The 43,096-nt window shown below is 39.9% G+C and carries 41 protein-coding genes; 12 read left to right on the top strand and 29 right to left on the bottom strand.

All coding sequences use genetic code 11. The features are described 5' to 3' along the window. Positions 1-49: 49 nt before the first annotated feature. From PSF31_RS18970 to PSF31_RS18960, 3 genes are all read right to left on the bottom strand, one after another. Positions 50-652, bottom strand: coding sequence for a Slp family lipoprotein (locus PSF31_RS18970; RefSeq protein WP_004254971.1), 603 nt, complete (start codon positions 650-652; stop codon positions 50-52). A 245-nt stretch (positions 653-897) separates the two neighbouring features. Continuing rightward, positions 898-1,596 carry a tRNA (adenosine(37)-N6)-threonylcarbamoyltransferase complex dimerization subunit type 1 TsaB gene (gene tsaB, locus PSF31_RS18965; protein WP_096864866.1) on the bottom strand — a complete coding sequence of 233 codons (699 nt, stop codon included), beginning with the start codon at positions 1,594-1,596 and terminating at the stop codon, positions 898-900. Between the two features lie 94 nt (positions 1,597-1,690). Then, positions 1,691-3,616, bottom strand: a complete 1,926-nt coding sequence (locus tag PSF31_RS18960; RefSeq protein ID WP_096864865.1) for an ATP-dependent DNA helicase — start codon at positions 3,614-3,616, stop codon at positions 1,691-1,693. A 149-nt stretch (positions 3,617-3,765) separates the two neighbouring features. On the opposite strand from PSF31_RS18960, the gene PSF31_RS18955 reads away from it, so the two are divergent. After that, complete coding sequence (locus PSF31_RS18955) at positions 3,766-4,113, top strand: RidA family protein (protein ID WP_004254978.1); 348 nt, start codon at positions 3,766-3,768, stop codon at positions 4,111-4,113. Positions 4,114-4,290: 177 nt separating this feature from the next. Here the strand turns inward: PSF31_RS18955 and mdtI are convergent, their stop codons facing one another. Further along, entirely contained in the window at positions 4,291-4,623 is a 333-nt protein-coding gene (gene mdtI / locus PSF31_RS18950; RefSeq protein WP_004254980.1) for a multidrug/spermidine efflux SMR transporter subunit MdtI, read from the bottom strand. 1 nt (position 4,624) lies between these two features. Then, positions 4,625-5,053 carry a multidrug/spermidine efflux SMR transporter subunit MdtJ gene (gene mdtJ / locus PSF31_RS18945; RefSeq protein WP_096864864.1) on the bottom strand — a complete coding sequence of 143 codons (429 nt, stop codon included), beginning with the start codon at positions 5,051-5,053 and terminating at the stop codon, positions 4,625-4,627. 634 nt (positions 5,054-5,687) lie between these two features. On the opposite strand from mdtJ, the gene pdxK reads away from it, so the two are divergent. Next, on the top strand, positions 5,688-6,536 hold the full coding sequence (pdxK, locus tag PSF31_RS18940) for a pyridoxine/pyridoxal/pyridoxamine kinase (RefSeq protein WP_096864863.1): 849 nt from the start codon (positions 5,688-5,690) through the stop codon (positions 6,534-6,536). 105 nt (positions 6,537-6,641) lie between these two features. Here the strand turns inward: pdxK and zwf are convergent, their stop codons facing one another. Then, positions 6,642-8,117 (bottom strand): glucose-6-phosphate dehydrogenase, encoded by a 1,476-nt coding sequence (gene zwf / locus PSF31_RS18935; RefSeq protein WP_004254987.1) that lies wholly within the window; start codon positions 8,115-8,117, stop codon positions 6,642-6,644. 472 nt (positions 8,118-8,589) lie between these two features. Here zwf and PSF31_RS18930 point away from each other — a divergent pair, with 472 nt between their 5' ends. Further along, positions 8,590-9,435, top strand: a complete 846-nt coding sequence (locus PSF31_RS18930; protein WP_004254990.1) for a MurR/RpiR family transcriptional regulator — start codon at positions 8,590-8,592, stop codon at positions 9,433-9,435. A gap of 200 nt (positions 9,436-9,635) precedes the next feature. Then, the gene (gene pyk / locus PSF31_RS18925; RefSeq protein ID WP_094962974.1) at positions 9,636-11,078 is read left to right on the top strand and encodes a pyruvate kinase; all 1,443 of its coding nucleotides are present in this window, start codon (positions 9,636-9,638) and stop codon (positions 11,076-11,078) included. A 125-nt stretch (positions 11,079-11,203) separates the two neighbouring features. On the opposite strand, the gene PSF31_RS18920 is transcribed toward pyk, so the two are convergent. The 8 genes from PSF31_RS18920 to znuA form a co-directional block, all read right to left on the bottom strand. After that, positions 11,204-12,220 carry a fimbrial protein gene (locus PSF31_RS18920; RefSeq protein ID WP_096864862.1) on the bottom strand — a complete coding sequence of 339 codons (1,017 nt, stop codon included), beginning with the start codon at positions 12,218-12,220 and terminating at the stop codon, positions 11,204-11,206. Positions 12,221-12,228: 8 nt separating this feature from the next. Next, positions 12,229-14,715: a fimbria/pilus outer membrane usher protein gene (locus PSF31_RS18915; RefSeq protein WP_096864861.1), complete on the bottom strand. Its 2,487-nt coding sequence runs from the start codon at positions 14,713-14,715 to the stop codon at positions 12,229-12,231. An 11-nt stretch (positions 14,716-14,726) separates the two neighbouring features. Next, positions 14,727-15,389 (bottom strand): fimbrial biogenesis chaperone, encoded by a 663-nt coding sequence (locus tag PSF31_RS18910; RefSeq protein ID WP_112307022.1) that lies wholly within the window; start codon positions 15,387-15,389, stop codon positions 14,727-14,729. A gap of 57 nt (positions 15,390-15,446) precedes the next feature. After that, positions 15,447-15,968 carry a fimbrial protein gene (locus PSF31_RS18905; protein ID WP_094962970.1) on the bottom strand — a complete coding sequence of 174 codons (522 nt, stop codon included), beginning with the start codon at positions 15,966-15,968 and terminating at the stop codon, positions 15,447-15,449. A gap of 186 nt (positions 15,969-16,154) precedes the next feature. Next, the gene (locus tag PSF31_RS18900; RefSeq protein WP_096864859.1) at positions 16,155-17,012 is read right to left on the bottom strand and encodes a LysR family transcriptional regulator; all 858 of its coding nucleotides are present in this window, start codon (positions 17,010-17,012) and stop codon (positions 16,155-16,157) included. Positions 17,013-17,405: 393 nt separating this feature from the next. Further along, entirely contained in the window at positions 17,406-18,380 is a 975-nt protein-coding gene (gene lpxM / locus PSF31_RS18895) for a lauroyl-Kdo(2)-lipid IV(A) myristoyltransferase (RefSeq protein WP_096864858.1), read from the bottom strand. A 117-nt stretch (positions 18,381-18,497) separates the two neighbouring features. Beyond that, positions 18,498-19,838 carry a murein DD-endopeptidase MepM gene (gene mepM, locus PSF31_RS18890; RefSeq protein ID WP_164560994.1) on the bottom strand — a complete coding sequence of 447 codons (1,341 nt, stop codon included), beginning with the start codon at positions 19,836-19,838 and terminating at the stop codon, positions 18,498-18,500. A 20-nt stretch (positions 19,839-19,858) separates the two neighbouring features. After that, positions 19,859-20,818, bottom strand: coding sequence for a zinc ABC transporter substrate-binding protein ZnuA (gene znuA / locus PSF31_RS18885; RefSeq protein ID WP_096864856.1), 960 nt, complete (start codon positions 20,816-20,818; stop codon positions 19,859-19,861). A gap of 76 nt (positions 20,819-20,894) precedes the next feature. Between znuA and znuC the strand changes: the two genes are divergently transcribed. Beyond that, a complete protein-coding gene (gene znuC / locus PSF31_RS18880) occupies positions 20,895-21,662 on the top strand; it encodes a zinc ABC transporter ATP-binding protein ZnuC (protein ID WP_004255015.1) in 768 nt (255 codons plus the stop codon). Then, on the top strand, positions 21,655-22,440 hold the full coding sequence (gene znuB, locus PSF31_RS18875; protein WP_094962966.1) for a zinc ABC transporter permease subunit ZnuB: 786 nt from the start codon (positions 21,655-21,657) through the stop codon (positions 22,438-22,440). The genes znuC and znuB overlap by 8 nt, the downstream gene beginning before the upstream one ends. Before the next feature lie 104 nt (positions 22,441-22,544). On the opposite strand, the gene ruvB is transcribed toward znuB, so the two are convergent. The 6 genes from ruvB to aspS all read right to left on the bottom strand — a co-directional run bounded on the left by ruvB (position 22,545) and on the right by aspS (position 28,122). Continuing rightward, positions 22,545-23,555, bottom strand: a complete 1,011-nt coding sequence (ruvB, locus tag PSF31_RS18870) for a Holliday junction branch migration DNA helicase RuvB (RefSeq protein WP_004255021.1) — start codon at positions 23,553-23,555, stop codon at positions 22,545-22,547. 16 nt (positions 23,556-23,571) lie between these two features. Next, complete coding sequence (ruvA, locus tag PSF31_RS18865; RefSeq protein ID WP_004255023.1) at positions 23,572-24,189, bottom strand: Holliday junction branch migration protein RuvA; 618 nt, start codon at positions 24,187-24,189, stop codon at positions 23,572-23,574. Positions 24,190-24,351: 162 nt separating this feature from the next. After that, positions 24,352-24,873, bottom strand: coding sequence for a crossover junction endodeoxyribonuclease RuvC (ruvC, locus tag PSF31_RS18860; protein WP_004255028.1), 522 nt, complete (start codon positions 24,871-24,873; stop codon positions 24,352-24,354). Between the two features lie 268 nt (positions 24,874-25,141). Further along, a complete protein-coding gene (locus tag PSF31_RS18855) occupies positions 25,142-25,885 on the bottom strand; it encodes a YebC/PmpR family DNA-binding transcriptional regulator (RefSeq protein ID WP_004255032.1) in 744 nt (247 codons plus the stop codon). Positions 25,886-25,915: 30 nt separating this feature from the next. Then, positions 25,916-26,347, bottom strand: a complete 432-nt coding sequence (gene nudB, locus PSF31_RS18850) for a dihydroneopterin triphosphate diphosphatase (protein WP_096864855.1) — start codon at positions 26,345-26,347, stop codon at positions 25,916-25,918. 5 nt (positions 26,348-26,352) lie between these two features. Further along, the gene (gene aspS / locus PSF31_RS18845; RefSeq protein WP_004255040.1) at positions 26,353-28,122 is read right to left on the bottom strand and encodes an aspartate--tRNA ligase; all 1,770 of its coding nucleotides are present in this window, start codon (positions 28,120-28,122) and stop codon (positions 26,353-26,355) included. 510 nt (positions 28,123-28,632) lie between these two features. Between aspS and PSF31_RS18840 the strand changes: the two genes are divergently transcribed. The 5 genes from PSF31_RS18840 (at position 28,633) to cmoB (ending at position 31,872) form a co-directional block, all read left to right on the top strand. After that, positions 28,633-28,956, top strand: coding sequence for a DUF4377 domain-containing protein (locus PSF31_RS18840; protein ID WP_004255044.1), 324 nt, complete (start codon positions 28,633-28,635; stop codon positions 28,954-28,956). A 107-nt stretch (positions 28,957-29,063) separates the two neighbouring features. Continuing rightward, positions 29,064-29,468 carry an NUDIX hydrolase gene (locus PSF31_RS18835; RefSeq protein WP_004255045.1) on the top strand — a complete coding sequence of 135 codons (405 nt, stop codon included), beginning with the start codon at positions 29,064-29,066 and terminating at the stop codon, positions 29,466-29,468. Between the two features lie 150 nt (positions 29,469-29,618). Further along, positions 29,619-30,017, top strand: coding sequence for an MAPEG family protein (locus PSF31_RS18830; protein ID WP_004255048.1), 399 nt, complete (start codon positions 29,619-29,621; stop codon positions 30,015-30,017). A gap of 131 nt (positions 30,018-30,148) precedes the next feature. Next, positions 30,149-30,898, top strand: coding sequence for a carboxy-S-adenosyl-L-methionine synthase CmoA (gene cmoA, locus PSF31_RS18825; RefSeq protein ID WP_096864853.1), 750 nt, complete (start codon positions 30,149-30,151; stop codon positions 30,896-30,898). 2 nt (positions 30,899-30,900) lie between these two features. Beyond that, positions 30,901-31,872, top strand: coding sequence for a tRNA 5-methoxyuridine(34)/uridine 5-oxyacetic acid(34) synthase CmoB (cmoB, locus tag PSF31_RS18820; protein WP_096864852.1), 972 nt, complete (start codon positions 30,901-30,903; stop codon positions 31,870-31,872). Positions 31,873-31,926: 54 nt separating this feature from the next. On the opposite strand, the gene PSF31_RS18815 is transcribed toward cmoB, so the two are convergent. From PSF31_RS18815 to PSF31_RS18795, 5 genes are all read right to left on the bottom strand, one after another. Next, positions 31,927-32,703 (bottom strand): dimethyl sulfoxide reductase anchor subunit family protein, encoded by a 777-nt coding sequence (locus PSF31_RS18815; protein ID WP_096864851.1) that lies wholly within the window; start codon positions 32,701-32,703, stop codon positions 31,927-31,929. A 1-nt stretch (position 32,704) separates the two neighbouring features. Next, positions 32,705-33,322, bottom strand: a complete 618-nt coding sequence (locus tag PSF31_RS18810) for a DMSO/selenate family reductase complex B subunit (protein ID WP_096864850.1) — start codon at positions 33,320-33,322, stop codon at positions 32,705-32,707. A 10-nt stretch (positions 33,323-33,332) separates the two neighbouring features. Continuing rightward, positions 33,333-35,756 carry a DMSO/selenate family reductase complex A subunit gene (locus PSF31_RS18805; protein ID WP_096864849.1) on the bottom strand — a complete coding sequence of 808 codons (2,424 nt, stop codon included), beginning with the start codon at positions 35,754-35,756 and terminating at the stop codon, positions 33,333-33,335. A gap of 312 nt (positions 35,757-36,068) precedes the next feature. Further along, the gene (cutC, locus tag PSF31_RS18800; RefSeq protein ID WP_096864848.1) at positions 36,069-36,830 is read right to left on the bottom strand and encodes a copper homeostasis protein CutC; all 762 of its coding nucleotides are present in this window, start codon (positions 36,828-36,830) and stop codon (positions 36,069-36,071) included. Between the two features lie 181 nt (positions 36,831-37,011). Next, positions 37,012-37,566: a VOC family protein gene (locus tag PSF31_RS18795; protein WP_094962958.1), complete on the bottom strand. Its 555-nt coding sequence runs from the start codon at positions 37,564-37,566 to the stop codon at positions 37,012-37,014. Between the two features lie 165 nt (positions 37,567-37,731). On the opposite strand from PSF31_RS18795, the gene argS reads away from it, so the two are divergent. Next, complete coding sequence (gene argS, locus PSF31_RS18790; protein WP_096864847.1) at positions 37,732-39,462, top strand: arginine--tRNA ligase; 1,731 nt, start codon at positions 37,732-37,734, stop codon at positions 39,460-39,462. Positions 39,463-39,482: 20 nt separating this feature from the next. Here the strand turns inward: argS and PSF31_RS18785 are convergent, their stop codons facing one another. The 4 genes from PSF31_RS18785 to rimJ form a co-directional block, all read right to left on the bottom strand. Further along, positions 39,483-40,055: a helix-turn-helix transcriptional regulator gene (locus PSF31_RS18785; protein ID WP_004255079.1), complete on the bottom strand. Its 573-nt coding sequence runs from the start codon at positions 40,053-40,055 to the stop codon at positions 39,483-39,485. Positions 40,056-40,098: 43 nt separating this feature from the next. After that, positions 40,099-40,335 carry a hypothetical protein gene (locus PSF31_RS18780; protein WP_096864846.1) on the bottom strand — a complete coding sequence of 79 codons (237 nt, stop codon included), beginning with the start codon at positions 40,333-40,335 and terminating at the stop codon, positions 40,099-40,101. A 359-nt stretch (positions 40,336-40,694) separates the two neighbouring features. Next, entirely contained in the window at positions 40,695-42,233 is a 1,539-nt protein-coding gene (murJ, locus tag PSF31_RS18775; RefSeq protein ID WP_094962954.1) for a murein biosynthesis integral membrane protein MurJ, read from the bottom strand. Between the two features lie 83 nt (positions 42,234-42,316). Next, positions 42,317-42,904, bottom strand: a complete 588-nt coding sequence (gene rimJ / locus PSF31_RS18770) for a ribosomal protein S5-alanine N-acetyltransferase (RefSeq protein ID WP_094962953.1) — start codon at positions 42,902-42,904, stop codon at positions 42,317-42,319. Between the last annotated feature and the right edge of the window lie 192 nt (positions 42,905-43,096).

Genomic DNA, 43,096 nt, shown 5'->3' with positions numbered 1-43,096 from the left:
CAAAAAGACCCCGCAATAATCGGGGCCTTTAAATAAAGAAAAATAATCGTTATTCTGTTAGATAAGTTTGTACGGGTACTGGGCCTCCTGGATAACCGTACCCATAACCATAACCCCATGGGTGGTTATAAAAATACGGGTCGCCATAATAACCATAACCCCAAGGGCCAGACGGCGGGATCATAACACTTTGTGCGACATTCCAGCGTTGGAAACCTGTTACATCTAACGTGACATACTTATAAGGAACTTGCCCTACTTTCCCTTGCTGTTCCCCCGTGATTTTCCCCACCACAGTGATATAACGGTTAGTAAAATCACTTGGCTCACGAAAACCATTTAAGTACGCATAAATGCGGCCAATTGAAGGGGAATTAAGCTCTGGTGCTGCATCATATTTATTCAATGCCATCACCGCAATTTCTAAACGTGTTCTTGCTGCTTCGTTTTCAACTGCAAGGACTTTCCCACCAAAACGCGCCTCTTGGCCAATATACATTTCAGGAGCATTTTGTACCGATGTTAAGTTATCTGTTGGGTTTTGAACCGAGCCTTGAATTGAAGCAGGTATTGAAACACACCCTGTCAGCGCTAATACGCTTGCAATAAAAAGACCTTTAAGTGCATTACGGCAGTTTAATTCAATATTCATAGACCACCTCCGATTAGCGATATTATAAATTCAGGTAATACAATTTTAAATAGCATTTAGTAAACAAAACACGATATGTTAAAAGTAGCCATAAGAATTATCTTACCACCTAATAATATCCTAAATTATTGAATGATTCGATTTGTATTTTTATTATTCAATATTTGATTTGTTTTGTGTGTAATATAAAAAATTGGCCATATCACCTGATATAGCCAATTCAACATCAATTAATTTTCTGTGTATTATTCACGACCAGGCAATTTTTTCCATGTAACTTCATTACGCAGGTAAGTAGGTTCAACATTTTCAACGGCAACCACTTTTCCCTGTTGCCATAATTGAGCAGCAATGGGTAACATATCTTGCGCATCAGGCAGCGTAATATGACTGTTAGCTAATGTAATTGATGCATTCAACAATGAGGGATATGCCTCCCACCCAGTACCTGCATAACCCCACAGCCCTGAAAGCCCTGTCACTTTGCTCTTAAAATCGTCGGGAAGTAGAACTGCTTCAGTTTCTTCACCTAACCATTGGCCTGCGGATGTTCGCTGATATTGAGCACAATAAATTTCTGACATCCGTGCATCAATAGCCACTAATACCTGATGATGCCCCATTATACGAAAGGCGCCTTCAGCAAGTGTCATTAAAGAGGAAACGCCAATCATGGGCAAATTAGCCCCTAGTGCTAACCCTTGTGCAATACCAACACCAATACGAACCCCCGTAAAACTACCAGGACCACGCCCGAAAGCCAATGCATCTAACTGGTTCAACCCCATCCCAGCTTCTGCAAGAACTTCCTCAACCATCGGTAAAATTTTTTGTGTGTGCTCTCGAGGAGAAATCGCGAAACGCGAAATAATGTCACCTTCACACCAAAGTGCGACTGAACAGGCTTCTGTTGCTGTATCAACAGCAAGAATACGACTCGACATGCCTAAACTCCGGCAAATTAATAGTTTCTGATTAAAAGATGCCGATTATATTAACATAAACGGCCGTAGGAATAGCAGAAAAACAAGGTGGGATTTACCTCACTCTATTAACTTCTTGCCTTTTCTCTTCAAGAAATGCAATTGCTTTTTGTATACTTCTTGTTCGTGGTGATGGCGGAAGGCTACGTAAAAAAACCTCACCATAAGGGCGAGTCACTAAACGGTTATCACAAATAACGATGACACCATAATCACTAGTGTCTCGAATTAGCCGCCCTACACCTTGCTTTAAAGTAATAACTGCATCTGGTAATTGGACATCCGAGAATGGATCTCCACCCCGTAATTCACAATCTTCGATGCGCGCTCTTAATAGCGGGTCATCAGGGGCAGTAAATGGGAGTTTATCGATAATGACACAAGTTAATTCATCACCTCGCACATCAACCCCCTCCCAAAAGCTACTAGTGGCAACTAAAACAGCATTCCCCGCAGCAATAAACTGAGATAACAGTTTGTTTTTACTGCTTTCCCCTTGCATTAGAACCGGTAATGTCAATGAAGATTTAAATTCCTCGGCCAATTCACGCATCATCAGGTGTGATGTACATAAAAAGAAGCAACGTCCCTGATTTTTTTCAATCATAGGTCGTAGCATGGTTGCCAATTTTTGTGCGAGGCCTCGTTGATTGAGTTCGGGTAAAAAACGCGGAACACATAATAAAGTTTGGCTTTGATAATCAAATGGGCTGGCTAATAATAGCGTTTTTGCCGTGGCTAGACCTAAACGGTCAGTGAAGTGACTTAGTTTTTCATTTACCGACAAAGTTGCTGATGTAAATACCCAACTGGCTGGCGTACTTGCGATCATTTCGCTGAATTTATCTGCAACCGTTAATGGCGTTAGTGCCAGTAAAAAATGGCGACCATAACTTTCAAACCAATAGCTGTAGCCTGCAATTGTCACATCTTTTAAACGGTTCAAACGATTTCGGTAAATAGTAACACGCTCAAAAATAGAGTCTAAGCTCTGTGAACGGCCCAAAGTGGTTTTGATCACTTCGTAACAAAGTTCAAGAGAATCATCAAGTAATGTCAATGCCCTTTGTACTTCAGGGCGCTTTAGTAAATCACGTAAATTGCCACGAAAACTGTTTTCCCCCAAATTGAGCCGGAAATCTAGCGTACTTTGAGTGAGCCTATCTGCACTTTTTTGCAGTTGCACTTGGTCTTTTAACTCAGTTCGATAGGCCATAATCATATCACGTGCCAGATCAAGCAATTGGCGACTACTTAGTTGCTGACCAAAATATTGGCTGGCTATATCAGGAATTTGGTGCGCTTCATCAAAAATCATGACCTCTGCTTGGGGAATTAATTCTCCAAAACCTGTATCTTTCACGACTCTATCAGCCATAAATAAATGGTGATTCACAACGACAATATCCGCTTCTAAAGCTTTACGTCGTGCTTTTAAGACAAAACATTCTTGATAACGTGGGCAATCACTTCCAAGACAATTATCATTGGTGCTAGTCACTAACGGCCAAACAGGGCTGTCCTCCGCAATATCATGACAAGTGCTCGTATCACCTAGCTCAGATTCAATGGACCAACTGCGTAACCTCACAACAGCGGACAATATTTCCGGCTCAAGACTACCACCACCAAGGGATTGTTGGTCTAATCGCTCTAAACATAAATAATTCGAACGCCCTTTTAATAACGCGGTCCGTCCAGTGTAATTCATCGCATCAATAATTGTCGGTAAGTCTCGGTGATACAGTTGATCTTGTAAGGCTTTTGATCCCGTAGAAACAATGACTTTTTTTCCACTACGCAGTGCAGGAACTAAATAAGCATATGTTTTTCCTGTTCCAGTACCCGCTTCCGCCACCAGCACATGCTGCTGCTCAATCGACTCGGTTACTGCATTCGACATCGTAACTTGTGCTTCTCGAGGCTGAAAACCAGGAATTGTTCTGGCTAAAAAGCCATCCGCAGAAAAATCGTCGTGCACTACATGACCTATTTATTAGGAATAATGAGGGCACACTTTACCATGAGTTTCTTAACCCTGCTTAGGTAATTATTACTTCGTTGAACAACTGATTTTCATCCAGCCTGCAAACTGTTATTCTTGAGCCACATGTATAATAAGGAATAATTATGACTATCAAACGTATTGACCCTGATAATCGTTGGTCTGAAGCTGTCATTCACAATAATGTCATTTACTACACCAGTGTTCCTGAAAATCTTGACGCTGATATTGTTGCCCAAACAGCAAATACACTCGCGGCGATTGATGTGATGCTTGAACGTGTTGGTTCAGACAAAAGTAAAATTCTTGATGCCACCATTTTCCTCGCTGATAAAGCCGATTTTGCTGGGATGAACCAAGCATGGGATGCATGGGTTGTTGCTGGAAGCGCACCTGTTCGTTGTACTGTCCAAGCATTGTTGATGAAGCCAGAATATAAAGTTGAAATTAAGATTGTTGCAGCAATTGATTGATTAAACAGGTTTTGCTTTGCATAAAAATGGGCGCCAATTATTAGCGCCCATCCATGCTCTAAATAGTTTGCAGTGTCGCTAGGCGGCAAGTGAGTTAATCCCTTGGAGCATACATAAGTATGTGACTAGGGTTAACTAATGCAGCCAACAACGCGACAGTGCAAAATATGACGAGCATTACGACATCTTGATGAGAACCATTCCTAGTAGCAATAACACAATCCCTCCCCAGCCTTTATAATTTAGCCGTTGATTGAAAAGTATCCAACCTGCTGCTACTGTCGCGATAATCCCGAATGCTCCCCATAATGCATAGGCAATTGAAAGTTCAATTCCTTTTACTGCTTGCGCTAATGCACTGAAAGCTCCGAGTACCGCAATTAGAGAAAGAATACCTATCCAGTATCGTTTAAACCCATTCGACATTTTTAACAAAATGTTGGCTGCGATTTCTAATATGACTGCTAGGATCAAAAACGCAGCATGCCACCATTCAAAATGACTGGCCATATTACGCCTCCGACTTAGCTTCGCGTCCAACTAAAGCATTTGTTTTGGCTGCATTGACCGCGTTTTGTGTAACTTGTTTTACTTTTTGTGCAGATTGACGAACGGTGGTTCTCTTGGTGCCTGATTTAATCAGTCCAATACCGGTGATCAGTAATACTAACCCCCCAATTTTCATCGGTGATAGCGTTTCTCCAAACCACATGACACTAAATGTTGTGATAAAAAGGATACCGATACCTTCCCATAGTGCATAGGCGACACCTAATGCCACTTTTTTAACTGCTACAGCAAGTAAAATGTATGATGTTGCTATCATCACATACATCACGACCATACCAGTAAAATCACCACTGACGCTGGCATGTTTCATTGATAGTGTACCGATAACTTCAGTTACGATAGCTAATACTAAAAATATCCAGTAAATCATTATAATATCTCTCTATATACAGCCACGTAATAGTCTATTTTTTGTACAGATAAAAAATACAGATTACTATTGCGTAGTTGTTGAAAATTCAAATAAATAACAACGTGTTGCTGAGTTTATTCAGCGAAATGAATAATCGAGAGAGACGCTATAATGCACCACACCAGTAGTGTTCACTGGAAAGGATAGCTGAAAGGAAAAGCCTGTGTGTCGTTCTTTTTTGGGACTTGCTGATCTTGCCGCTAGTTGAGCTAAGCATGATATCTTATTCTTTTCATCAGGTAGACATCTACCCAATTTACTCCGAACCCTCATGTTGATAGTTAATTTCAGTTTATTTTTAACATGCCAAATTTATTAAGTCAATGAATATAAACATTTTTTGCATTGAATAAAAATATGCATAACTATTCATTAATATGCTAATCAACCCTTGAGCTATCAACTATTGCGCGAATAAACAAGCGATGATGATAAATTTTTCACTGGAATTATTTTATAAAAAAATCTCTTTTTTCCACTTTTTATACTCTCATCACGCCTTAATTAAGCTATTCGATTTTTAGCATTGACAACCTGATTGAACAAGCTTCTTATAGTAGCTATATGATTGAAATATGCCGAAGAGAGAGCCATGAACGCCTTTAGCCTTACCTCCAATAGTTTCCAAAATTCCGCTGATGCAACGCCATTACCTTATGATGTTGTTTCAATTCAGTCGCAAGTTATTTATGGCAGTGTTGGAAATAGCATTGCCGTTCCAGCCCTGACAAAACAAGGTTTACGTGTTGCGGCAGTACCTACTGTAGTACTCAGTAATACGCCTCATTATACAACTTGCTATGGTGGTGAGTTGCCTAGTGAGTGGTTTCGTGGTTATTTAAACGGTTTTGTTGAGCGGGGTAGCTTAAATTCTGTGAGAGCTATTTTGACTGGTTATCTAGGTTCCCCAGAAAAAGCCCAAGACTTAGCAAACTGGTTAACTCTAGTTCGTAAAGAAAGAACGGCACTACCGGTTATTGTTGACCCAGTCATGGGAGATGAAGACAGCGGTTTTTATATTCCACCCGAAATTGCCGAGGTATACCGCGATAAAGTCATTCCTTTAGCTACAGGTATTATTCCAAACAAATTCGAGCTCATGACGTTAAGTGGCAAACAAATCCATAACTTGGATGATGCTACGGCTGCAGCCCGTAGCTTATTAAAGGGAAATACACAGTGGGTAATCATCACAAGTGCTTTCCAGCCTGATGACGACAACATTGAAGTCGTTTGTGTTACCCAAGATAACGTGGCCGTAATCCGCCACAAACGTTACCCTGTCACACCAAAAGGAACGGGGGATTTATTTGGCGCTGAACTCACCGCTCAGTTATTAGCGGGACTATCCGTTCCTGATGCCGCTAAAATGGCATGTTTACGCATCGAGCAAGCGATTATTCATATGGCAGCGACAGGACGTAGCGAATTAATCCTTTAATATTCTATGTAGCCATACCTAACAATATGATAAACACAGATAAATGGCGGGATTACCCCGCCATTTTAGTCAATATACCACCTAATATTTCAAATATTGATAATATTATTCAAACTCATTCCATGAACGGCCATCGCGTGCGATCATCGCAACAGATGCAATCGGCCCCCAAGTCCCTGCTTGATATGGCTTAGGCGCTTCATTGTCCATTGCCCATGCATCTATAATAGAATCAACAAATTTCCATGCCTCTTCTACTTCATCACGGCGAACAAACAGTGCTTGAATGCCACGCATGGCTTCAAGTAATAAACGCTCATAAGCATCTGCAAGGTGAGTCTGGTTGAAAGTTTCAGAGAAACTTAAATCCAATTTAGTGGTTTGTAAACGATGTTTATGATCAAGGCCTGGTGCCTTATTCATAATTTCAATATCAATCCCTTCGTCTGGCTGCAAACGAATGGTTAATTTATTCTGAGGCAGGTCTTGATAACTTTCAGAGAAAATATTCAATGCTGGTTTTTTAAAATAAACAACAACTTCAGAACATTTTGCAGGTAGGCGCTTACCCGTACGTAAATAGAAAGGTACACCTGCCCAACGCCAATCATCGATATCAACGCGTAAAGCAACGAATGACTCGGTCATGCTTTGCTTGTTCGCACCCTCTTCTTCTAAATATCCAGGGACTTTTTTACCTTGAACAAAACCAGAGGTATATTGCCCTCGTACTGCCTTTTCACGCACATTTGTATGGTCGATACGACGTAAAGAACGTAAGACTTTCACTTTTTCATCGCGAATACGGTCAGTGGTTAAATCTGCCGGTGGTGACATGGCAATCATCGTTAAGATTTGCAATAAGTGGTTTTGTACCATATCACGCATTTGGCCTGCTTGGTCGAAATATCCCCAACGACCTTCGATTCCTACTTCTTCTGCAACCGTGATTTGGACATGATCAATAGTGCGGTTGTCCCAGTTATTGATAAATAACGAGTTTGCAAAACGCAATGCGAGTAAGTTTAAAACGGTTTCTTTACCAAGATAGTGGTCAATACGATAGACTTGGCTTTCATCAAAATACTTCGCCACTTCATTATTAATTTCTTGTGACGACGCTAAATCCGTTCCCAGTGGTTTTTCCATGACAACGCGATTTGGCTTTTTATTTAATTTAGCATGACCCAACCCTTGACACATAGCACCAAAAGTACTCGGTGGCATAGCAAAGTAATGGATAGCGGGTTGTGCATCTTGTTTTAACATTTCAGCTAAACGCACAAAACTTTCAGTCTGGTTAACGTCTAAGTTACAAAAATCCAAGCGAGCGCTTAGTTTTTCCCACAATGCTGAATCGAGATCTTCTTTTAAGAACTTATCTAACGCTTCTTTGACAAAGTGGACATAATCATCTTGACTCCATTCAGCACGACCAACACCAATAATGCGCGTGTCTGGATGAATGTAACCTGCTTTTTCTAACTGATAAAGCGATGGCAGCAGCTTACGACGAGCGAGGTCTCCCTTGGTGCCAAAAATAATTAAGTCACAAGCTTGAGCAGCATTATGTACCGCCATATTGGTTCTCCTCAATTTGCGGAATGTAAGACCTAACTAGGATAGGCCTTATTGTAATTTTGTTAAAATTAGCCCTAATTCCGCTAATGTACCCTGTTGCTAGTGCCCAGTAAATGTTCATGATACCGATCACAGTTTTTATGATGAAAAAAACAACATATTGTCTGTTTGATCTTATGTTACACACTGAATAATTTTTAGTGTATTAAAAAGATGCGATTTAACTGAATGGAGACAGCTTCCGTAAAAAAATAACAAAATAAGTAGGATGTTTACTATTCTGAAAATTAGATACGGGTCAAAGTTTCATAAAAAGCTGCTACTTATCACCTGTATTCAGATAGCTTACATATCATACATAGTATATTTTCACTCTCTATTACGACATCACAGCAAGAAATTTAAAATCAATAATAGGATAACGTGATGACTCAAAAATTTCTCCTTTCGATGAAATAGGCGCTTTTGCTATATGAATATTTTAGAACAAATGAAGACAAGTCTCGATTTTTTAAGTAAATCAGAAAAAAAGGTGGCTGAGGTTATTCTAGGTATGCCACAAAATGCCATTCATCTTAGTATCGCCACACTCGCACAATTAGCTGATGTTAGCGAGCCAACAGTAAACCGATTTTGTCGAAAAATGGATACGAAAGGATTCCCTGATTTTAAATTACGATTAGCACAAAACTTAGCCAACGGCACCCCCTATATTAACCGCCATATAGAAGAAACCGATACAGTAAATACCTATACTCATAAGATTTTTGAATCTGCTATGGCTGGATTAGATAATGTAAAACACACATTAGATATCAGTGCAATTAATCGTGCTGTTGATTTATTAACTCAAGCTCGGAAAATCAGTTTTTTTGGCTTTGGAGCCTCTGCAGCTGTTGCGCACGACGCAATGAATAAGTTTTTCCGCTTTAATATTCCTGTCATATACTTCGATGATATTGTCATGCAACGTATGAGTTGTATCAATAGCAATGAAGGAGATGTTATCGTGCTCATTTCCCATACAGGAAGAACCAAAGCATTAGTTGATATGGCACGTTTAGCACGGGAAAATGACGCGACTATAATTGCAATTACCTCAGAAAACTCACCTCTCTCTCAAGCCGCTTCCTTATCTATCATTATTGATGTCCCTGAAGATACTGATATCTATATGCCAATGGTATCAAGAATGGCGCAGCTCGCTGTCATTGATGTACTAACAACGGGTTTTACGTTAAGAAGAGGTGAAAAATTTAGAGATAACTTGAAGCGCGTCAAAGAAGCATTACGTGATTCGCGGTTTGATAGCATCTAAAGGCAATAAATTGGCTGTATAAATGCTTTTCTTTGCTTTTCAGGCTTTAATAGTTTTACAGACCTGATAGCATTAAGATATTGGCTGTATATAATAGCTGTGCTCGTGTCAGCATCCCTATTTGCAGTAAACAGGTTTCGAAATGGAGTGAAATGGTTTCACTCTTTTATCAACACCATTACAGGTCAACGGAGTAATACATGTCTAGACGGCTTAGAAGAACTAAAATTGTTACAACTCTTGGTCCAGCTACAGATCGCGATAATAACCTTGAAAAAATTATCAACGCTGGCGCCAACGTTGTTCGCCTTAACTTCTCCCACGGAACTCCAGAAGACCATCTATTACGTGCGAACAAAGTACGTGAGATTGCCGCTCGTTTAGGACGTCACGTTGCGATCCTCGGTGATTTGCAAGGTCCTAAAATTCGTGTTTCCACTTTTAAAGATGGCAAAGTTTTCCTAAATATTGGCGATAAATTCATTCTTGATGCCAATTTAGGTAAAGGTGAAGGCTGCCAAGAGAAAGTAGGTATCGACTATAAAGGCTTACCTGCCGATGTCGTCCCAGGTGATATTTTGCTTCTTGATGATGGTCGAGTACAATTGAAAGTCCTTGAAGTCAAAGGGTTACAGGTATTTACAGAAGTTACTGTTGGTGGCCAACTATCTAACAATAAAGGTATTAATAAACTCGGTGGCGGTCTTTCAGCTGAAGCATTAACAGAAAAAGACAAAGAAGATATAAAAACTGCTGCAAAAATTAATGTTGATTACTTAGCTGTTTCATTCCCTCGCTCAGGTGAAGATTTAGATTATGCACGCCGATTAGCTCGTGATGCGGGCTGTGAATGCCAAATTGTTGCTAAAGTAGAACGTGCAGAAGCCGTTGCCAATGATGAAGTGATGGATGAAGTTATTCTCGCTTCTGATGTCGTTATGGTTGCTCGTGGTGACCTCGGAGTGGAAATTGGCGACCCTGAATTAGTCGCTGTCCAGAAAAAATTGATCCGCCGCTCTCGCCAATTAAACCGTGTTGTTATAACCGCAACACAAATGATGGAATCGATGATCACTAACCCAATGCCAACGCGAGCCGAAGTCATGGACGTTGCGAATGCGGTGTTGGATGGTACTGATGCCGTTATGCTTTCTGCTGAAACTGCTGCAGGCCAGTACCCAGCAGAAACGGTAGCCGCGATGGCGCAGGTTTGTTTTGGCGCAGAAAAAATGCCGGGCCTAAATGTGTCTAAACACCGTTTAGATGCGGAGTTTAATAGCCCTGAAGAAGCAATTGCAATGTCAACAATGTATGCTGCTAACCATCTTAAAGGGGTTAAAGCTATCATAGCAATGACTGAGTCTGGCCGTACTGCTCGTATGATGTCTCGGATCAGCTCTGGTTTACCTATTTTTGCCATGTCTCGTCATGAAAAAACCCTTAATCAATGTTCTCTCTATCGTGGTGTTACACCTGTTTTCTGTAGCACCCATACAGATGGTATTGCGGCTGCCAATGAAGCTGTCACGCGTTTACGTGATAACGGCTATTTAATGAGTGGTGACGTGGTTCTTGTCACCCAAGGTGACTTAATGGGCACTGTAGGTAGCACGAATACTTGTCGTATTCTAGAAGTTGAATAATCTTTTAGCCCTCGCCTATGGGTGGGGGCTTTCCTTTATATTGAAACGCTATCTAACTTAAAAAAGAATTAACACAAGAAAGTATAGCTCTGCATCACTTGCGTAAAATACAGAGAAAATAGCATTTAATGATATTGTAGGTTAAATTGTAGCGTACCATTCGCTTTCCCAGCTGTCGTTGCAGATTGAGTTTGGATATACGCGGCTTCCAACGGAATGTTGTATTTCCCTATGTCATTTTTATTGGCGAGCGGTATTAATTGATTAAGCTTAATGGGTATACCGTTGTGCTTTACTTGGATGGCATAACCTTTCGCTGTATTTTCATCGGCTAAATTATTAAGTGCGATTGCCCCTGGTGTTTGACTTGAATCTTGAGTTCCAATAAACGTAATTTTTATCGGAGATATAGGGTCACAATCTAATTCAATTTGAAAATTTTGTTTGCTCTCAGAACTCGTTGAACCAACACCTGTAAAGGACAATTTACTAACGTTACCGAATAGTACGTCTATTGACTTATTTTTGACTTCACAACCACTCGAAATAATATCGATTGGCCCCATATTTACTTTGGGTTCGAACCTCCCATATAAATCTGTAGTAATGAAACCATTGTGGAATAAAATCAACATCGCAGCATTAGATATTGGTAAAGTTTGGCTTTTAACATTATTACCAACTTTATAAAAATCCGCCCTTAATTTTACAGTATACGTTGCTGAAGATGCATTAGAGCCACATATAAATCTATTATTATTATTTCCATCTTTCGTATTTACCCCATCAACATATGCAAAACCAGAGCAAGGGCTCATTACTGTACCATGCAAAGTATAACCAACGCCTGAACTATTAATTTCTCTAACATAACCTATACCCGGAATATACCTTGAATTTCCTGGTTCGATTGGTACGTAAATTCCAACTTCTGTATTACCCGTCACATTCCACCACGTCCATGGAGAGTGGGTTCCTAAATCAATAGAACCAATAAAAGTACCTACTGGTAAAGTTCGTGATACATAAAGTGTTTGATTCGGATTAACTAATTGGCTGGTAAATTCAGCCCTAAATTCAGCAGCCCCGAATTGTGAATATAAAAGGAACGAAATGCCTATTTTTAGACCTAAATTTTTCATGATAACTCCTATTCACAAACTCGTTCTATAAACTGAATTTTTTCATTCTCTAATGATAATAAAAGTGGAACTGTACATTGTTGATTATTACCGTTGCCCCATTTCACTATTATCTTGCTTTGCTCTGGAACGCCACTTAAATAAACTTCCCCATCATTTGCAACAATACCGCCTGTAACTTGTTCCTCACTTTCCATAACAGAAACTTGTGTACCAAATGCAATTGCTTTTCCCGCATACTTGAGTTTTAATAAAACTCTAGCACCCCGTTTTGCTTGGAAATTAGCTAATACAATCGCACCTTGAGTAGGGACGACTGTCGTTGTATTAATCGCAACATCATTATTGCCACTTAATGTTGCAGTATCGACACTAATTTTATTTCGTTCATAACGAGTCACTGTGGGAATTACTGCATAACCTGACGAATTAGTGTAAAGTGATTGCGCGTTATTTACTTTTAAATTGTCTATATCTTCTGCTTTAACGAGCACTGCAGAATCATAGATAGTACGAGAGGTCGTTAACCCGCCAGAATGCAATAATAGTGCTCCCGTTGCACTGAAATCGATAGCATGATATTTAGGGTCATAGTTATAACCCAAACTGTATTCTCCTGATGAAACTATATAGTTTGCACTAACGGAACTGCTAAATTCATTACGGCTATGGTTATATCTTTGCGTAAGGTTATACTGCAAATTATTATCTACTAATTGCATACCATTAAAACTTAATGAGCTAATCGAATCTCCATTTTTGCTGGTACTATAGCTATAGTTAGCCCAATTATTTTTTCGACCCAAATCAAAAGGAATACTCAAATTGAATGACAGCATTTGGTCATTTGTTTTTGAATAGTCTTGTTTAATATAAGAATAAGCAGCGCTGTAATTCAATGAATTATAATTAGAGCTAAAACTCATTGTTAAACTTTTATCAGAACCACTTTTGTCCCAATAATATTGCTGGTAACCATTCACCGATAAATAACCGATTTCGTCAAGTGACTGAGAGACTGATGCTTGAAACTGTTGTTTTTTTCGCCCCATCTTATAAGGATGATTATTAGAATCAGAAAAATCATAATAGTTTTTTGTTGAGTAACGATATGATGCCAAAGAAAAAGAAGTGCCTGTATTTGGAATGTATTTCGAATATTGAATTCGATACGCTTGCCCTTTCGCACTCCTTTTATCAATCAATTGTACCGATGCTTCTGTAATATCTGTTGATATCGCGCCAATTTTGCCTAAATTTACTCCAGCACCTATTGTGTAGGCTTGATAGTCTTGAGAAACTAAGAAACCTCCATAAACGGATAAGTTATATGGCAAGCCGTAAATTGCTGATGCTTGCGCAAAATTAGGTTTACGGCGTGCACCATCAACATTATATTTACCAATATCTACGCTATATTTTAATGTGCCGGCTCTTTGCATCATTGGCACTGCAGAGAAAGGCTGAATAAAAGACCTTACCGTGCCATTAGCTTCTTCAATTGTGACCTCAAGATCACCACTATATGACGTTGGATACAAATCATTAATCGCAAACCTACCCGGCGGCACGGTGGTTTGATAAATCACGTTGCCATTTTGGCTGATAGTAACAATCGCGTTTGATTGTGCAATGCCAGTCACTGTAGGTGCAAAACCCCTTTCACTTTGAGGTAACATACTTTCATCAGATACTAGCTTCACTCCAAGATAATAGCTGCTCTCCATTACGCCATTATCAGAGGATGTTTCACCAATCGTTAAACGGCTTTTTAAGCTACGAATATCACGTTCTGCATAAGTTTGTAGATTATTCCAATTCGTTTCATATGTCGTTTTACTGTAGGAACTATGATTACGGAAACGCCAAGCGCCCATATTAATACCACTTCTTAAACCTAAGAACGAGTTATCGCTATTATTCTTATTTTGGTACCAATGTTTATTAAACCGAACTGTGTAGTTAACAAATGTAGTGGTGATTCCATCGTCCCATTCCTTTGGTTCAATATAGCCTCTACTCGTATTTTCTAATCCAATTTGTGGGATACTAATTTGTAATTGTTGGGTTTCAAATCTGTATTGATAATTAGCACTAGGAATAATTTTACTAATGTCATTCAAATATTCGTCCTCTCCACTTGCTGAAAACTTTTCACTTGCTGAGTTTTTCACGCCCCAGTTTAGCAGCATTTTTTTTGTTATTTCAGGAGATAATTTTTTAGCTTTATCATCAAATAAAAACCTTATATTCTTGTTATCAACCAATTTATCATTTATATAGATATCAACAAAATAATCTCCTGGCAATTGCCCTCCCGCAGATGATAGGTAGCCTAAACTATTTATATCTGCGACTTGGTTTTCCATTCCGGAATTAATTGCATTAATATCAAAAATATCTTTAGCAATTGTATTATTGATATAAAATATTAAGCTAATCGCAGTAAAAACATTAGAATACATAAGCGTATTTTTTTTACAAAAAACTGGCATCTTAGAGACTCTTATTTGGTTTTTTTCTCTATAATAGCGCCATAGTCATTGATAAATTGAACAACTATTGAGTCACCATTATTTATTTTTTTCTTAATGATATAGTCATTTTTGAATGGATATATTAAACTAGCACCGTCAATGACCCTGCCATTGTCAAGGATATTTTTGATTGATAAGTGATATGGAGTTTGGTTATCAATCATAATCCCATCTGGTTTCTCAACTAAAAAAATTTTTTTAAAGTCGAATGGCTCTATATCTTTCGACCTTAAAAATAATTTAAACTGTGAATTTATGATTATCTGTAGTTCATTCTCAATACTATTATTTTTTGGTGGTATTGATTTGATATTAAGCAAATAAATTTGTTCAGTATTTGAACCGATAGGCTCACCTATATAAGAAATTCTAGCTGAACCATTTGTATCTGGCTCAATACGAAATAATGGTGGTATGGCAATAAATGGTGCTTTCCCCTCTCCGCCAAATGGTGATACCCAGCTTTGAATTAAAAAAGGTTTTTCTTTATCACTATTGAAAATAGGAATATCAATTTCACGTTTATTTTCTTCATAGACAAAACGTGTTCCACCTACACTAATCCCTGAGGCTTGAGAGGTGTTAGCTATAGAAAAAAAACATATACAGATTGAAAAAAATATTTTTTTCATAAAACAACCATTATATTGAAATAAGAAGGAGAGTAACCATTGTCACTCTCCAATTAGTTAATGATATTGAATACTATATACTGCACTGCTATTAGCAGGCCCTGCAGTTACTACACCAGTCGCTTTATAACGAGCAACATAATCTAAGTCTACTGTTGTACCATCGAATTCAATTTGTTTTGAATCTTCAAACAACTTAATTTGCGTTATTGCATCTTTTTCAAATAAAGCAACACCGACATTATTTGCAACACCTACAGCTTGGTTAATTGCAAGAATATCGTTGTCTGCGGTATCACGTGTGCCACCGAAGCGTACAGTTACTTTGGAGTTTGTTGGACAATCAACAAGTTTAATAGTGAAGTCTTTTAAACCCGCCACTTCTCCTTGTGCAGCTAAACTTTTAGCTGATACCTTTCCAAGGTCAACATTTAAATTTTTTGAGTTGCTATCAACTGTACAAGCTATATCAGTTATTTCCCCAGTAAAGTTAATTGTACCTGAAGCAAAAACAGTTGGCGTAGATGTTACAGCTAAAGTAACCCCTATTACAGTTAGGGATTTTTTTAGAATACTCATAATAGTTCCTATAATATAGATTTTTAATTATTAATTACTACATAAACAAATAAATCACTCATATTTTTAGTTCATAAGAAATATATCATCTACCTTTAGTTAAGTTAACCAATGGATACATTGAATTTTTTAAAATTGCATCTAAAATATTAATGTTTTGTTTTTATCATTTATGAACTGGCTCTTTTATTTAGATTTTTTATTAGCAATTAGATAGTTTTTTAAAACTTCATTTGCCATTGAACTTTTATTAATATACATATAAAAATTATAGAACGACTTTTTATTTACTGTTTTCAGCTCTTTTAATGAATTATTATTTAATTCTTTCTGGATTAAATTTTTCGGCAACCATAAATAACCAACCGAATTTTCGGCTAATTTAATTGCTAATTCCACATTAGAAATGTGGATAGTTTGGATGCTTTTGATCCCATTCATACCTGTAAGCTTCAAAGAAATTGAGGCTGTTTTCTCCATTATTTTCAGTATATTGTCAACTGAACAATGTTGCAGCTTATGATTTGGGTTGGTTACAAGCACCGCTTCAACCTGTTCAAGAAATATGGGATTTAACGACTCAATGTAATGATGAGTAATTAGTAAATCATAATTTTTAATTGTAAAAATATCTGATTTTCTTAGTGAAATCTTCTTAAGATCAATATCATAATCCTTTCTAGAGCAGCTTAGCTCTCCAATTTTTTTAAGTATTTCATCACTTTGATATAGCGAATCTATAACTATATTAATTTTATTATTTCCCTCATAATTTAATGACTTGGCAACCTCTTCTAATGAAATCGCTTTATTTGTTATTTCTCTTGATAACGCTAATAACTGTTCTCCTTGTTTAGTTAATACTGCACGACGTTTTTCTAAAGAAAATATTTCAATTTCTAACGTTTGCTCTAATTTACTGATGGTATAACTAATTGATGATTGTGTTCTATGCAAGATTTCAGCTGCTTGAGCAAAACCACCGTAGTCAACCACCGCTTGTAGGGTTATCCATTGGTCTAACGTAGTTCGGGTTTTAACCATAGAGTCTCCAAATTATTAACCTGGGAGATATATTTTATTTATCGTTAATAAATACTTTTACATACCATTCCTTATTTACTCATATATTTAAAAGTTTTTAAGTTATTTATTTTGATATATCGATAATCATTTTTAATAGGGGATATTTTTTTATGTAAAGCTATCAGTTCTCTTATACTCTCGAAAAGATCAATACAAGTAACTAAAAACAGCCTAATAATAAAACCAAGAAATATAAAAATAAATTAAATAACTATACACCATTAATAATGGTACCCAGCTTTTCAAAATTATGGGGATTAAGTGTATATTTCTATGATGAGCACACTTTTAGACAAAAAAAGCCATTACTCAAAAGGTAATGGCTCAAAAATTATTCTGTAGATCTGGACACTAACGGTAAAGATCTTTTCGCTGATAAGGTTCTATTTCTCCCTCTTTTCGCGTTTTTAATAGCTTTAGTATCCATGTGTATTGTTCTAAGTTCGGGGAAACCAGATATTCCAGCTCCTCATTCATTCTTCGTGCAATATACTTATCGTCCTTACCATCGATATCATCCATTGGTTCACGGATAAAAATATGCAATTGATGCGTTTTATGGTCATAAACGGGAAATAGTGGCACAACTTTCGCTTTACAAACTTTCATTAACCTACCGATTGCAGGTAATGTTGCCTTATATGTACCAAAAAAATCAACAAATTCGCTATGCTCCTCACCATGATCTTGGTCTGGAAGATAAAACCCCCAATATCCTTGTCTAACAGAAGCAATAAAAGGCTTAATACCCGCTTCTCTTGAATGCAAGCGCCCCCCGAAATGGTATCTCGCTTTATTCCATAAATAATCTGCAACTGGGTTCTTTTGGTGATGAAACATTGCCGCCATTTTCTGGCCTTTTGCTGCTAATAACATCGCTGGTGCATCAACGGCCCAGCCATGAGGAACCATAAAAATAACATTGCTTTGCTGCTGTTTTAAGCGCTCTATAATTTCTTGATTATGCCAATGCGTTCTAGCTAGCGTTTTACTTGCACCACGAAGACATAGCTCTGCCAACATAACAAAAGACTGTGGTGCGGTTTCAAACATACGATCAACTAATTCTTCTCGTTGTTGTTCTGTCAATTTAGGAAAACAATAAAGTAAGTTAATTTTGGCACGACGACGGCCACTTTTAGCCAATCGCCCAACCCATTTTCCTATTTTAGCGAGTAAAGGGTCACGGATTTTAACCGGAATGAAAGCCAATCCTGCCAAAATACCCGCTCCTAACCATACCCCCCAATATTTAGGTAATAGATAAGAACGGTGAAAAGTTGGCACATAGCCTTTTTTACTATCAGTGTCTTGATCTTTATTCATGCTGTACTCAAGTGAATATTAGCTATCTCTCTATAGCTTATAATAATAGTTTACGGGAGCATTACAAAGAAAACTGGCAGATACAAGTACCTGCCAGCGATAAAATAGAAACTTAAGTTACTGTAGTTTAAGTTGTGGTTTCGTTTCTTTTACTAGCGCTAAATATTCTTTACGCTCTTTTCCTGTTAAACCACCAGAACTTGGTAATTTCGCAGTAAGTGGATTTACTGCTTGTTGATTCACCCACATTTCAAAATGTAGATGAGGCCCGGTCGAACGCCCAGTATTACCTGATAGCGCAATTCTATCACCACGCTTAACTTTTTGCCCAGGCTTAACTAATAATTGGCGTAAGTGCATGTAACGAGTGGTATATTGACGCCCATGACGTATAGCAATAAAGTTGCCTGCAGCACCGCTGTATTTTGAAACAATCACTTCACCATCACCAACAGCAAGTACTGGCGTGCCAACAGGCATTGCGAAGTCCACGCCTTTATGTGGTGCTACACGCCCAGTAACTGGGTTAACTCGGCGAGGATTGAATTGTGAAGACACTCTAAACTGCTTAGCGGTTGGAAAACGTAAGAAACCGCGTTCTAAGCCATTCCCTTCGCTATCATAATAGCGCCCATCTTCAGCACGAAAAGCATAATAGCTTTTCCCATTAGTTTGCAGACGAACACCAATGAGTTGGCTCTGCTCACTGCGCCCGTTAAGCATTTCCCTGCTCATTAACACACTGAATTTATCGCCTTTTTTCAATTTTTTGAAATCAACCTGCCATTGTAAGGCTTTAATCACCTCACGGCCTTCGTTACGTGTTAAGCCCGTTTTGTTTGTACTTTGTGCAAATGAACCGTCAACCGTACCTTTTAAAACACTGTTAGTCCATTCACCTTCGCGAATTTGCTTGGTTTCTTCAAATTTATTTGAAGTTCCAACACGAGTAAAAACACGGGTCTCACGGCGAGAAACATCCCAAGTCAATGATTCTAACTCACCCTGTTCTGTTAAAGACCAATTTAAGGATTGGCCTATTTTAAGGTTTCTCAATGACTTATGTTGGTTAGATAGCGTTGCAACATCCCCAGCTTCAATACCGAATTGAGTTAAAATAGTCGTTAAGTTATCACCACTTGCAACAACATATTCATGGGGGAGAGGCGCAGCTTCTCCCCCTGTCTCTATTGCTTCAGCTTCGGTATCAGCAAGGCCTTCATCAGGTAGCTGTTCACTACTGTCTTGAATTATATCGTCGGTAGCATCACTTGCAGGTAATAATGAGAGCGGTATGATGGTATCCGGCGTGCCATCATTTTCAGTTGTCGTTGGTACATGAACTGGCCGCCAAATTGCGACGGCCATAGTCGCTACAGTGAGCGTACTTAATACAATTTTATGTGTCCTAGACAGGCTACCGTATACCTGAGCCAGACTTTTGGCCATTTGCTGCACTTAAACAATTCCTTCTATTTTTAATTCAGGCAGCTGGCGTATTGCTCTGATAATTGAGTCAAAAACTGCATGTAGCTATCTGGCCCTATCGCCAGCCCAATTCCTAGTGGGTCGAGAGTTCCCATTTTCACCCCCGTATTTCGTGCTACACTTTCAATCACAGCAGGCCTGAATTGTGGCTCAGCAAAAACACATTGCGCTTTGTGCTCAACCAATTGTGTTCGTATTTGATGTAATTTCTGCGCGCCAGGTTGTATTTCTGGGTTTATCGTAAAATGCCCTAATGGAGCTAATTGATAGTGTTTTTCAAAGTAACCGTAAGCGTCGTGAAAAACAAAATAACCCTTATTTTTAGCTGGCTGCAAAATATTAGCAATTTTCTGATCATTTTGCGTCATATTTTCTTTGAATTTACGAAGGTTTACGTCTAGCTTATTTTTTTGTTCAGGATAAAGCTCTACTAAACGCTCATAAATATCTTGCGCAGCGTAATTTGCAATTTCTGGGGATAACCAGATATGCATATTATACTCACCATGGTGATGATGTTCGTGATCGTTGTCATGGTTAGCTTCATCTCCATGTTCGTGATCATGTTCATCTTCATGTGACTCCGCCATAAGTAGTGGCTTAATGTTTTTCTGCTCAGCCAATGCTAGGCGTTTATTCTGTGGTAATGTATTGATTGGCTTCTGTAAAAACATTTCCATATCAGGTCCAACCCATACGAATAGATCAGCCTGTTTAATTTTTTTCAAATCAGAGGGTTTAAGTGCATAATCATGAGGTGAAGCACCATCTGGTAATAAAACTTGTGTCTCAGTGACACCGTCGGCAATCCCTGCGGCAATAAAGGCCAGTGGGCGAATTGACGTTACAACATCAGCATTCGCAGTTGATACCATAGTTGTACTTAATACGGAGGTCGCCACCGCCCCGAAAAGAAATTTGCAGGCAATGTTTTTCGATTTATGTATCATAGCAGTCTTTTTCCGTGATTTTGATTTTGAAATGTTATAATATAACACAAAATGAATTCTGCAAGATGTTTTTCATATGCAACCATTACTGACTTTAAATAAAATTTCTGTTTCATTTGGCGAAAAACAGGTCCTTAACGATGTTACCTTTGAACTGAATAAAGGTGATATCGTAACCCTTTTAGGCCCAAATGGCGCTGGAAAATCAACTATTGTACGTGTTGTACTCGGGTTACTTGCCCCTACATCAGGTACCATTACGCGTCCCTCTTCTCTTGCTATTGGCTATGTTCCACAAAAACTTCATCTGGATACCACGCTACCTCTTACTGTTAAACGTTTTATGTTATTAAAGCTCGGTGCTCGTAAAGAGCATTTGTTACCTGCACTCGAAAGAGTCAAAGCAACGCATTTACTCGAGCAACCGATGCAAAAATTATCAGGCGGTGAAACTCAACGTGTTTTACTGGCTCGCGCCCTACTCAATAAACCTGACCTGTTAGTGCTCGATGAACCCGCTCAAGGTGTTGATATTACAGGCCAAGTTGCACTATATGATTTAATTAATCAATTAAGAACTGAGCTTAATTGTGCTGTATTAATGGTTTCCCATGACTTACATCTCGTGATGGCAAAAACAGATAAAGTACTTTGCATTAACGGCCATATTTGCTGTTCTGGCGCGCCAGACGTTGTTTCAAACCACCCTGAGTTTGTAGCAATGTTTGGTTATCGCGGTGCTCAACAACTCGGTGTATACCGTCATCAACATAATCATCAACATGATTTAGAAGGCAATATTATTGTTGGTCACCAACACAGCAAGGACTGCAAACATGATTGAGTTACTATTACCCGGCTGGGTAGCAGGCATGCTACTTGCCATTGCGGCAGGTCCTTTAGGCTCTTTTGTTGTGTGGCGCCGAATGTCCTATTTTGGCGATACATTAGCTCATGCTTCATTGCTAGGCGTCGCATTTGGGCTTCTATTAAATATCAACCCATTCTATGCTGTTATTGCTGTCACTTTGTTATTGGCCTTAATTTTAGTTTGGCTAGAAAAGCGGCCACAACTTGCTGTTGATACTCTACTGGGTATTATGGCGCACAGTTCACTGTCTTTAGGTTTAGTCGTTGTTAGCTTGATGGCTAATGTCCGTGTTGACCTAATGGCTTACTTATTTGGTGACTTACTCTCAGTCAGCTATGAAGATATTATAACGATTTTTATTGGCGTCATTGTCGTTTGCGGGTTGCTTTTTTATCGTTGGCGGGCACTTTTGTCCATAACGGTTAGCCCTGAACTTGCTTTTGTTGATGGCATTAATATTCAAAGACTGCGTTTATTACTAATGTTAGTTACCGCACTAACAATTGGCATTGCAATGAAGTTTGTCGGAGCTTTAATTATTACGTCTTTATTAATTATACCCGCGGCAACGGCTCGGCGTTTTGCTCGAACACCTGAGCAAATGGCCTTTATCGCTATCTTAATTGGTATGATTGCTGTAACTGGTGGATTAACACTTTCTGCTTTCTACGATACCCCTGCTGGGCCGTCTGTCGTATTGGTATCGGCTGTTCTATTCGTACTTAGCTTAACAATAAAAGCGAAAAATTAATTTAAGCTTTAAGCTATGCATTTTAGTCATCACGCGCTGTTTTTAGCACAGATGGCCCCAATATTGATAACAATATTGGGGCCATACTTATTTATTTTATATAATCAAATTTCTTTAGGGGTTAAACCAAAGTGGTTATATGCATGAACTGTCGCCATACGGCCTCGAGGGGTGCGCTGAATAAAACCTTGCTGGATAAGGTAAGGCTCTAATACATCTTCTATGGTTTCACGCTCTTCCCCGATAGCTGCTGCAAGGTTATCAACCCCAACTGGGCCACCCATAAATTTATCAATAATAGCAACTAAAAGCTTTCTATCTAAATAATCGAAACCAGCAGCATCCACATTTAACATGTCTAAAGCTTGGTTAGCTATTAGCCCATCAATTGAACCATCACCTTTCACTTGAGCAAAATCCCGCACACGACGTAACAAACGGTTGGTGATACGTGGAGTTCCCCTCGAACGCATAGCAACCTGTAAAGCCCCTTCTTCGGTGATATCTAACCCCATGTATTGGGCACTACGTTTGACAATATGTTGTAAATCGTCAACTTGATAAAATTCTAAACGTTGCACAATACCAAACCGGTCACGTAATGGTGATGTGAGCGACCCTGCCCGAGTCGTTGCACCAATTAACGTGAAAGGCGGGAGATCAATTTTAATAGAGCGCGCTGCGGGCCCTTCGCCTATCATGATATCTAGCTGATAATCTTCCATTGCGGGATAAAGTATTTCCTCAACAACTGGGGATAATCGATGAATTTCATCAATAAATAGGACATCATGGGGCTCTAAATTAGTTAACATGGCAGCTAAATCGCCGGCCTTTTCTAATACAGGCCCTGAGGTTGTACGTAGATTAACGCCTAATTCATTCGCAACAATCCCTGCCAACGTTGTTTTACCTAACCCCGGGGGACCAAAAATGAGTAGGTGATCAAGTGCATCCCCTCGCATTTTCGCTGCCTGAATAAATATTTCCATTTGGTCTTTAACCTGAGGTTGACCAATGTACTCATTTAATAGCTTTGGCCTGATCGCACGGTCAATAGCTTCTTCATCTGACTGTAATACTTCAGCAGTTATTAGGCGATCGGCTTCAATCATATTAAAAATCTCTCAATCAAAGTGCTGCACGAAGGGCATCACGGATCAGTGTTTCAGAGTCACTATCCGGTTTTGCGACTTTACTCACCATACGGCTTGCTTCTTGTGGTTTATACCCTAAAGCAATCAGTGCGGCGGCGGCTTCCGCTTCAATATCAGCCATATTTGGTACTTTGCTATTTACACTTGGCAGATTAATATCGCTATTTTGATTAAATAAATCCCCATTAAGGCCTTTGAAGCGGTCTTTCATTTCGACCACTAAACGTTCTGCAGTTTTCTTACCAATTCCAGGTAATTTAACCAGTGATGCAATAGCTTCTTGTTCAATAGCAGACACAAATTGTTGAGCAGACATACCGGATAAAATTGCGAGGGCTAATTTGGGGCCAACACCATTTACTTTGATCAGCTCTTTAAATAGCGCCCTTTCTTGCTTATCATTAAACCCATATAGTAATTGAGCATCTTCACGAACAACAAAGTGAGTAAACACAATTGCTTCTTGACCAATTTCGGGCAACTCATAGAAACAAGTCATTGGCATATGGACTTCATAACCAACACCTTGTAGTTCTAATAATACGATTGGAGGTTGCTTTTCTAAAACAATACCACGTAAACGACCTATCACATTGAAGCCCTCTATTGCTATCTAAACCCTGAACATACTATCTAAACCCTGAACAGGTTGATTTATTATCATTAATACCGTTGTTTATACCATAAAAAATGCTGGATGCATATCCAGCTGCGCGCTATTTATTAATAAGCAATTCTGTTTAAGATAAACTCGCTATCTTAAACGACCGCGAGTTAAAACTAACCGTGGGTCGCCAACTTTTAAAAGGTTTTGATTGAAATGGCAATGTGTTATCGCAATTGCCAAAGCATCTGCTGCATCAGATTGTGGGCTCGCTGACAACTTCAGAATCGATTTAACCATATGTTGTACTTGGCTTTTTTCTGCGGCTCCTGTGCCTACCACCGTTTGTTTGACCTGACGTGCTGCATATTCAAATACGGGTATATTCATGTTTGCAGCGGCGACAATCGCAACTCCCCGAGCTTGCCCAAGTTTTAATGCGGAATCCGCATTCTTCGCCATAAAGACTTGTTCAATGGATAATATATCCGGTTGATATTGAGTGATAATTTCCGAGACGCCCGCGTAAATTCGTTGCAGACGACTTGGTAAATCATCAACTTGTGTACGAATACAACCACTACCTAAATACAGTAGTTGCCGGCCTTGTTGGCGAATAACACCGTACCCCGTAACACGAGAGCCAGGGTCAATACCTAAAATAATCGCCATATAAATTTACTTATGCCTCTTTATATTAATCATGTTGTTCTAATAAGCTTCATAATACTATCAATTTCAATCAAATAGCTATTTGAATATCAAATCCAACATTCAGAATAGTGATAATAAAGGCGAGTTATGGCACTGATACTTAGCCAAGTATAGCGAATAAAAGGAAGGAAAGCATCGAAGGCGTTAGAGAAAACAGGCTGCATCAGCCCGCTTTCTCTACGCGGATTATGCTAAATGACTAGGCCGCCATTTAGTGCCTCACAACTTACAGTGTGGCAGCGACTTCGTCAGAAATATCACCATTGTGGTAAACTTCCTGAACGTCGTCTGAATCTTCTAACATATCGATAAGACGTAACAATTTAGGCGCTGTTTCTGCATCTAACTCGGCTTTAGTTGATGGGATCATTGAGACTTCTGCAGCTTCACTGGTGAAACCCGCAGCATCTAATGCATCTTTCACTTCACCAAAAGTTTCTGGCGTTGTGTAAACATCGATTGCGCCATCATCATAAGTTTCAACATCATCAGCACCCGCTTCTAATGCCGCTTCCATGATCGCATCTTCATCAACACCAGGCGCATAAGTGATTACGCCGCGTTTAGTAAACAAGTAAGAAACAGAGCCGTCTGTCCCCAAGTTACCACCCGTTTTAGTGAATGCATGACGCACTTCAGAAACAGTACGGTTACGGTTATCACTTAAACATTCAACCATAACAGCCGTTCCGCCTGGGCCATAACCTTCATAAATGATGGTTTCCATATTATCGTTATCATCATTACCAACACCACGAGCGATAGCACGGTTTAAGGTGTCACGAGTCATGTTGTTAGATAATGCTTTATCTACCGCTGCACGTAAACGTGGGTTTGTTGCGGGATCACCACCACCTAAACGCGCTGCAGTCACTAATTCACGGATAATTTTAGTGAAAATTTTACCGCGCTTAGCATCTTGTGCCGCTTTACGGTGTTTGGTGTTGGCCCATTTACTATGACCTGCCATGAAATATCTCCAAAAAACGTCAATAAATAATTAAACAGCAAATTCTAAAATAGCCTGACTGTTGCTCCAGGATTTCGTTAAGCTCGCCGCTTCATCTGGTGCTAGCCAACGATATTCGCTGTGTTCCGTCAGTAATGGCATTTTTTCTTCACTTTGCACCATTTTAAACCAATGTTCTTTGCAATGCGTAACATCGGGTGCATAACGATGCCTGAAATGTGGGAAAATTTCAAAGATGATACTGTGCGACAAATCTTGCAGCTGGTTTTGTTCAACCTCAAAACCTGTTTCTTCTTTAATTTCACGACACGCCGTTTCATACGGTTTTTCATCAGGCTCCAAACTTCCAGTCACTGATTGCCAAAAGTCTGGGTCGTCTTTACGTCGTAACATAAGCACCCGTCCACTATTTTGAGCCACAATAATGACTAATACTGATTCTGGGTGCTTATATTTTTTCATTGAACTTACTCTTCGTCTTTCGCAACCACAGCGATAGCAAGTTCCGTTAATGCATCCGGGTTAGCATGGCTCGGTGCATTCGTCATTAGACACGCGGCCGCTGTTGTTTTCGGGAAAGCAATAACATCACGAATATTATCCGTTCCTGTTAACAGCATCACTAAACGGTCAAGACCAAATGCTAAGCCTGCATGTGGTGGTGTACCATATTTCAATGCATCTAATAAGAAGCCAAATTTTTCGCGTTGGTCTTCTTCATTAATACCTAAAATACTAAATACTGTTTGTTGCATTTCGTTGCGGTGAATACGGACTGAACCACCGCCAACTTCGTAGCCATTGATGACCATATCATACGCATTAGCAACGGCTTCTTCAGGTTTACTCGCCAGTTCTTCAGGTGAGAAATCTTTAGGAGACGTAAATGGATGGTGCATCGCAGTTAACCCGCCTTCACCATTATCTTCAAACATTGGGAAATCAATCACCCACAGTGGCTGCCAGCTATTTAAATCGGTTAATTCAAAGTCACGACCGACTTTCAAGCGTAGCGCACCCATTGAATCGGTCACCACATTTTTCGCGCCCGCGCCGAATAACAAGATATCGCCATCAACGGCACCAGTACGGTCTAATAACTGGTTAATCACGTCTTCACTCAAGAATTTTGCAACTGGACTTTGAATACCGTCAAGGCCTTTAGCTCGCTCGTTGACTTTCATCCAAGCCAAGCCTTTCGCACCATAAATACCAACAAATTGACCATATTCGTCGATTTGTTTACGGGTCATAGCTGCGCCACCGGGGACTTTCAGAGCCGCAACACGACCTTTCGGATCGTTTGCTGGGCCTGAGAACACCGCAAATTCAACATCTTTTACGATATCCGCAACATCCACCAGCTCCATTGGGTTACGTAAGTCTGGTTTATCTGAACCATAACGACGCATAGCTTCCGCAAAGGTCATGATTGGGAAGTTGCCTAAATCAACCCCTTTTACCTCTAACCATAAATTACGGATCATACGTTCCATAATTTCACGCACTTGCTCTGCGGTCATGAACGAGGTTTCAACATCGATTTGGGTGAATTCAGGTTGACGGTCCGCACGTAGGTCTTCATCACGGAAACATTTTACGATTTGATAATAACGGTCAAAACCTGACATCATCAGCAATTGTTTAAATAATTGTGGTGATTGTGGTAATGCGTAAAATTTACCTTTATGAACACGGCTTGGTACTAAATAGTCACGAGCACCTTCTGGCGTTGCTTTGGTTAGCATTGGCGTTTCAACGTCCAAGAACCCTTCTTTATCCATAAAGTTACGAACAAAGCTGGTGATTTTAGCACGCGTACGCAGACGGTCAGACATCTCTGGGCGACGTAAATCTAAATAACGATATTTTAAACGACGCTCTTCTGTATTTGTTTGGTTGCTATCTAACGGCAGTGGCTCTGACTTATTAAAAACATTCAGTTCTTCAGCAAAAACTTCAATTTCGCCCGTTGCCATGTCTTTATTTTTTTGGCTATCTGGACGTGCGCGTACTGTCCCTGTGATTTGGATACAGAACTCATTACGCAGCTCTGACGCTTTTTCAAATATGTCTTTACGATCGGGATCGAAGAAAACTTGCACGATACCTTCACGGTCACGCATATCGATAAAAATCAAACCACCTAAATCGCGGCGGCGGTTTACCCATCCACTAAGAGTGACCTTTTGGCCTTCGTGAGCGATGTTTAACTGCCCACAATAATTAGTACGCATACAATATCCTTTTACTCAGCTGTTGTGCTTTTGCTTGCTGCGGGATTTTGGCATTTTGCTGAACCCTATTTATTTGCGAAACACGGGCTGAAAATTCAGAATGTCAAAAAGGCAGACATTATACAGGAAATTCTGTTAGACAAATAGTTACGTATTCTACATAACGCGTAAACCATTTTGTTTTTAATCATATTTTCATCAATTATTGTTTTACTAATCAACAATAATAAAATTGAATAGCGAGATAGACGTCTATCACGATGATCCTATCGATTTTAAGGGACTATCCGCACCATGTACATATTGCAGCAAAGGTTTATTTCATCAGCTCGAAGCCTTTTTGAGTAAAAAATCACCACTTAATGCATTCCAATTCAATTATTGATTAATAAATACCTCTTTAATCATTAATCTTTCTATTTCAGAATCGTTACCTTTTTCAGTTTGCTATAATCAAAATATATAGATATAACGCTGAATTAATCATCATCTGCAGTTTAAGGATTGCCCATGAAAAAATTTTTACTTGCCACTTCCATGTTCGTACTACTCGCTGGATGCCAAAACATGAAACCCGCAGAGACTGATAATACAAAAACTTTTTATATTGATTCTTCACTTGCTGATTGTATGGGCGTTGCCCCAATGAAGTGTATGAAAGTGAAAGAAAACCCAAGTGATGACTGGCAACTTTTTTATAGCTCAATTCAAGGCTTCGAATATCAACCAGGCTTCTCTTATACTGTACAAGTGAAGCAATTCGATGTACCTAACCCACCGGCTGATGCCCCAAGTATTCGTTATGAATTGATAAAAATCGTTGAAAAGAAATAGCATTTAAAAATTTAATTTAAGTCATTAAGTAATTTTATCAGTTTACTTAATGACTCACTTATAACCATAATTATTTTATCATCAGTAAATAATAGAGTGACCCTATTATGAGTGTTAAAATCATCGATAAGCTTGGGTTAATCACCCTATCAGATCACAAAATTGCGATGGTGCGTTCCCATAATAAAAGTTTGTTTTATATACCCGGTGGAAAACGCGAACAAGGTGAGACGGATGTACAAGCACTCTGCCGTGAGATTGCCGAAGAATTAAAACTCGACTTAGTTATCAGTTCTATCCGGTTTTATGGCGAGTTTATTGGCCCTGCTGATGGAAAATCAGATGGAACGCAAGTCCGTATTCGTTGCTACTTTGCGGACTATAGAGGCGAACCCCATCCTGCTGCTGAGATTGCCGAATTGGATTGGTTTAGCATTAACGATTTACCTCGCTGCTCAAGCACGGCAGTGACCATTCTGTCACAATTAAAAAAAGACGGATTAATTCAATAAAGCATATATGATTACTTAAAAAAGTTGTGATTTCATTTGTCGAACGGCTTTTTAGGATTTACAATTCACCAAATATTGTTAATACCCATTACTATAACTTATATTTTTAGGTGTTTTCATAGTTTGATTCGTTTTATGGTGGAGTAAAAAATGGTCAGCTCTTTGTACGCTGTACTGGGTGCCTTACTGCTGCTTAGATTATCCTTAAATGTTGTGAAGCTGCGTAATCAATACCGTATAGCTTATGGTGATGGCGGTTTTTATGAGTTGCAAACCGCAATCCGCGTTCATGGTAATGCCATCGAATACATTCCCATCTCTTTAATTTTATTGCTTTTAATGGAAATGAATGGCGCACAAGTATGGATGATTCATATTTGTGGCTTGATCTTAATTGCAGGGCGAATACTGCACTCTTATGGTTTAAAAAATCACGACTACTCATATCGCCGTTCAGGCATGGTAGCAACTTACCTTGCTATGGCGCTGATGGTTATCGCCAATACTTATTACCTACCTTGGCTACAAATCGTTTCATTTAATCTTTAGTTTTTATTCTCTGTAACGGCACGAATTATTAATGTGCCGCTCATTATTTCATTGCTTATGGATTGATTTTCAGTAGACTGCCTTTCTGATACAATCCTTCCCTACTTTTGTTTTTGATTAATACAGAACTTATGTCAAACTCGGATCCAACCTCAAAAGACCGCCTTTTCTCTGCGCCTATCGCTAACCTTGGTGACTGGCAATTCGATGAAAAAGTTGCTGAAGTATTCCCTGATATGATCCAACGCTCCGTGCCAGGGTACTCTAATATTATTACGATGATTGGCATGCTAGCGGGTCGCTTTGTCAAACCCAACAGCCATGTTTACGATTTAGGCTGCTCTTTAGGTGCAGCAACCTTATCGATAAGGCGTAATATTACAGTAGAAAAAAGCAAAATTATTGCTGTTGATAACTCCCCTGCAATGGTTGAACGTTGCCGCCGCCATATTGATGCCTATCGTGCTGACACACCGGTTGAAGTTATAGAAGGTGATATTCGTGATGTAAATATTGAAAACGCCTCTATGGTTGTGCTCAATTTTACTTTGCAGTTTCTCAACCCAGAAGATCGCCAATTATTACTCAGTAAAATTTATCAAGGGCTACAACCCGGCGGTATTTTAGTCCTTTCTGAGAAATTTAACTTCGAAGATAAAGAAATCGGTGAGTTATTATTCAATATGCATCACGACTTCAAACGGGCGAATGGCTATAGCGAATTAGAAATCAGCCAAAAACGTAGCATGTTAGAAAACGTGATGCTCACAGATTCTATTGAAGCACATAAAGCGCGTTTAAAAAATGCAGGTTTTACTCACTGTGAAGTTTGGTTCCAGTGTTTTAATTTTGGTTCACTGTTAGCGGTTAAAGAGGCCTAAGCATGATTGATTTTGGTCGTTTTTACCAACAAATTGCGGTTGGCCCCCTAAGTCATTGGCTTGAAACGCTTCCGGCACAACTTTCAGCATGGAAAAAACAAGGGTTACACGGTGGTTTTTCTTCATGGGAAAAAATGCTAGATAACCTGCCAGTAATGGTCCCTACTGATTTGGATTTACGCAACAGCGTGACTGCTACACGTGAACCCGAGCTCACAGCCGGTGAAACTCGGCGCCTGAATAATATTCTTGAACAATTAATGCCATGGCGTAAAGGCCCTTTTTCTCTCTATGGTGTGAATATTGATACCGAATGGCGCTCTGACTGGAAATGGGATCGCGTATTACCCCATATTTCATCACTAAAGGACCGTTATGTCTTAGATGTCGGTTGCGGCAGTGGCTATCACATGTGGCGTATGTTAGGGCAAGATGCCAAATTTGTTGTCGGTATCGACCCAACTGAATTATTTTTATGCCAATTTGAGGCGGTGAGAAAATTATTGGGCGATGACCAACGTGCGCACTTATTGCCTTTAGGTATCGAACAACTGCCAGAGTTAAAGGCATTTGATACTGTGTTTTCAATGGGTGTACTTTATCACCGCCGTTCACCTCTTGACCATTTGTGGCAACTTAAGAACCAATTAGTGAGCGAAGGTGAATTGGTTTTAGAGAGTCTAGTTATTGAGGGGGATGAATTTCAGTGTTTAATCCCCGGTGACCGCTATGCTCAAATGCGTAATGTCTATTTTATTCCTTCCGCTAAAATGCTCAAAGTTTGGTTAGAAAAATGTGGTTTTGTTGATGTCCGGATTGTTGACCAAGAAGTGACCTCTTTGGAAGAGCAACGCCGTACACAATGGATGAAAACAGATTCATTGGCTGAATTTTTAGACCCTAATGATAAAACCAAAACTATCGAAGGCTACCCCGCACCATTACGCGCTATTTTAGTTGCTCGTAAACCATAAAAAAATGCCTATGGCAGTTACGCCGTAGGCATTTTATTTCATTTTATCAAGATATTACATTGTTATTTGCCATAAATTATAGAAGGCAATTCGGCCAGCTAACTCCGCTAAAATAACGGCTAGCGCACATAAGCCTAATATTACAGATGAGTTTCTTCCGCGATATAACAGAGCCGGATAAACGAACAGCATCACCGCTAATACGACTAACTGGAAGCTCCAAAAACCAGCTTGTTCAGCGCTAATCTCTGGTCCTGTTTCGCCTAAAAATGACACATAAGCGGCACGAGTGGCAAAAATAATAATTGAACCAATCAAAAATGCCATCGCCCCTAACCGCTGAGCACCGAATAGAATAGCCAATGCGCCACCAGCAACTAACAGAGTCATCCACATTTGTACGGTTGTGAAAACAGTAAACCAATTGGCTACCGTCGCAATATTATACACTTGAGGAATTGACCAGACGAATGCCAAACCAAAAATAACCGTGGCAACATTGCACAGTTCACTTAGCGCTTTATTTTTAATAAACAAGGTGAATAATAAAGTTGCAGCCCCAAAAGCAACAAAAATACCACTAAGCAAAGCTTCATTACTCATTGGTGAACGGCCTACACCTAAAAGCATATTAAAGAAGCGCAGAGGCTGCCCAACGTGTAGCCCACCGATGGCTAGCGCAATGATCATAATGACAAATGCCGCTATATTGGCATGACGCAATTGGGTTTCGCTCAACATGCCCAGTTTTCGGCTCGCATATACTAATAAATATAAACCTGCTGCCGACTGCCCCAATACGGTGAAAAAAACGAGTGGAAGTTCGTGCATGTTATACCTCTGCTGGGTTTTGTAATTTACCGCTCTTGTCACCGCAAGGTTTAGCATCCTTGTGCGGCTTAATAACAATATTAGGATTAGTAAGAGCTGGGTTTGGCATGGGGGCAATCCCACTAATATTGCCATGGCGCTCGCGAAGAATGTTGATATCGTCAAAGTCCAATGCGCGTTGTGGACAAGATTCAACACAAACAGGTTTCATCCCTTTTTCGACCCGCTCATAGCACCCATCGCATTTACTCATCAATTTTTTCTTTTCGTCATACTGTGGTGCGCCATATGGACAACGTAGTTCGCAGTAACGGCACCCGACACAAATGGTTTGGTCTACTACTACTAACCCATCTTGTTCACGTTTATGCATTGCACCGGTTGGGCAACCTGCAACACAGGTAGGGTTAGAACAATGATTACAGGAAATTGATAGATAGTAACTATAAACATTCTGTTGCCATATCCCCTCTTGCTGTTGCCAACTTCCACCACCAAACTCGTATACCCGACGGAATTTAGGCCCTAAATCAAGGTCCTTTTCATCCTTACAACTCACCTGACACGTTTTACAACCTGTGCATTTTGTTGAGTCAAAATAAAAACCATACTGTTTCATTCGTCACTCCTTATGCACGTTTCACGTCAACTAAGTTAGTATGTTGCGGATTTCCTTTAACGAGAGCGGAAGGCTGCTGTGTGGTGAGTGTATTAATACAGCCACCAATATCGACCCCCTCTTCATTGACTTCTCGCCAAGCACCTTGCGGAACTGCAATCACACCGGGTAATACGCGTTCTGTCACTTTTGCTTTAATATGCATACGTCCACGGTCATTGAAAATTTCAGTCATATCACCATCTTGAATACCACGAGCAGACGCATCAATTGGGTTAATCCAATACTGGTGCGGAACGGCTTCGCGTAGCATCGCAATATTAAAATATGAAGAATGCGCATGGCCTTTATCGTGATAGCCAGTCATTTGTAGCGGGTATTTTTGTTTAGCTTGCTTGTTTTCGACGCCTTCAGTATTTACACAATATTCAGGCACAGCAGGTATTCGCTGGTCAGCAGGGTAATCCCACTCTTTCGCTATCTTAGCGAGCCTTTCTGAATAAATTTCAATTTTACCCGATGGTGTTGGTAATGGTGAGGTTTCAGGTGAATCTCTGAATGGTTTTAAAGCAATATAATCTGCACTATTCGCCAATTTTCTATCAACAATTCCCATGTCATTCGTTTCTTCGAACGTTGGCAAATGTGGATTTTTTTCTCGCATCAAGTTATAGCAATGTTCTATCCACTGCTCATGTGTACGGCCTTCGGTAAATTGGTCTTTAATACCCAGTTTTTCAGCGATATCAGTTAAAACATCATAAGATTGGCGACATTCCCATAATGGCGTAATCGCATTTTGTAGGCGGATAGCATAATGGTAAGCACCACTGGCATACGAGTTATTAATTAAATCATTCGATTCAACACTGGTCACATCAGGTAAAATTAAATCCGCATATTTAGTCGATGGCGTCATATGCGTATCCCAAACCAAAATAAATTCACATAGGGACTCATCCGTTAGAATTTTGTGGGTTTTATTCAAGTCAGAATGTTGGTTACCCGTGACATTACTCGCATAGTGCCATAAAAATTTCACATTGGTTTCAAGTCGTTCTTTACCGAGCAGTGTCGAGTTTGTCGCGGTCATTTCGGTACCACGCGCTATCGCATCTGTCCACATAAAACACGGAATTTTGGTTTTAACTGGGTTTGGAATAGCAAAACCTGGCACAGAATACGCCACGTTTCCTCCCCATCCTCCGGCATTCGTTCCTGGGCGTCCAATATGCCCCGTAACAATGGGTAACATCATCACAGCCCGTGCAGCTTGTTCACCTGATGCCGTTCTTTGTAACCCCCAACCTTGAGAAATCCACGCGGCTTTTGCATTACCCAGCTCACGAGCCAGTTGAATAATACGAGCTGGTGAGACGCCTGTAATTTGGCTAGCCCACTGCGGCGTTTTTTCAATACCATCATCACCGAGCCCTAAAATATAATCCTTATAGGAACCATTTTTTGGTGCGGACTCAGGGAGTGTCTGACTATCCCAACCCACACAGTATTGAGCTAAAAAGGCTTCATCCGTTAATTGTTCTTTAATTAATGTATGGATAATCGCAGCGACAAGCGCACCGTCAGTGCCCGGATAAATCGGGATCCATTCAGCACCTAGTGTTGTCACGCTATCAGTACGACGTGGGTCAATAATAATGACTTTAGCTTGGCTTTTTTCCAACGCTTTTAAGGTTTCGTAGAATTGCCCACCACCGGACATCCGTGTTTCCGCGATATTATGGCCAAACATGACGACTAAATCGCTATTGGCTATTTCAGATAACAGCGAATCATCCAACTTGCCATAAACATACGGAATAACACCGTTTATTTGTGCGGTTGAGTAGGTTCCATGTTGGTCAAGAAACCCACCTAATTGGCTTAATAACCGCTTGCAAGCATTACGTCCTTGTAAATTAGCACCGGTAGATCCTGAACCATACTGATAGTAAATCGCTTCATTGCCATATGTATCAATAGTTGAGCGCAATTTTTGTGCCACTATCGTCGTCGCTTCATCCCAACTGATCCGTTTAAACTTGCCTTCTCCCCGTTTACCTGTACGTAATAATGGGTATTTCAAGCGGTCTGGGTTATAGGTTTTCCAGCGAACAGAGCGCCCTCTCAAACAAGGACGTATTTGATGTAAACCAAACTGAGTGTCGTCATACATGGTTTCATTCGATATACGAGTAATGACGTCATCTTTCACATGTACTTTAAGTGGGCAACGACTGCCACAATTAACTAAGCATGCGCTGTATTTGATTTTTTCACTGACTTCATCTGGTTGAATTGTGATGGTTGGTGTTGCTTGAGCGGAAAAAGGTAGTGAGATGGAGCTGGCGATAGCCGTTGTTGTAGCGATAGAGGCAGAAGTTTGAATAAACTGTCGCCTACTCAGCGCTTTTTCCCTGATTTTATTGATCATTACATTGCTACCTTATTAATTATTATAAATTGAATTACTTAGTATTCTTATAGTAATTAGATAGTAGCCTTATAAAAAAAGTGGTTAATTGACATGCATCAACACAAGCAATAATTAAGCTATTAATGATAAATAAATCATATTATTAGTATTTCTATCGACTATTTTAGCAATAATTAACTGCATGGTAGCTAATAAACACTAAGAAAAACCAACTAATTGATTTTCCTTAGTGAATAACAATCTATTTAAAATTTCCATATCAAAGCCGTGCAGGTAAATAGTAAAGCTGCGTATTATGGCTAGCGGCAATTAAACGGAAACTTTTTCTGTAATAGAAATAAAGTCCTTCATCGCTTCTACTGTAGGGCCATCCACACAATAGTGAGTAAATTCATCGGTTTCGCTATTAGAAGCCATTGTAACGCCTACTTTGCGGTAACTCATGGTTGATGGTACCGTTTTCCCTGCGGAACTGTGTACCTCAGATAAACCGATTTCCATGAATTTACTTAGGTTAGCTAAACGTACGCCCGCACCCGCCATAATTTGTGGGCCATTGATTTGCTGGCTTTTTTCATGTAACTCTTTCAAGAGAGGTAAGCCCAACTCCGCGCTTTGTTGCTGCCCAGAAGTTAAAATGCGAGCCACGCCGAGTTCCTTTAATTGTTCTAAAGCTAACGATGGGTTAATACACATATCAAATGCGCGGTGGAAAGTAATATTCATCCCTTGAGCTATTTCCATCAACATTTGCATCCTGTTGATATCAATACGCCCTTCGCTATCCAATATACCGATAACGGCACCTGAAAAACCCATTTCCTTAATCATGATTAAATCTTCACGGATCACATCAAATTCACTGATGTTATAGCAAAAATCGCCACCACGAGGACGAATAATAGGATGAACTGGAATGTGTAGTTTCTCTTTCGCTAATTTCAGGTAACCATAACTGGGTGTCAGACCACCATCAGCGGCGCCAGAGCACAGTTCGATACGATCTGCACCATATTCTTGAGCCACTTGGGCACATTCAATTCCGAAACAACAGATTTCCAGTTTTGCCATGACAACCTCCGAAATAGAGCAATAAAACACTGGCTTTATGTGCCCAAAAAATAATGAAAGATTTAATGTTAAACGTTAACAATTCGCCTAATAATGCCATTTATCAAAAAATGTTATCGGATAGATATCACACCGCCAAAAGTTAACGGGTACTATTGATCAATAACGTTAATTACATCACTTATTTTTCACTTTCAATTATCTTTTTTAGCGGGAATGGATGGTATTTAACTGTTATCTCACCATTTGACACTGCTAATGTTGGATTTGGCAACCTTTCTTGCTGCCCTTTGGGTTGGCTCATTTTAATGCTATACCCTTGGGGTAAAGGTTCAGGTAATAACTGCAATGCCGCGGTTTCTAGCTGATTCGGCTCAACATCTATTACCATTTCGATGTGTTCCCAACTTTCTTTCGAGTAAATTTTGTCCTTTGGAAAAGGCAACTCAATGATAAATACATCTTGACCCGCGATATTTAATGGCTCACTTAGCTCATATAAACGAATCGGTCGGCCATTAATTATATTATCAGATAAAAGTTGGGCACATTGCATTAACCCTTGGTGCCAACGTTCTGCAGTTGCAATATGATGACAACGCACTGAAATATGGTCAATCGGAAAGGATGACAATAATACGTTTATCTCTTGCGCCATCTGTTGTAATTTACCTATGAATATAGGTAGGTCATCCCATAAATCTTGTAATTGCGAAATTTTGCTAAACTGTGGCACTTAACGCCCCCTTGACAAAAACTTATCTGCTAAACAGTGGCGCAGACTGTAGCATGAGAGCCCCAAAATGTGGTATAAAACCTGCCGATTTTTCTCTTCCACCTTTTAGTTATGCGCATGTGATGGCACAATGCGGTAACTATGTTCGTAATTTAAGGTAATTCGGTGAATATTCAGGCGATTCTTTCAGATAAAATTAGTACTGCGATGTTAGCAGCGGGTGCTCCAGAAGACAGTGATGCACTTGTGCGTCAATCCGCTAAAGCTCAGTTTGGTGATTACCAAGCCAATGGAGTGATGGGCGCTGCTAAAAAGATGGGGATAGCTCCGCGACAACTGGCTGAACAGCTTGTTAATCACTTAGATTTGGAAGGGATTGCCAGCAAAGTTGAAATTGCAGGCCCCGGCTTTATTAATATTTTCCTTGAGCCGGCTTGGGTTGAAAAGCATGTTGAAGAGGCATTGGCTTCCCAGCGCTTAGGCATCGCGCCCGTCAAGCCTGAAACGATTGTCATTGACTATTCTGCGCCTAATGTCGCGAAACAAATGCACGTAGGCCACTTACGCTCCACCATTATTGGTGATGCTGCGGCACGCACTCAAGAATTTATTGGTCATAAAGTCATCCGTGCCAACCACGTCGGTGATTGGGGTACGCAATTTGGTATGTTAATTGCCTATCTTGAGAAAGTTCAAAATGAAGATGCCACAGATATGGCACTTGCCGACCTCGAAGAATTTTATCGCGAAGCCAAAAAACACTACGACGAAGATGAAGAATTCGCAGTCCGCGCTCGTGGCTACGTTGTGAAACTGCAATCCGGTGATGAATATTGTCGTCAAATGTGGCGCAAATTAGTGGATATCACTATGCAGCAAAACCAAGAAACCTATCGCCGTTTAAATGTCACTTTAACCGAAGATGACGTGATGGGCGAAAGCTTATATAACAGTATGCTACCCGGTATTGTTGCAGACTTAAAAGCCAAAGGTTTAGCTGTCGAGAGTGAAGGCGCGACGGTTGTTTTTCTCGACGAATTTAAAAATAAAGAAGGCGAACCAATGGGCGTGATCGTCCAGAAAAAAGATGGTGGCTTCTTGTACACAACAACTGATATTGCCTGTGCGAAATACCGTTATGAAACCCTTCATGCTGACCGCTCACTTTACTATATTGACTCTCGCCAACATCAACATTTAATGCAAGCATGGACCATCGTCCGTAAAGCAGGTTATATCCCTGAATCAATGGCACTTGAGCACCACATGTTCGGTATGATGCTAGGTAAAGATGGCAAACCATTTAAGACTCGTACAGGTGGTACCGTTCGTTTATCAGACTTACTGGATGAAGCGGTTGAACGTGCTCAAGCGCTGATCCGTGAGAAAAACCCAGATATGCCTGAAGATGAATTGCTCAATGTCGCAAATGTTGTCGGTATTGGTGCCGTTAAATACGCTGACTTGTCCAAAAACAGAACGACAGATTATATTTTCGATTGGGACAACATGTTAGCTTTCGAAGGAAATACCGCTCCGTATATGCAGTATGCGTATACTCGAGTGGCTTCTATTTTCAAGAAAGCCAATTTAACCCATGCAGACTTAACTCTGCCTATTTCATTACAAGACCCACGTGAAATTGCGCTTGCGACACGTTTGTTACAGTTTGAAGAAACCATTCTAACTGTTGCTCGTGATGGTACACCTCATGTGATGTGTGCTTATTTATATGAACTAGCTGGTTTATTCTCAGGCTTTTATGAGCACTGCCCTATCTTGTCAGCCGATGACGAAGCTCAGCGCCAAAGCCGCTTGAAATTGGCTGCATTAACGCAAAAAACACTAAAAACGGGCTTAGATACTCTAGGTATTGAAACCGTTGAAAGAATGTAATCAAATCAATAAATAGTCTATTAACGGTTCACTTTGGTGAGCCGTTTTTGTTTGCGCTGTTTCGCTAACTTTGTTGTTCGTTTTTGTAATTCATCGATATATTCATTTGCGCAATTACGGAGTACTAAGTTCCATTTACAAAGTATTTTTGCTTGTTCATAAAGTTCAGGGTTATTCGACAAACGGTTATTCTGTTGTAGCCAATCAGCAACACTCGCCCAGTCCCATAACGGGGATGTCCCTTTCAAACGTTGTACGGGTGTAGGGAAATGGCCTTTACCTCGAGCCCCATCTTTCAGCAAAGCCACTGCTTGACGGGTTAGCCCTGTCAATTCTGCAATATCACTTAACCCAACCAAAGCGGAATCAATAGATTCCACTTTTATATTCAGCGATGTACTTTCAACATCTGTAATCGCAGTTTCAATTGCAAGATCAAAAGATTCCGCTTCCCTATCAAATTCTAAATAAACCGATTTACCATAAAAGCACACCAATGCATCGCAACAGCCTGCGGCGAATAAGGTATCAACTAAGCCTTCCGTATCAGCAGTCACACCCGATAGTGTTAATGTGAAAGTAAATAGCGCCATAATTTCCCCATCTTACATAAATAAGCGGCCTAAGCCGCTTGGATTAACCTAAAAGAGCAATGCAGTGATTCACTTTACGTATTATCTGTTTAGCATGCACTTCCATAACTTTTGGCGTTGACCAGACACTCATCATATGTGTTTTGTGTTCACCCACTGCGTTACCACAGCGTAACTTGCAGAAAGTATGTGATGAGTTTCCTGCTGTAACCCAGACCCAGCCATTTTCTATCGTATATTCAATAGCTGCCTGAACATGCTTATTTGGGTGTTTTTTCATCGACCTCCTTGATACATAACATAGCCATTCCGTTGACATCAGTCAACAAATAATATTCAATAAATTGAATACTCCCTGAAATTAATTGCTGTCACAACAACCCAGTAAATATACCCCAGAAATAGAGCTGGATATTATTTTTATCAATAAAAACAATTAATTGAAAATTCATGAAATAATTTTGAAATTAATAATTCAGTTATAAAGAGAATAAATTTGAGTAGATAATTAGAAATTGAAGGGAAAGAATTTATGCCTGTTGGCACCTTAACTACGTAGATTACAGAGATAAAAAAGCCCAATTTTATGAGCTCTCCTCATTAAAATTGGGCTTTTAAGGTCATTGACATACTTATTAATTAGGCAATACTGCGTTTCATAAAATCACGAGGGCGGAACCCAAGCACGTATAAAGCAACGAAATAACTCCCCGCGCCAACAATCACGACGCCTATCAAACGTAGCATACGCATCAGCATATTACCTTCTTGCCAAGACGGCATAAAATGTAAGACACCAAATAGCACGGCACCCATTACAATTAACGCTATCAATAATTTAACGATAAACCCTTTCCAGCCCGCTAAAGGCTGAAAAATATCTTGCTTGCGCAATTGCCAATAGAGAACTCCCGCATTAAAACAGGCAGCTAACCCAATGGATAAAGCTAAACCTGCATGTTGTAATGGCCCGATAAAGGCTAAGTTCATCAATTGCGTTAAGATTAACGTGACAATCGCAATTTTCACTGGGGTACGAATATCTTGGCGTGAATAAAAACCTGGTGCCAAAATTTTCACCAAAATCATCCCAGTTAACCCGACACAATAGGCAATTAAGGCATATTGTGTCATAAGTGAGTCATGCGCCGTAAAATTACCGTATTGGAATAAAGATACGGTTAATGCTTCAGAGAGTATCGCCAACCCTAACGCACAAGGTAGTGCCAGTAGCAGACAAAGGCGTAACCCCCAATCCATCAAGTGACGATATTCGTTTTGGTTGCCACTCGTAAAGCTTTTCGCAAGTGATGGCAATAAAATCGTTCCAAGAGCCACACCTAGTACCCCTGATGGTAACTCCATTAGCCTATCGGCGTAGTACATCCATGATACTGAACCAGATTGTAAAAAAGAGGCAAATATCGTATTGATAATCAAAGAAATTTGCGCGACAGAAACACCGATAATAGCGGGACCCATCATTTTCATTACACGCCAAACCCCACTATCACGAAATGATAAGCGCGGTAGCACTAACATGCCCACCTTTTTAAGGTGTGGTAGCTGATAGACCAGTTGCAAAACACCGCCAACCAGCACTGCCCATGCTAATGACATTATGGGTGGGTTAAAGTATGGGGCTGCAAAAGCAGCAAAAATGATCATACTGACATTGAGCAATGTTGGCGCGAATGCAGGGACTGAGAAACGGTTCCAAGTATTCAGGATAGCCCCAGCGAGAGAGGCCAGAGAGATCAGAAAAATATAAGGGAATGTGACCCGTAAAAGATCCGTCGTCAGCGCAAATTTGTCAGCATCGTCAGTAAATCCAGGTGCGGTGACATAAATGATCCAAGGGGCGGCAATCATACCAAGAATAGTTACGATCGCCAAAGCGAGGGTTAGCATCCCAGCAATATAAGCGACAAATGTACGAGTGGCCTCTTCTCCCTGCTGATTTTTGTATTCCGCCAATATTGGGACAAAAGCTTGTGAAAATGCACCTTCGGCAAAAATTCGACGTAAAAGATTCGGTAGCTTAAATGCGACAAAAAAGGCGTCCGCCGCGGCTCCTGCACCAAAAACTCGAGCGATAATGGCGTCGCGAATAAACCCAAGCACACGAGACATCATGGTCATGGAGCTTACTGCCGCCAACGATTTTAATAAATTCATGATTGATAGACTAAAAGAATACAATCGCATCAGTTTAACAGCGAGCGCTGCAACTGACTACGATTGAAAAGTAAATTAGGAATTTAGGCTTTATTCAGCGCCCAAGTGTTATCTGTCAATGCCGTCAATACATGGTCACGCCACTCACCATTAATTTGTAAGTATTGCTTTGCATAGCCTTCACGTTCAAAGCCAAGCTTAGTCAATAAATGACCGCTACGCATATTATGAGGCATATAATTTGCCATAATTCGGTGCATTTTTTGGTGTTGTTGCATATAACGAATCGCTTGGGTTAGCGCTTCATACATTAGACCTTGTCCTTGCCATTTTTCACCTAGTGAATAGCCTAAGTAACAGGCATAAAATGAGCCGCGCAATACATTACTAAAGTTCGCTACCCCCATAACTTCGTTTTCTTCTTTATCTAATAGTAAGAAATGGAAAGCACTTCCTTCTCGATGCATTTCATTCATGACTTGTAACCGATTATGCCAGCCAGCGGGCTGGTAATGAGAGTTGTCCCTGATGGGTTCCCACGGAATTAAAAAGTCTTTATTCAGACTGTAATAATCAGCTAGTCGATAATTATCACGTTCGTAAGTCAAACGAATAACCATTCTATCAGTGACAAGACGCACTTTCGGTACATTTGAACGATAACCAAACATCGTTAACCCTTAATTAATAAAAAGCCAGATATTTTCTTTAGTTCCAAGCCAATAACTTAGAACGTTAAAGTGTAGCTTACAATTCATTCACGAAAAATATGTTACATAAATTAAAATATGAATACATCACTAGATGCCTTCATTGTGAAGCATACTCAAGTATGTGACCCAGATAGCCAAACGCAGTCAACA

It is taken from the genome of Providencia sp. PROV156 (assembly GCF_028480905.1).
Taxonomy (GTDB): Bacteria; Pseudomonadota; Gammaproteobacteria; order Enterobacterales; family Enterobacteriaceae; genus Providencia; species Providencia hangzhouensis.
Note: the sequence above shows the minus strand (reverse complement) of the source record. Positions and strands in the feature narration are given on the sequence as shown.

Excerpts from the sequence above, each read along its gene's own strand:
- PSF31_RS18970 (WP_004254971.1), bottom strand. The coding sequence starts at position 652 with ATGAATATTGAATTAAACTGCCGTAATGCACTTAAAGGTCTTTTTATT.
- tsaB (WP_096864866.1), bottom strand. The coding sequence starts at position 1,596 with ATGTCGAGTCGTATTCTTGCTGTTGATACAGCAACAGAAGCCTGTTCA.
- PSF31_RS18955 (WP_004254978.1), top strand. The coding sequence starts at position 3,766 with ATGACTATCAAACGTATTGACCCTGATAATCGTTGGTCTGAAGCTGTC.
- mdtI (WP_004254980.1), bottom strand. The coding sequence starts at position 4,623 with ATGGCCAGTCATTTTGAATGGTGGCATGCTGCGTTTTTGATCCTAGCA.
- mdtJ (WP_096864864.1), bottom strand. The coding sequence starts at position 5,053 with ATGATTTACTGGATATTTTTAGTATTAGCTATCGTAACTGAAGTTATC.
- pdxK (WP_096864863.1), top strand. The coding sequence starts at position 5,688 with ATGAACGCCTTTAGCCTTACCTCCAATAGTTTCCAAAATTCCGCTGAT.
- zwf (WP_004254987.1), bottom strand. The coding sequence starts at position 8,117 with ATGGCGGTACATAATGCTGCTCAAGCTTGTGACTTAATTATTTTTGGC.
- PSF31_RS18930 (WP_004254990.1), top strand. The coding sequence starts at position 8,590 with ATGAATATTTTAGAACAAATGAAGACAAGTCTCGATTTTTTAAGTAAA.
- pyk (WP_094962974.1), top strand. The coding sequence starts at position 9,636 with ATGTCTAGACGGCTTAGAAGAACTAAAATTGTTACAACTCTTGGTCCA.
- PSF31_RS18920 (WP_096864862.1), bottom strand. The coding sequence starts at position 12,220 with ATGAAAAATTTAGGTCTAAAAATAGGCATTTCGTTCCTTTTATATTCA.
- PSF31_RS18915 (WP_096864861.1), bottom strand. The coding sequence starts at position 14,715 with ATGCCAGTTTTTTGTAAAAAAAATACGCTTATGTATTCTAATGTTTTT.
- PSF31_RS18910 (WP_112307022.1), bottom strand. The coding sequence starts at position 15,389 with ATGAAAAAAATATTTTTTTCAATCTGTATATGTTTTTTTTCTATAGCT.
- PSF31_RS18905 (WP_094962970.1), bottom strand. The coding sequence starts at position 15,968 with ATGAGTATTCTAAAAAAATCCCTAACTGTAATAGGGGTTACTTTAGCT.
- PSF31_RS18900 (WP_096864859.1), bottom strand. The coding sequence starts at position 17,012 with ATGGTTAAAACCCGAACTACGTTAGACCAATGGATAACCCTACAAGCG.
- lpxM (WP_096864858.1), bottom strand. The coding sequence starts at position 18,380 with ATGAATAAAGATCAAGACACTGATAGTAAAAAAGGCTATGTGCCAACT.
- znuA (WP_096864856.1), bottom strand. The coding sequence starts at position 20,818 with ATGATACATAAATCGAAAAACATTGCCTGCAAATTTCTTTTCGGGGCG.
- znuC (WP_004255015.1), top strand. The coding sequence starts at position 20,895 with ATGCAACCATTACTGACTTTAAATAAAATTTCTGTTTCATTTGGCGAA.
- znuB (WP_094962966.1), top strand. The coding sequence starts at position 21,655 with ATGATTGAGTTACTATTACCCGGCTGGGTAGCAGGCATGCTACTTGCC.
- ruvB (WP_004255021.1), bottom strand. The coding sequence starts at position 23,555 with ATGATTGAAGCCGATCGCCTAATAACTGCTGAAGTATTACAGTCAGAT.
- ruvC (WP_004255028.1), bottom strand. The coding sequence starts at position 24,873 with ATGGCGATTATTTTAGGTATTGACCCTGGCTCTCGTGTTACGGGGTAC.
- PSF31_RS18855 (WP_004255032.1), bottom strand. The coding sequence starts at position 25,885 with ATGGCAGGTCATAGTAAATGGGCCAACACCAAACACCGTAAAGCGGCA.
- nudB (WP_096864855.1), bottom strand. The coding sequence starts at position 26,347 with ATGAAAAAATATAAGCACCCAGAATCAGTATTAGTCATTATTGTGGCT.
- aspS (WP_004255040.1), bottom strand. The coding sequence starts at position 28,122 with ATGCGTACTAATTATTGTGGGCAGTTAAACATCGCTCACGAAGGCCAA.
- PSF31_RS18840 (WP_004255044.1), top strand. The coding sequence starts at position 28,633 with ATGAAAAAATTTTTACTTGCCACTTCCATGTTCGTACTACTCGCTGGA.
- PSF31_RS18835 (WP_004255045.1), top strand. The coding sequence starts at position 29,064 with ATGAGTGTTAAAATCATCGATAAGCTTGGGTTAATCACCCTATCAGAT.
- PSF31_RS18830 (WP_004255048.1), top strand. The coding sequence starts at position 29,619 with ATGGTCAGCTCTTTGTACGCTGTACTGGGTGCCTTACTGCTGCTTAGA.
- cmoA (WP_096864853.1), top strand. The coding sequence starts at position 30,149 with ATGTCAAACTCGGATCCAACCTCAAAAGACCGCCTTTTCTCTGCGCCT.
- cmoB (WP_096864852.1), top strand. The coding sequence starts at position 30,901 with ATGATTGATTTTGGTCGTTTTTACCAACAAATTGCGGTTGGCCCCCTA.
- PSF31_RS18815 (WP_096864851.1), bottom strand. The coding sequence starts at position 32,703 with ATGCACGAACTTCCACTCGTTTTTTTCACCGTATTGGGGCAGTCGGCA.
- PSF31_RS18810 (WP_096864850.1), bottom strand. The coding sequence starts at position 33,322 with ATGAAACAGTATGGTTTTTATTTTGACTCAACAAAATGCACAGGTTGT.
- PSF31_RS18805 (WP_096864849.1), bottom strand. The coding sequence starts at position 35,756 with ATGATCAATAAAATCAGGGAAAAAGCGCTGAGTAGGCGACAGTTTATT.
- cutC (WP_096864848.1), bottom strand. The coding sequence starts at position 36,830 with ATGGCAAAACTGGAAATCTGTTGTTTCGGAATTGAATGTGCCCAAGTG.
- PSF31_RS18785 (WP_004255079.1), bottom strand. The coding sequence starts at position 40,055 with ATGGCGCTATTTACTTTCACATTAACACTATCGGGTGTGACTGCTGAT.
- PSF31_RS18780 (WP_096864846.1), bottom strand. The coding sequence starts at position 40,335 with ATGAAAAAACACCCAAATAAGCATGTTCAGGCAGCTATTGAATATACG.
- murJ (WP_094962954.1), bottom strand. The coding sequence starts at position 42,233 with ATGAATTTATTAAAATCGTTGGCGGCAGTAAGCTCCATGACCATGATG.
- rimJ (WP_094962953.1), bottom strand. The coding sequence starts at position 42,904 with ATGTTTGGTTATCGTTCAAATGTACCGAAAGTGCGTCTTGTCACTGAT.